The following is a 57,671-nucleotide window of genomic DNA, read 5'->3' as shown; positions in this document are numbered from 1 at the left end:
TAACGGTCTGCCATGCCCTGCATTCCAACCTGCACGATACCGAGCATGGGAATTAATGTTCCAAGAAACCAAAGCCATCCGAAAGCAAGAAATGGACGTTGCGTTTTTTGTTTCCACACAACAATGGTAATGAGGGAAAGAAGTATCGTTGCACCAGCCAGCATACCCGGCGAAAAGTCACTCCCCGGATGCGGATAAAACACTGCAAGATTGGTCGGTACAAACGTTTTTCCAATGTATTGCGCATACGAAATGATGGCGTTGATAAGGCGTTCATGAAAAGGTAAGGCATCTCCCAGGTTCATCGCTTCGCCTTGTCGTTGGGCAATAAAGGTTATGATGCTTGATGCGATGGCAAGAATAATGAATGGTAATTTTTCCAGTAGACTCTGTTTCAATGGTATGATGGGTTGCTTTTTCTCACGACCAGTAGAAACATTGCTCAAAGAAATTCTATTCAGTGGCCAATAATCTAAAAGAAGGAGAACAAATGGAAGCGTTACCAACATCGGTTTTGCCATTAATCCCAGCATAAAGAATATCAGAGTGATGTAATAATATTTCTTCTGAGATGACTGATGATAGAAACTGTACGCACCCATCGTCAGCATCCAAAAGAATCCGGCGAGAACATCTTTCCGTTCGGAAATCCATGCGACAGATTCGACATGAAGCGGATGAAGAGCAAAGACAAACGCGACAAACGCGCTTTGCCAGCGAGAGCGGGTCATTCTTTCCAACACAAGAAACAAGAGAATGCTGCTGAGAAGATGGAGGAAAAGATTGGTTGCATGAAAATATCTTGCATCAAGACCAAACAACGATTTGTCAAGAGCAAGCGAAAGCCATGTCAGGGGATGCCAGTTCGCGTGTTTTGTCGTCGAGAACGACCAGACAACGGTCTGCCAAGAAATCCCCGATTTCACCTGTGCATTTTGTGTAACATAGCCGTTGTCATCAATGTTGGTGAATCCGGATTCTACTACTCCTGCGAACGCAATAACGGTTGCAACAGAAAGAAGAAGAATGATAACATATTGAGATTTGTGTTCTTGTTGTTGTTTTTTTGTTTGCATCGCTGACTTGTTCCGGATAATGATTCACACATGAATAAGTTACTTGTCTTCAAGTTTTCTTAAAGCAGTTCGCGCATCTTGAAAGCCGGGAGTAATTCGGAGAGCCTCAGAATAATGAAACTTTGCATCTTGTGTTTTCCCGGTTGTTGCAAGCAGATTTCCATAATTGTAATGCGCCTGAACATGGTTCGCATCAAGCCGCAATACAGTCTCAAATGCCTGAATTGCTTTCTCTGTTTTTCCTTGAATGGAATATAGACGAGCAAGGTTAGAGTGAGCATCGGCGTTTTCCGGGTCGATTTCTATTGCGCGATTCCAGTACGTGGCAGCTTTTTCTAACTGACCTTTCGCGGCAAACGCTACGCCCAAATTATTGTTTGTTGAAACGTTATCGGGCATATCACGGAGACAAAGAAGGAAGTAAGAAATGGCTTCATCAATATTTCCTTGTGAAAGAAGAATGGCACCGAGTTTCGATTTGGAATATGTATAGGTCGGCATGATTCGAACCGCTTCTCGTAAATGCCGGGCCGCTTCTGTATGTTTTCCCGAATCAGCTAACTCTGTGCCGAGACAATCATGGGCAATATAATTATTCGAAGTAACGGAAAGAGCATGGCTAAACAATGATGTTGTATCTTTCCATTTACTTGCATACAAACGGGTTCCTACTATCATACAAAGAACGACGATGGCAAATGAGGCAATAATAAACTGTCGGGAATTGCGCCACGTTTTCAAAAAAGAGGGAACGCCCCATGCTACCATGATTGCAAGCCCGATAATCGGTAAATACATGTATCTGTCCGCCAACCCCTGCATACCTATCTGAACAATGCCTATCACCGGAACTAATGTTCCGAGAAACCAGAGCCATCCGATGAGAAGATAGGGGCGTTGAACTTTTTGTTTCCAGGCAAAGTATGTTATCAGTGCAAGAACTACTATCGCAATACCAACTTCAATAGATGATAATGTCTTTCCCTGATGAGGGTAAAATATGGAAAGGTTTGTAGGATAAATTGCTTTTCCAACATATTGAGCATATGAAACGATGGCATTGACGATACGTTTTTGAAATGGCAACGTCTCCCCGAAGAGCATTGCTTTGCCTTGCTGTTGAACGAGGAATGTTACAATACTTGAAGCGGCAGAGAAAAGAAACAACGGAATTTTTTCTATCACGCTTTGTTGAAACAGTTGTCTGCTGTTGGGTTTCCGATGTGTCTTTGACGTTCCGATAGCGAACCGGTTGAGGGGCCAATAATCAAGAAGAAGAAGAACAAAGGGAAGAGTTACCAACATCGGTTTTGCCATCAATCCAAGAATGAAGAAAGCAAGCATCAGGAAATAATATTTCTTGTTTGATGATTGCCGAAAAACAATGTATGCCCCGATTGTGAGTATCCCGAAAAAACCGGAAAGAACATCTTTCCGTTCAGAAATCCAGGCAACAGACTCGACATGAAGCGGATGAAGCGCAAAGACAAAAGCGACAAATGCACTCTGCCATCGTGAGTGCGTCATCCGTTCAAAAATGAAAAACAGGAAAATACTACTCAGAAGGTGAAAGAGAAAATTCATCGCATGAAAGGATGTCGCATTGAGACCAAACAACGAGTAATCAAACGCAAGCGAGAGCCATGTCAGGGGATGCCAGTTTGCCTGGAGAGTTGTTGTAAATGCCCATTTGATTGTTTGCGGAGTAATGCCTTCCCGAACATGAATATTTTCTGTTACATAATCGGGGTCATCATAATTAATGAACCCTGAAGTAAAAACATCTGCAAAAGCAATAACGGTAAAAATTATCAGGAGAAGAATTATTACGTAGGGCGGTTTTTCTTCTTGCTTTGATTTCTGCATTGGGTTATTACGATTCACTTCGTTGAAATATTTTGCCAGAATATAATAATACAATCTCAGCGAAACGAATCTATAGGATCGTGCCTCGTCTCAAACAAAAAAGAAACCCCGTTTTGTTAAGCGGGGTTTCTTTTTACTTCAATCTATTGTTACTGCTTTTTTCTTTGACATCCTTGTCCGTTCGTTATGGTCAAGATATTTTTTTCGAAGACGAAGTGATTGCGGTGTTACTTCGATATATTCATCGTCAGCAATCCACTCGATTGCTTGTTCGAGTGAGTGAATGCGCGGCGGTTCTAAACGGATTGCCTCGTCGGCTCCGCTTGCGCGCATGTTCGTCAATTGCTTGGTCTTGCAAACGTTGACAATAATGTCCTCATCCCTCGCGTTCTCGCCGACAATCATTCCTTTATATACTTTTGTTCCGGGTTCGATAAAAAACGTAATGCGTTCCTGTAATTTGAACATCGCATACCCGGTTGCCAAACCATCCTCAAGTTGAACGACAGCGCCTTTGTGTCGAGTGGAGAGTTCACCCTTGAACGGTTCGTATCCGTGAAAGTTGTGGTGAAGAATTCCTGTTCCTTTTGTGTCTGTCATAAATTCGGAACGGAAGCCGAGCAAACCGCGTGCGGGAACGAGAAACTCCAATCGCGTATTCCCTTGTGTTTGCAGCATGTTTTTCATTATTCCCTTGCGCGAACCAAGATTTTGAATAACGATTCCTGCATGTTCGTCGGGCACATCAATAATAACATGTTCAATCGGTTCACTCAGCACATCGTCTATGCGTTTGTAAATTACTTCCGGCGCGGAAACCTGAAACTCAAATCCTTCACGTCGCATCGTTTCAATGAGAATGCCGAGATGTAGTTCACCGCGCCCGCTTACTTTGAACATATCGGGCGAATCTGTCAGTTCGACGCGCAAACTGACGTTAGAGCGGAGTTCACGCGCCAAACGTTCACCAAGATTTCTCGTCGTTACGTATTTCCCTTCCATTCCGGCAAACGGAGAATTGTTGACGATGAAATTCATCGAGAGTGTTGGTTCTTCAATGGTGACGAACGGAAGCGGTGTCGGGTCTGCGGCATCGGCGATAGTTTCACCGATGTCAACATCTTCCATTCCTGCAAGAGCGATGACATCGCCTGCGTGTGCTTCCTGCGCTTCAATCCGCTTCAATCCTTCGAAGGTATAAATTTTTGTCACACGCGCGTCATCAACAACTCCGTCGCGATGAATAATTTTCATCGGCGAACCAAAACGAATAGTGCCGCGCGCAATTCTTCCGATGCCAAGTCGTCCGAGATAATCGCTGTAATCAATTGTCGTGACGAGCATTTGAAACGGAAGCGAAGCATCTCCCGGAGGCGGTGGAATTTTATTAACGATTGCCTGAAATAAAGGTTCGAGGTTCACTCCTTCTTCTTCAAGTTCGTTCTTTGCAATTCCTTGTTTTGCTATGCAATAAATAGTTGGAAAATCTAACTGGTGGTCGTGCGCACCGAGCGAAAGAAACAGTTCGAACACTTCATCAAGTACTACATGCGCGCGGGCATCTTTTCTATCAATCTTGTTGATGACAACAATTGGTTGAAGATTGAGTTCGAGCGATTTTTTCAATACGAATTTTGTTCCGGGAAGAGGACCTTCCGCGGCATCAACAAGCAACAAGACACCATCAACCATTTTCAGCGTGCGTTCAACTTCTCCGGCAAAATCCGAGTGACCCGGGGTATCAACGATATTAATTTTCGTTACTTCCTTTCCCGGTTGTTTGTAAAACACGGATGTGTTTTTTGCAAGAATAGTAATGCCCCGTTCGCGTTCAAGGTCGTTCGAGTCCATGACGCGTTTTACAACTTCCTGATTTTCGCGAAAGGTTCCTGTTTGTCTGAGCATGTGGTCAACGAGTGTCGTTTTGCCGTGGTCAACGTGCGCAATAATTGCAATATTTCTGATATTGTTTCGAGTCTGCATAAAATGATGATGTTTCTAAGAATGAAAAATCCTGTTCCCTCATTGAGAGTGAAACAGGACGCAAAAGCCTTTCATTTGCTGTTGGTTTGCCTTGTTTTCTATAAGGCGACACCAATTTACAGATTTTCTGCCTTATAGAAAAATGCCTTGTTTGTTAAACTTCTTTCGCGAACGAACGGTCTAACATTGTGAAAATTTCAAACAACACATTAACGAAAGGAAAATAGTATGAAGAAGATTTTAGTTTTATTTGTTCTCACTACGGCGTTTGTCTTTGCTCAACCGCGCTGGATGGACGATGATGATTTCGGTCCTCCAACGGGACACAAACCATTCATAGACCGGTTACATCTGACGGAAGAGCAAGAAGAACAATTCGACAAGTTCCGTTCAGAGTTTCAGAAAAAGAATATTGAACTTCGGGCAAAAGTCCAAACGATGCGACTCACTCTCAGGGATTTATTCGATGAAGACAAACCCGACCAAGGGAACATTGAATCGGTCATCAGCGACATCAGCAAAGTGCAAAACGAGATGAAGTTGAATGCAATATCGCACTGGTTCAAAGTCAATAAAATTTTACAACCGGAACAGCAGGAACTCTGGAAGGAACATCGCGTAATGATGAAAAAGCACATGGGGCAACGACAAGGTTTCGGGCATGGAAAACGAATGAACCGGGGACACGGGCAGGGACAACACGGGCTGGACGTGAAACACGGTTGCCGCGGCAACTGTTGTGACTGATAGGTCGGGAAAAATTGAGTCGTCTTGTGGAGAACGAAAAACGCCTCGTGCTGTTCAAGTGCGAGGCGTTGTTGTTTTATATTTCGCGATTAGTTTCTGGGAAGACAATGCTTCTCGAAAGCATCCGTCAATACTTTAGTAACACTTTGTGCATCGCTGATTTCTATTTCGGAGCGATGAATCATCTGAACAAGTTTTCCATCTTTGAGCAAAGCAAATGATGGAGAAGACGGAGGCATTCCGGTAAAATATTCACGGGCGCGGGCTGTTGCCTCACGGTCACCGCTGGCAAAGACTGTAGCAAATACATCCGGCTTCACCGTGTGTTGCATGGATTGAACAAACGCCGGTCGTGCAACGCCGCCTGCACATCCGCAGACAGAGTTAACAAAAATTATTGTTGTTCCTTTTTGATTTTGTAAAAGCGAGTCCACTTCTTCGGGAGTGCGAAGTTCCCGAACTCCGTGTTTGGTTACTTCCTGTTTGATTTGGTCAATAAGAATGTCGTACATAGTAAATTTCCTGTTTCGTGAAAGAACTGTTGATTTTGATGGTTGAATATACAAAACGCTGGGGAACTGAAAAACTTTGAATTACGACACAAGGTTGAAATGTGATGTTCAAGAAAATTCTTTCGCGTGGTATTTGAATTTCGTTGACTGAGTTTTATATTGGTTGCAATAATTCTAAATCATGTAACCAGTTCTTTATGAAAAAATCAATTTCCAATAAAATACTTTTTGAACTTCATGCCGAAGTGTGTAAAACACTTTCCCATCCCAAGCGTCTTGAAATTTTAGCAATCCTGAGAGAGGAGGAGCGAAATGTCAGCGAAATCGTGAGCAAGATGAACATTACGAAGTCGAACGTATCACAGCATCTTGCCGTGATGAGGAAGGCGGGTATTCTTGAAACCCACCGTGACGGATTGAACATCTTTTACAGGATTTCCAATCTAAAAGTTATGACTGCATACGACCTCATGTGCGAAGTGCTCTTCGAACATTATCAACAAAAAAATACCACCATTACTGAAGCGAAAAAAGAGCGCACCCATCATGTCAAGTAAGAATAAAAAATTGAGTTGGCAAAGAAGTAGCATCCTTTCGCCGTTCCTTTTGCTGGTTGTCGTTGCGTTGTCAATCTTCCTCAGCGAAGGAATTATTATGTACCTTCTCCAACACTTACACTCTTTGTCACCGCAGGCAGAAGGTATTATTGATGCGTTTATCCTGACGCTTATTATTTTTCCAGTACTCTATATATTTGTCTTCCGTCCCATGGTTCGACTCCTCAGGAAAAACGAAGAAGCACATCGGGAATTAGAAAAAGCGAACACCAATCTGGAAATCAAGGTCGCAGAGCGAACCTCGGAACTAACCACTACAAACAAGGCATTGCGTGAAAGTGAAGAACGATTCCGTTCGGTGGCACAATCAGCAACGGAGGCTATTATAGTTTCTGATAGCGACGGAAATATTATTTCATGGAACGGGAGCGCGCAAACCATTTTCGGCTACATAGAAGAAGAAATAATAGGACAATCTCTCACTCTCTTGTTGCCGGAACGTTACCGCGACGCTCACAGAAACGGATTAGCGCGTTATCGCGCAACGGAAAAATCTCAAATGATCGGTAAAACGAAAGAGTACAATGGACTAAGAAAGGATGGCAGTGAATTTCCGTTGGAACTTTCCCTGAGTGCGTGGAAACAAGATGATACTATATACTTCTGCGGCATTATTCGCGATATCACCGAGCGAAAACAAACAGAAATCCGGTTAAAAACTCTCTCAAGCGCAGTAGAGCAAACTGCCGATAATGTGTTTATTACTGATAATAATGGAGTTATTCAATACGTTAATCATGCATTTACGAAAACAACCGGATATTCTTCTGAGGAAGCAATCGGCAAAACGCCGAGAATTTTAAAATCCGGAAAGCATGACCAGAGATTTTATGAAGAACTCTGGGGTACGATCCGTTCAGGGTATGTTTTCAGCGCATCATTTATCAACAAGCAAAAAAATGGTGAATTGTATTGGGACGAAAAGACAATCACTCCCATTAAGGATCAAGAAGGTGTAATCACTCATTTTGTTTCCACGGCAAAAGATTTTACAAAACAAAAACTCGCCGAACAGGAACGTGAAAAACTCCTGGCAGATTTACAGGAAGCATTTGCAAATATCAAAACCTTAAAAGGATTAATTCCGATTTGTGCATCGTGTAAGAAAATCCGCGATGACAAGGGATTCTGGCAACAAGTAGAAGGATACATCATGGAACATTCGGATGCAAGTTTCAGTCATGGCATTTGCCCGGGTTGTATTGAGAAATTATATCCGGAAATTGCAAAAAAAATGAATTTAACTTCAAAAGGCAAGGACAACTAAAAGCGAAGGAACAAACAACGATGCATCAATCAGAAACATCGGGAGAAAAGAATAACGAAAACACTGAAATACAACTGAAAATTCTTTCCATCGCATTGGAGCAAACAGCAGATTGCGTTATCATTACCGACAGGGACGGAATTATTCAGTATGTCAATGCCGCCTTCGAGAAAGAAACCGGATATACGCGTGAAGAGGCAGTTGGAAAAATACCACGTTTCCTTAAATCCGAAAAACATGAAAATAAATATTATAAGCGCCTTTGGAATACGATACTTTCCGGGAATGTATTTAGAGGAGTTCTCATCAACAAGAGGAAAGATGGAAATATTATCTATGAAGATAAAACCATTACTCCGTTGAAGAATGAAAAAGGAGAAATTACGCATTTCGTTTCAACGGCAAAGAACATTACCGAACAAAAACTGATTGAAGAATCGTTACAACGAAGCGAGGAACGCGACCGGGAATTGTTTGAAACTACGAACGAGTTGATCCATGTACTTACACCGGACGGACGTTTCCTCTTTGTGAACCGCGCTTGGCGGGAAGCTCTTGGATACTCTGAAGATGAAATTGAGAACCTTGTGTATAGACAGATTATTCATCCCGAAAATGAACAGCATTACGATACAATATTCCGCCGGGCACTTGCCGGCGAAGAAATAGACCGTCTTGAAACTTCATTTATCACGAAGGATGGAAAGAAATTAGAGTTAGAAGGGAGTATCAAATGCAGATTTGAAGAGGGAGTTCCAAAAAACATCACCTATTTTCTTTCTGATGTCACTCATCAACGGAAAATAGAAGAAGAGCGGTTGAAACTTCAGACCATTTTAGAAGAAAGTCTGAACGAAATCTATGTGTTTGATGCTGAGACGTGGAAGTTTCAATATGTCAACGAGGCGGCACGGAGAAATCTTGGATATTCAGCTGAGCACTTAGATAATTGTACTCCGCTCGATTTGAAACCTGAATTCACCGAAGCAAAATTTCGGGAATTGCTTCTGCCGTTATTTAACCATCAGCAAAAACAGGTAATTTTTCAAACCGTTCATCAGAGGAACAACGGAAGTACGTATCCGGTTGAAGTCCATCTACAACTCGTTGAGCAATCTTCAAAGCAGGTGTTTCTTGCCGTTATTTTTGATATTACGGAACGATTAAAGATAAAAGAAAAATTACTCCTTGCCGCACGGACGCTTGAAAGCATTTCTGAAATCACAACTATAACAGATCTTGAGAACAGATTCATTTTTGTCAACAAGGCATTTGTGGAAAAATATGGGTATACCTACGAAGACGTTCTCGGACAGCACATCAGGATGTTAGCAGCGCCTGAAGTCGGGAATGAAGTGTTGGAAGAAATTTACAGTAAAACTTTGCAAGGTGGTTGGTCTGGTGAACTTCTTAATCAAACAAAAGACGGGAACATATTTCCCATTTCACTCACCACATCAAAAATACATGACGAAAACGGGAATATTCTTGGTCTTGTAGGAATTGCAGTTGATATAACAGAGCGGAAAAAAGCAGAAGAAAAAAGGAAGTCCCTGGAACAGCAACTTCTTCAGGCACAAAAATTAGAAAGTTTGGGAACGCTTGCCAGTGGCATCGCACATGATTTTAATAATATCCTCACAATCATCATCGGGCATGCGTCTCTATTCAACAAGTATTATGACGACAAAGAAAAATGCTTTGAGAGCATTGCTTCAATAACAAAAGCATCGCAACGAGGTGCCTCGCTGGTAAAACAACTCCTGACGTTTGCCCGAAAAACCGAAACGACCCGTCAGGCAATGTGTGTAAATTCCGTTGTGAGCGAGATAGCAAAACTCATCGGGGAAACATTTCCGAAAACAATTCTCCTTTCAATCCAACAGGAGAACCATTTACCGGTTATTGTCGCTGATTCGTCACAGATACATCAGGTCTTGCTGAATCTCTGTGTCAATGCACGGGATGCTATGCCGAACGGAGGAACACTCACGCTTGCAACAACGGTTATTGAAGCCAATTTTCTTCCATTAAAATTTCCACGCCGTGCAAATATCCACGAGTATATTGAAATCCGGGTAAGCGATACGGGAATGGGAATAGAGGAAGGAACGATGAAAAGGATTTTCGAGCCGTTCTTCACGACAAAGGAATTGGGAAAGGGAACAGGGTTAGGTCTCTCCGTAGTCTTTGGAATCATCGAAGACCATCACGGCTTTGTTGATGTCACTTCTTCTGTTGGAATGGGGACGACATTTATTCTTTATCTCCCCGTTCCGGAAAACACTGAAAAAATAAATAGGAGTGAAGTTGTCGCAAAAGAAATTTCCGGTGGTACGGAAACACTCCTTATTGTCGAAGACGAAGAAATGCTCAGGGAGATGCTGAAAGTACTCCTTGAAATGAAAGGATACCATATTATTACCGCACAAAACGGGGAAGAAGGAATTCAATTGTACAGAGAATACCAGAGCAGGATTTCTGCAGTCGTGACCGATATGGGACTTCCCCGGACAAGCGGGGATGAAGTATTTCGAAAAATAAAAAGCATGAATCCGGTTGTGCCGGTTATCCTAGCAAGCGGATTTATTGACCCGAATGTGAAATCCGGTTTGGCAACGGATGGCGCTAAGCATTTTGTACAAAAACCGTATTCGCCCGATGAATTGCTGAAAACTATCAGGAATTGTATAGATGGAAAATAATATCCGGTTAACCGTTCGCTTTCAACACTTTTAGGCGCATCTCTTCGCGGTACGCGTTCATCTTCTTCATGATTGCCGGATATTTCAATCCGAGCATGCGCAACGCGAGCAATGCCGCGTTTGCCGAACCGTCAATCGCAACGGTGGCGACTGGAACTCCACTCGGCATCTGCACCATTGAGAGAAGCGAATCAAGTCCGTTCAGCGATTTTGATTTGATGGGAACACCGATAACCGGCAACGGAGTTTTCGCCGCAAGTACTCCTGCAAGATGCGCCGCGCCGCCGGCGCCTGCAATAATCACTTCCACTCCGCGGTCAAGCGCCGTCTCGGCATAGTTCAATGCTTCATCAGGAGTCCGATGCGCTGAGAGGATTTTCCACTCGCACGCAACGCCGAATTTTTCCAATATCTCTTTCGCCTGCATCATCGTCTCAGAGTCTGATTGACTTCCCATGATGACGGCAACAATAGGTAATTGTTTCTTTGATGGTTTCATTTTCTGTTTCATCTTTTTGTTCTTCATTTGTGGTTCATAGTTATTTGTCATTAGTCATTAGTCATTTGTCATTTGTGATTGTTAATTGGTGTCTTTAATCATTAATCTTCAATCGTAAATCGAAAATCGTCAATAAAAGAAATCATTCGCGTTGTGTTTCCGCAGCGCGCCGAAGTCTATCCATCACAGCAACGCCCAGTCCGACTTCAGGAACCGCCTCGACGATGATTGCATCAATTTCCGGCTGGTCGAATAAGCGAAGCGAATCAAACAATCGCTGTGCGTATCCTTCAGTGGATGATTGAAGCACAAGAAATGATGAGCCGTTCGACAGCGCACGTAACTCATCGCTATAGATAATCGCCCGAACGTTTTTTCCTTCTTGCTGAAGTTTGTTCCATTGTTGATTGAATTGCCCGACATTTTTTGGCTCTACCAAAATCACCTGCACATCGGGCGCGTAATGACGATGCCGTGTTCCCGGTGAGCGTTTCATTTGTTCAATATCTTTTGCTGTTTGAACTGTGCCGATTACTCGCTCAAGTCGTTCACGCGAAATTCCTCCGGGGCGGAGAATAGTAGGTAGATTCGATGTTGTATCAATGACCGTTGATTCAACGCCAATCTCTGTCGCTCCGGCATCGAGAATCATTTCAATTCTCCCGTTCAAATCATCAAACACATGTTGCGCGGTTGTGGGACTTGGTTTGCCCGAACGGTTTGCGCTCGGTCCGACAATTCCGTGCTTGAGTTTTCTTACAAGAGCAAGCGGAACTGCATGATTCGGCATTCGAAGCGCGATGGTATCCAACCCTGCGGTAATAATTTCCGGAACAATGGATGAATGTTTGACTACAAGCGTCAACGGTCCCGGCATGAATGTTTCGGCAAGAGTTCGGGCAACGGGAGAAATTTCTCTTCCCAGTTCAAACAATTGTTCGATAGAAGCGATGTGAACAATGAGCGGATTATCTGCCGGGCGTCCTTTTGCATCAAACACTTTTTTTACAGCATTGGGATTCAGCGCATCGGCGCCGAGCCCATAGACCGTTTCTGTCGGGAAGGCGACGAGTCCGCCTTGTTGCAACACCTCCGCCGCAATATTAATAATTGACTCTTCGGGTTGATGCGGAGAGACAGTGATGAGCGTTGTCTCTTTCATCTAGGAAGTTAAAATGATGCGGTGATAGTTGCAGTCGCCCGGCGTTTCAACAACGAGCCGCCGAAAATCTCCCAGTGCTCTCTGTTCAATACATTGGCAATGCTCATACTCATAGACAAGTTATCCGAGTAATGATAACTCCCGGAGAAATCGAGCAATGTGTACGCCAGAATATCGCCTCGGAAAACTCCCGCCGACCAGAAGAACGAGGGGACGTATTTCATTTTCACACCAAGGTCAAATGAAGACTGAGAATAGGTCGCTCCGATATTAAATTTGTATCGGGGCGCGTTGGGAACGAGGAAATTATTATTCGGGTCGTTCGGATGTCCTTCGAGAATCTTGAAACTGAAATAGGAAAAATTCGCGTCGACCGTCCAATGGTTGGTAAGGTAATAATTTGCAGAGAGTTCATATCCTGCTTCCGTTACCTTTCCCGCGTTCGTGTAAGACCAAATGAGACGACCGTATGTCGGCGGGTCTCCGGGAAGAACGGTGGAGTACGGATAATTCAAATTCAATCCCGGTCCCAAATCGGAGATGAAGTCGCGCATCTCGTTATAGTAGATGTCTGCGCTGACAAAGAGAGTGTGTTCAAGAACGCCCTTATAACCGATTTCAAATCCGGAAATTTTTTCAACTTTGAGTTGGTCGTTGCCAAGATATGCAAGCGCTTTGAACGGATGCTTCACATACAGAAACAGTTCGGAATAGTTCGGCGCTTGAAACGCGCGGTTATACGTTACGCGAAATGTATGTTCCTGCCATGGAGACCAGACAACTGCCGCTTTCGGTGAAATAAAATTTTCGTGAAGCGTTGAACGGTCGAAACGGGCGGCGACAACTGTTTTTAATTGTTCGGAAAACCTGTACTCACCCTGAGCAAAGATGCCGCTTGTGTTATCATTACGCGGCGAAAGCATTAACGTTCCTTTTGTGTCAATGTTGATGAGGCGATGGGAAATTCCACCGACGACAAACAGTTTGTTATCAAGCGCTGTAAAGTTGTATTGAAGTTCACCGTGTGTAATCGAAGCATCCTGAATCAACGGAAGTCCTGTCGAGAGTGAGCGCTCCGGCTCTTTGTTGATTCGTCCGTTTGACCAGAGTAAGAAATTAAAGCCGTGTCCGGCGTATAGCAATCGTCCCCACGGGCGTTGCGCTTTGATTGCCTGCACTCTGCCGATACCCGTGACAATCACTTCTCTTTCTGCCTGAGCGATGCCGCCTTCGAGTGTTGTAAAACCTCCTCCATCATATTCATAATCAACCCGCGCCGAGGCGTACATAGTTTGAATCGGATTCAAATCCAGGTCTGTGACTTCATCATTAAGAACCGGATGAAACTGAGTTTTAGCATATTCAAATTGTTGATTCGTCCGGATGACGCTATACGACTTTCCGGAAATTCCGCCAGCGTTTACTTTGTAACTCCAATTGCCCGCAATGCCTGCGTGACGAATATCTCCGCGATACATATTCATCTCTCCGAAGCCGGTAATGATTTTTGTTCCTGGTGAAAGCCGTGGTGGGAAAGAAGAAATGTTGATGACACCGTTGTACGCGTTCGCACCATACAATGCTGAGCCGGGTCCGCGAACAAGTTCGATGTGCCCGAGTTCTTCCAGCGGAATAGATAATCCGTTCCATTCCGTCGCACCGAGAAATGCAGTTCCCAAATCTCTGCCATCGAGCAAAATTAACATGCGGCGATTCAACGAACTGTTGAATCCGCGCGTGTTGATATTAAAATCGAACAAACCGTTTTGCGCCAAATCAATTCCCGGTTGGGATTCCAAAATCTTTGGTAACTGTCCGCTTGATGAAGTACGGATGATATCCTTCGTATCAATCAAAGAAACGGATGCAGGCGCATCGGTAATCCGTTCTTTTTTGAATGACGCACCGAAAACAGTAACGCCGCCTATCTCGACCGATTTTTCCCGGAGAGCGATATTTTTTTGAACAGTTTCATTCGCAGTAATGGAGAACGAAATCTCTTTCGTCTCATAACCAACGGCTGAAATAACTAATGTGTGTTCCCCGATGGAAACGTTTTGGATAAGATATTTACCTTCAAAATCAGAGGAGACTCCAAGCGTCGTTCCTTGAATAATGACGTTCACCATCGGAAGCGGAACGCGACTCTCCGCATCCGTTATGTATCCGGTAATACTACCCATGGTTTGTGAGGTAGCTGATTGTGTCAATAATAAAAAGAACAATGCAACCATCAGATTGCATATCGGTCGAGTTTTGAGACGCATGGTAATGCTCGTGTATAGTTATTCCGGAAGTAAAAGAAAAACCCCGAGTGAAATTGTACCTCGGGGTTTAGTTTATATGAATTGATTAGAAATTCTTGCTGACCATTGTTCGGAAATTGCCGGGACCTTCTGCATTTCCTGCCAGGAACATTTGAACAGGTCCGACATTGTTTGCCAGCCACAATTTTGCTGTCACGCCTGCCGACAACACTGCGCCGCCGGAACTGACCGTTCTTGTGACGACGAGTTTGTATGTTTCATAAGTTGTTGAACCGACGGTGATATTTTCTTTGCCTTCAAAAATACCTTCAATTTTCAAGTTCACGGTAATCGGGTTGCTCACTCCGCCGACATAACTTGTAAAGTCTTCATTGAAACAGGTAAACTTTGTTCCAATACCTGCACTCGGTTTTGCAAGAGTAATGAAACGAAGGGAATCGTTGCGCGCAGTTGTGTCACTCGCGCTTTTCCATATCTTCGTGCTTGAACTGCGGTAGAAGTATCCAAGATTTGTCATGTACGAGAAATCTCCCGTTGCAGTATCCTGTCGGATAAACACAGGTGTGAATTTGTTATTCACTGCAAAAGCCGGAACACTTGTCGTATCAAAAATAAGGACGGCACTTTCACCGACAAGATTTGGAAATACTGAGGCTGGAAGAACTGCTGAAACCGGAATTTTGTTGCCAACCGTCCATTTGGTTGAGTAGCCGGTTTCGGTTCCGTTGATTTTCGTTTCTGTTTCCGTTGCTGTAAGGTAACCGCTATAGGTGATAGCATTGCCAGCAGTGAATGGGAAAAGAGTTGTCGGCACGGAAGTATCCGGCGGCGGTGTGATGGTTTCATCTTCTTTACAACCGACTGTCAACATGAGGGCTACAGTCAAAGCCAAGAACAACGCGTACTGCGTGTATTGTTTCATAAGAAACTCCTGAAATTAATAATTAAGTATAAGGGTATATATTAAGTGCGCTAAAGATACTCAAACATAATGAGAGATTCAACTCTAACTTCTATGCCCGGTACATCCGGCAGTTGAAAAAAGACAAAATCTATAAAAGCAGGATAATTATCCTATTTTTATTTCCTCCCGATAAAAATCGTTGCAACTCCCAACGTCAGAAAATGTACCTTTACTTCCGAGAATCCTGCTTGCTTCATTTGTGAAGTGAATTCTTTTTGTCCGGGAAAACTTGAAATAGAACTTGGCAGATACGTATATGCTGAGGTATGACGTGAAATGATTTTTCCGATGAGAGGCAGTGCAACCTGAGAATAGAACGTATATAATTGTCTGACAACCGGCAGTTCGGGTGAGGTCAATTCTAAAATCAAGGAACAACCATTTGGTTTCAGGACACGATACATTTCCTGTAATGATTGTAACCGATCTGCAAAATTCCTGATTCCAAAAGCAACCATCGTTGCATCGAAACTTCCTGATTTGAACGGAAGATGAAGCGCATCGCATGAGACCAGTAACGGCGCTTGTGCCTCTTTGTGTTGTACCGCTTTCTTGCGGAATACTTGTAACATGTTGTAGGCAAAATCAGAAGCGACCAACGTGCCGGGCTCTAACTGCAACGCATCAAGCGCTAAGTCGCCGCTTCCGGTTGCAATATCGAGCAATGCACCCCCGCGTTTTTCTTCAAGCAAACGAATTGCTTTTCTTCTCCAAAGAATATCCAAACCGAAACTCAACAGGTGATTGAGTCGGTCATACGTTGGTGCAATTGCATCGAACATCTCCCTGATTTCTCCGGGATTAGTTCGGGTGGGAAGTTGATTGGCTGAATTCATACGTGTGAATGTGTTGAAAATATTTCTAACATTCAAATCAACGATTCGTTTGTTTTTTGGTAAGTTTTCTCGTATGTTCAACAGAATTTTATGAAGCGGAAGTTCCGAATTTTCATATACTCTCCCTTGTTGTGGGTGTTCCTCTTTCTGATTTCTGTCACCGCACAGGAACAGGAAAAAAATGTTATTGCCTATCGCGTCTCCTCTCCAATTTCACTCGATGGAAAACTTGTAGAACCTGACTGGGATTTTTCAACATTTATTTCCGACTTCAAACAATTCGACCCGGAAGAAGGTGAAGAACCGACGGAACGGACAGCCATCAAAATTTTGTATGATAACGATGCATTATACATCGGTGTGAAGTGTTTCGATTCAGAACCATCGGCAATCGAAAAACAAATAACTCGCCGCGACCGCACATCCCAAGCAGACCGATTCTCCGTTATTATTGATTCTTACCATGACCATAATACAGCATTTCTCTTTAGCGGTTCGGTCTCCGGCGTCGTCTCCGACGGAATCCTTTCGCATGACGGACTTGTATATGATGTGCAGTGGGATGCGGTCTGGGATTTTGAAACGCGGACAGATGACGAAGGTTGGACGGGTGAATTTAAAATTCCGTTCAGTGCGTTACGATTTTCTGAACAACGTTCGGAATATGTTTGGGGAATAAATTTCCGTCGTTTTATTGCGCGGAAAAAAGAAACAGTTGAATGGGTAATGGTAAAACGAAGCGAAACGCCGCCCGGAACTATTTCTTCTGTCTCGAAGATGGGACATCTCACAGGGATGAGCGGTATTAAACCGCCGATTCATCTTTCCCTGTTGCCATACGGAATTGCGAAACAGAGTTTTCTTTCCAAGCCCGCCCCTTTTCCACACCAAAGTAATACGGAAGTTAACGCCGGACTTGATATGAAGTACGGTATTAGTAACAACTTCACACTCGATTTGGCAATCAACCCGGATTTCGGACAAGTGGAAGTTGACCAATCAGTATTGAATCTCACCGTGTTTGAAACAAGGTACCCGGAGAAACGACCATTTTTTTTAGATGGTTCACCAATGTTCAACTTCGGAAATTTATTTGATAATCGCTCGCTTCAGATGTTTTACTCAAGAAGAATCGGGAAAAAACCGTTGGCTCCGTACGGAACTCCTTCATCAGGACATTTCTTTGCTGAAGAGCCGCAAACAACGACTATCCTCGGCGCTGGCAAACTTACAGGACGAACGGAGGGCGGACTTTCCATCGGGTTGTTGACAGCCTTAACAGAACAGGAAGAAGGAGTTGAAGAAAACCTGAACGGAAACAGACTTTCTCCTATTGTGTTTGAACGTCAGGCAAGTTATAACGTTCTTCGACTCAAACAGGATTTCAGCAATCAAAACTCACTTGGATTTATGGCAACCGGGGCATTCAAAGAAAAACGCTTTCCATCAGTCAGCAGTGGGATTGATTGGAAGTTGAAATTTGATGAAGGCGCGTACGCCTTCGATGGATATGTTGCCGGTTCGTTAATCACACCTGCACCTGATAAACAACAAACAGGAACGGCGGGTCGTATCGGACTTGGAAAACTCGAAGGTCAACACTGGCTTGCATTTTCTTTTTATGATTTCTCAACGAAAAACTTTTTTATCAATGACCTCGGATTTTACAGTCAGCCACGCGAGCACGGTGGATACACGCAAGTCACATATAAAGAAGACAATGCAGAGGGAATGTTGCGACGGTATGCAAGCGCTTTCCAGTTAAATTACCGGTGGAATTGGGAGGGGGCGAAAACTGTCGCTGAGTTTGAATTTGAACCGAGTATGGAGTTCAGAAATTTCTGGATGGTTACGTTGAACTACACACAAATCTTTCCGTCGTTTGACGATGAGAATCGCGGCATCGTCGGATTATATCGCAAGCCTGCCGGAAGTACGATTGTCGCGACTATTCAGACAGACTCGCGCAAGCCTGTCAATATGATGATGCATGGTGGAATTCTGACAAACGAATTGGGAATGAATACCGGCATTGTTTCGACCCGGCTTACACTTCGCCCGCTCACGTGGATGGAATTTGTACCGGCGTTCACGTATTATGAAACACGCAATGAAGAAGCGTGGGTCATTCCGCAGTACACAGAACACGGGTACAATTTGTTTGGAAAGAGAGATATTGACCAGCGCGATATTTCGTTGCGAGGGACGATAACATTTTCACCGCATCTCAGTTTACAATTTTTCACACAAGTACTGTTGGTAAAAGTTCACTACGAAGATTACCGGGAACTTGTCTCACCAACCGATTTGAAACCATACGATATTCAAAATTCTCTCACATTCTATGACCCGGATTTCAACGAACAAGTTTTGAACGCGAATGTTGTATTGCGATGGGAGTATCTGCCGGGAAGCACGGCGTATGTTGTCTGGACTCAAGCTCGAGAGGGATACAACACACCGTACACAACTTCTTTTGGCGAAGATTTCGGGCAAACTTTTCGGCTTCCGATGGATAATGTGCTTCTCTTGAAGTTGAGCTATTTTTGGAGTTTATAACCTCTTTGTTATGAGGAGGTGCTTACTTTCGTACGTTCACTTCAAACAAAAAAGTCAGGCTGTAAACCTGACTTAAAAATCTATGAGTGAGTCATCCTACTCGTGTGTTTCAAGTTTCCGAAGTTCATCACGAAGTGCGGCGGCTTTTTCGTAATCCTCCCGTTCGATTGCCTGTTGGAGTTGCGCTCTGAGCGCTTCAAGTTTGGTAAGACTGGGTTGTTTCTGTTGTGATGCACTCTCCTGCTGTTCATCCGGAAAAAATGCCGCTTCGTTCATCACATTTCCCGCGACGAATATCGGAACGCCGAAGCGAACAGCAAGTGCAATCGCATCGCTCGGACGCGCATCAACTTCTCTGTTGTCGATTTGTAAGTACGCATAGAACGTTCCTTCCCGTAAATCACTGATAACAATTTCGAGCAACTCTGAACCGAGCGCTTCGACGACATTTTTTAACAGGTCATGCGTAAGCGGTCGCGGCGGTTTAATGCCTTCAATTTCGAGCGCGATGGATTGTGCCTCAAACGCCCCGATGATAATGGGAAGGCGGCGTGTCCCATGTGTCTCTTTCAAAATCAGCGCGTAGGCTCCGCCGCTTTGCGGATTGGTTGATAATCCTAAAATTTCTACTTGAATTTTGTTCATGCGTTATTTGCCTAACGCTGTTTTGCACGCTTCGTTGAGTTTCGGCAGAACTTCAAATACATCCCCAACGATTCCGTAATCTGCAACCTGAAATATCGGAGCGTCTTTATCTTTGTTGATGGCGACAATACATTTCGAGGAAGACATTCCGGCGAGATGCTGAATCGCCCCGGAAATTCCGCACGCGATGTACAGCGAAGGTGATACCGTTTTTCCGGTCTGCCCGACTTGTTCATCATGCGGACGCCAACCCGCATCAACGACCGCGCGGCTTGCACCGACTGCACCGCCGAGAATATCGGCAAGTTGTTCGAGCATTGTGAAATGTTCGGGGGCTTTCATTCCCCGACCGCCGGAGACGACGATACTTGCTTCTGTTAAATCCGGACGACCTTCTGCAATTTTCACTGCCGTCGCTTTTGTTTTGAAATCGGCATCATTCAATTCAACAGTTGCAGTTTCAACAGTTGCTGTCCCTGTGCTTGGTGTTGCAGTAAAAACATTCGGTCGAAGCGTGAAGAGTTTGACTGGCGAAGAGACGGTGACATCAATAAATGCCTTGCCTGCATAAATCGGTCTGGTTGCAACAATGGTTCCTTTTTCCACTTTCAGCGCGGTGCAATCTGCGGCGATGCCTGCATCCAACTTCACCGCAACACGCGATGCCAAATCTTTTCCCATCTGACTTGCAGGAAGAAATACAACGGACGCCTGTTCGCGTTTCGTAATCTCTGCAACGATTTTGCTGTACGCCGTGGTCGAATATAATTGCAAACGTGCATCCTGCACAACGATAACTTTTGTCGCTCCGTACTTTCCCAACTCGGAAGCGATGCCCTGCACATTGTTTCCGACAACGAGCGTAACAAGTTCCGCTCCCAATGTGTCTGCAATGTTGCGTGCGGCTTGTGTTGTTTCAAATGCAGATTTCTTAAACTTACCTTCTCGCTGTTCAGCGAATGACAATAGCTTCATATCAATGCAAAATGTAAAATGAAAAATTAAAAAATGTTATGTGTTGTGAGTTGTACATGCAACCGCTAATTCGAAATTAAAAGACTTTCGCTTCCTCTCGTAACAATCTCACCAACTCAGGAACTGCCGTTGCATCCGTCCCGACAATTTTTCCTGCTTGTTTTGCCGGAGGCATTCGCATCGCAACAACGTCAACTTTCGGGGCGAGCGTGGCGGGTTGTTTCTCTTCAATCGGTTTTGTTTTTGCCGACATGATTCCTTTCAGCGATGGATAACGCGGTTCGTTCAAACCTTTTTGTGCGGAAATCACGCACGGAAATTGTGTCTCCACAACTTCATGCCCGCCTTCGATTTCCCGTTCGCACACCACTTTATCTACGCTTGCTTCGAGTTTGATAACGGTATTGACGGTAGGAATTCCAAGAAATTCTCCGACAAGTCCTGCTACCGATTCATCATAATAATCAATTGATTGTTTCCCGAAGAGGACGCAATCGGGCGAACGCTGTTTCAGTTCTTCCGCGAGTGCAAATGCAACCGAGTATGAATCTCGTGGTGAATCGTCTTTGAGGAGAACGGCTTTTTCGACGCCCATCGCAAGCGCTTTGCGGAGTGTTTCTTTGTGTGTATCGCCGCCGAGCGAGAGGGCGAACGTTTCTCCGCCAAACTGTTCTTTCAGTTTCAGCCCGGCTTCAATGGCAAATTCATCGTAGGGATTGAGAATAGAATTGACGCCTGATTTATCAATCGTTTTTCCGTCAGCGCCGACTTTCACTTTCGTTTCAGTATCGGGAACGTGATTGATACAAATTGCAATCTTCATGGATGTTCAGTTTCTGAGTGGTTATAAGAGAAGTGCTAAAATTTTCGGCACAATATAGTTATGATTGCCAAAATAGGCAAAAACAATCAATTCAAAATTAAAAATGCAAAAGGAAAAATTATGTCCCTTGCGCCCTGCTCCTTTTCACCCTTGCCTTTTACCCGATAGTTATTATTCGTTAGTTGACAAAGAGGTGTTTGAATAACAAGAATCCTTTTACTACATTTTCACGCCAACACAATGTTCTATCAACGAGAAAGTACCCGATGACATCCACAAAAAAATTTATGACGCTCGAACGGTTCATCAATGAGCAGGAGCAATTACACCCGAATGCGACAGGAGAATTTACCGGTTTGTTGCACGATTTATCACTTGCCGCGAAACTTGTTTGGCGCGAAGTAAGCAAAGCCGGGCTTGTTAACATTCTCGGAACTACGCACCGGCTCAACAAGAGTGGTGATGTTGTGAAGAAACTTGATGAATTTGCGGATGAAACAGTTTACCGCGCAATGGATCATGGCGGTCACGTCTGCGTGATGGCATCGGAAGAGAACGAAGATATTCTTCACATTCCCGACCACTACAAGGCAGGGAAGTACGTCTTTTTGTTTGACCCGCTTGATGGTTCATCAAACATAGATGCAAACATTACACTGGGAACTATCTTTGCAATTTACCAGCGCATCTCTCCCGAAGGAAAGGGGACGCTCGAAGATTGTTTGCAACCGGGTTACAAACAACTTGCCGCTGGATATATCATCTATGGAACAAGCACCATGTTTGTTTATACGACCGGGCGAGGTGTGCACGGATTCACACTCGACCCTTCGGTTGGCGAGTTTTTGCTTTCGCATGAAAATATCCGTGTCCCGAAGAAAGGAAAAATTTACAGCATGAACGAAGGGAACTATCGAAATTGGGATGACGGGATGAAACGTTACATTGATTATCTCAAAGAAACAGATAAAGCAACCAATCGCCCTTACTCGCTCCGCTACATCGGCACGATGGTTGGCGATGCGCACCGGACGTTGCTCTACGGCGGCATCTTTGCATACCCCGGCGACAAGAAAAATCCCGACGGGAAACTCCGGCTTTGTTATGAATGTAACCCGATGGCATTTATTATAGAGCAGGCAGGCGGACGTTCGAGTAACGGCAAGCACAGCATCCTTCAGATTCAACCGACTGCGTTGCACGAACATACTCCCGTATTTCTCGGAAGCGAGGAAGATGTGCTGATTTGTGAAGAATTTTTATCCGGCAAAAGGTAAAATCTTTATAAAAAGATAAATTTTCCTTATATCATTATTGATACCCACAACAAAATTTTGTACCTTCACTCTGCCCTTAGGGGCATGGTTTCTTGATTTATTACTCAGAAAGAATCGGCTATGAAAACATTTTACCTCTTATCAAGCAGTTTGTTCCTACTTTTTCTCAGTAGTCTCATCTTTATCTCGTGTGATGATGATGGGTTGATTGAGGATACAACTCCGCTTTTATCAGAACCTGCGGCGCTCAGCATTTCAACGGGAATGACCGGTTCGATTGCTGTTTCAGGCGGACAAACTCCATACTCGATTCAGGTTGGACCTGATACAACATTCTGCACGGCTACGATTGCAACTATCGGTCTTGTAACGGTAACACCGAAAGCCGCCGGGGCAACTTCGATAACTGTTCAGGACGCATCCGACCCGGTTCGCACCGTGACGATTCCAATAACGATTTCCATCGGACATGGAAATATCAACGTTGCATGGACGATTAACAATCTGGCGTCAAACTTATTATGCCCGCAAGTGAATTCATCGCAAGTGCGAATAACGATTGATGGTTACTCACCGGTTCTTCGTACATGCGGAGACGGCGTGTACACGTTCACAAGTATCACAGCTGGAAACCACACTTTCACAGCCGAACTGCTTGACCCGTTGAACAATGTTCTTTCTACCGTGAATCAATCAATATTCGTTGTGGCAAATCAGGATTTGATGCTCTCAATTAATTTCAACGCGCCGTTAATTGTCGGCTCACTGAATTTTGCTTGGACAATTGACGGACAAGTTGCAAGCACCGGATGTTCGAGCGCAAACTCAACAAGCGTACGCCTCACTGTCGGCAATCTTTCCCCGATGATTGAGCCATGCTCGAACGGGCAATTAACAATGAACAATATTCCATCCGGTACGTACACGATGGTCGCTGATTTGCTTGATGCAGGAAATACAATTCTCAGTCAGCGAGTCGAAAGTATTACTATTCTCACAAATCAAACAGCAAATGTAAATCTTGATTTTAATACCGGACCGTTAGTCGGTTCTGCAACAATCAATTGGACTGTGAACGGCGGAACGAATTGCCCGGCTGGTGGAAACATCAGCATTACCGTCACCGGACCTTCGGCAGGTAATTATAACGTAAGTTGTTCTGCGGGTACGTATCAAATATCCAATCTCGGTCCCGGAACATATTCGTTTGATTTGGTATTGACCGACCCCGCACAGCCCGGACAACAAGCAACCGTATCAGCACAGAATGTAAATGTTATCGCCTACAACGATGCAAGTATTTCGCTTGATATTTCCTGCTTGTTCTGCGGCGGAACACCAACCACCGGAAATGCACAAATAGATGTTACCTGTACAGGTCCCGCATGCGGATTAACAGGAACACTTCGTTTCATTCTGAAAGATTGCGGTGTCGGAACTCCGGCACAAAGCACAGGAACATACACCGGAGTTACACTCAGCGCAGGAACTCCGAACTCGCACACGTTCAGTAACGTACTCTCCGGAGGACGTTGCGTTCAAGTGTATCTCGATGTTGACAACAGCGGAACGCTGAACACGGGCGATGCGTACATGAGTCTCGGTGAAGCAAACGTAGTTATCCTTGGCGGGCAAACAGCGACATTGAGTGTGCAGTTGGATGCGGTAAGCCCATAATTCTCAAATGAAACAGAGCAATCAATTTGAAACAATGTCATGTCTGTGGTTCTGCAGAACTTAGTCATTCTGTACGAAGCGAAGTATTTGAAAACGAGGGGAAGCATGTTCTCGTGGAAAACATTCCTGCAGAAATTTGTTCCCGTTGTGGTGAGCGAATCTTTAGCAGGGAAACCACAGAGAAAGTCCGGCTTATGGTACATGGAAATGCAAAGCCGGTGAAGTCTGTTTCGATGGATGTATTTGCTTATGAAAGAATTAGCTAATGAATAGTTTGCCAATCACGAATTTGTAAGGCGGGATTAATCAGATGTTCTTTTCAAGACATGCGAAAAACAGAATGAGAAAATTCAAACTTACCCAAGAAGAAGTTGAACAAACTGTTAGCAATCCTCTCTATGTAGAAGACGACATCAAAGGAAGAAAAAACGCATGGCAATCGTATTATGACCGATTTATAAAAGTTACTTACATTGTAGAAGAAAACAGGACAATCATCATAACGGCAACAATTAAAGAACGAATTTCAAAGGATTGATAACCATGAAAATACTATACGATAAAGATGTAGATGGGTTGTATATCGAACTCCGGGACAACACAGCACATCATAATATTGACATTATTCCCGGCGTAAGTATGGACGTGGATGAAAACAACCAAATAGTTGGCATTGAAGTGTTAGATGCATCTGAGATATTGAAAGAAAATCTCTATGATTTGGAAATTCATCAAGTGCCAATGAAAAAAGCTGTTTGAAGATTTACAGGAAATGTGTATGTAAAAACACTGAACACCAACTACAAACCGAAAGCCAACTCTCTACCCCTGTAACCTTTTCCTCCCTCCCTCCGTTTCATTGGTACAACAATCAGGATGAACCATGAAACGAATGCTTCTCTCACTCATCATTTTCGCCGTGATACTTCCGGCGACTGTTCTTTCTCAGCTTCCTGTCATTTCTCATTACAATCTCAACATCCAACTCTTCCCGAAAGATGAATCGCAAACAGCAACTGCCCGGTTGACAATTTCAAACACGACGGAGAAATCTTTCAAGGAACTTCCGCTTGTCCTCTATCGCCTGCTTGATGTTCAATCAGTAGCAGACGAAGCGGGGGAAGCACTACATTTCACTCAGGATATTCAGCGATTTGATGATGCGGCAACGCTACAGGCAAATCTCATCTCCGTGACACTTTCGAAGCCATTACTACCGAAACAAACGACTATCATCGCGATGAAATACAACGGTGCAATCTATGGCTACCCGGAAGTTATGGCGTACACGCACGACAGGATTGATGAACACTATTCATTGCTTCGTCCCGACGTATTAGCGTATCCACTTCTCTCCAAGCCATCGTTTTCAGGACGGGGTTCGATTCTCTATCAATTATTTACCTACAATCTCGAAGTCACCGTTCCAAATTCTTACACCGTTGCATGCGGCGGTGTACTAAAAAATGTTGTCAACAGCAAAGACTCATCAACATTTATCTTTGAAAGCAAAGCGCCGACGTGGCGAATGGATATTGCCGCGGCGAAATTTTCCACAGTGAAAGATGAATCACAGAAACTATTTATCTACACGATGCCGGAAGATTCACTTGGCGCGCATCATGTTTTGCGCGGAATGAAGAACGTTATTGCGTTGTACTCGCGTCTATTCGGAGAGGTGGAAAATTATCAGGGCTACACAGCGATTGAAATTCCTGATGGTTGGGGTTCACAGGCGGGAGATTATTATTTCATGCAAACATCTGCCGCGTTTCGCGACACGAACAAACTCTCGGAAGTGTACCACGAGATCGGACATTCATGGGACCTGAGCGCGAAGCCCGAAGTACAACGATGCAGATATTTTGATGAAGCATTCGCCTCGTACTTTGAAGCCCTTGCAATCAAAGAGTTTAATGGCGAGCAGGCATTTCTTGATGACATGGAACGAAGCCGGGAAATGTTTGCCCGGTGGGTGAACTATGATAAGAAATACGGTGAAACACCGATTGCTGAGTACGGGAAATCAGAACTTGGTCAGATGTCGTACACGAAGGGCGCGTGGTCGTTGTATGTTTTGCATCGGTTGCTCGGTGATGAAGAATTTAGAACGCTCATCAAAACATTGCGGAAAGAGTTCGATGGCAAATCCATTGACTTCAAAGAATTTCAGAAAACAACAGAGAGAACTTCGAAGAAAAATCTAAACAAGTTTTTCAATGAATGGATTTTCGGTGCAGAATCTTCTCTTCTTATGCTTGACAACATTCCGATTGACAACATTCTTAAACGGTATCAATAACGTTGCGCTCTTTGCCTGCCCGCCGTCCACTAAGCGGGACTTTGGCAGGCGGGCGTCTTCTTCGAGTGCTTTGCGGTAAAAAAAGTTTGAAGTTTTCAGTAGGATCTTCTACATTTGAATAAGAACTATGAAAACTATCGGTCTCATCGGCGGGATGAGTTGGGAATCAACTCTCCACTACTATCGCATCATCAATGAAGAAGTGAAACGGAAACTTGGCGGATTCCATTCTGCAAAGTGTGTTATGGTCAGCGTTGACTTTGAAGAAATCGAACGCTTGCAACGGGAAGGAAGGTGGAAAGAGATGGGAATCATTCTCAATGAAGCGGCAAAAAACCTTGAACGAGCCGGCGCGGATTTTTTTGTTCTCTGTACGAACACGATGCACAAAGTCGCTGAACAAATTCAGAACAACGTTAACATTCCGTTTCTCCACATCGCAGATGCAACGGCGAAGAATATCAAACAGCAAAATATTTCAACCGTCGGATTGCTAGGAACAACGTACACGATGGAACAGGAATTCTACACATCGAAATTGAAAGCAAACAATCTCCGTGTGATAATTCCAGATGCGCAGGAACGGGAAATCATTCATCGTGTTATTTTTGATGAACTCGTTCACGGCATCATTAAAGAAGAATCAAAGAATCGTTACCAAAGCATCATGAAGAATTTGGCAACGCGGGGAGCGGAAGGAATAATTTTAGGTTGTACGGAAATCGGTTTGCTTGTCAAGCAAGAAGATGCAACTGTTCCGTTGTTTGATACAACACTCATTCATGCGCAGGAAGCGGTACGATATTCTCTCGAAGAAGTATAATGGAATAAAAAAACATTCCGACACGAGCGAGATTTCCCGACGCCACAGGTTCTTCCGAATCATTTCTTCACAACTAAATTCCTCAATGCCACCTGCCCTTTGCGAGAGAAGTTGATTGACTCTCCGAGAATTCGTTCCGCTTCCTGCGGAGCGTGGAAACCGGTTGAGTTCTCCGCTTCGACAAAATCCAAGTAGAATTGTGCCTTGCGTTGAAACTGTTGTGCTGTTTTGACAGATGGAAGGGTCGAGTCCGCAGTTCTTACCGTTTTCAAATCATCAATCAATTCCATGAGAGCATCCATCGCGAGATTTCTCATGCGGAATGTTCGCTCCTGAATTGTCTCTACCCGCGCTTTCAATTCATCTTCCGACCACTTATGACACGTCTGACAAGAACGATTGATTTTCAATAGCGGGCTGTTGACGTGATGGTCAGAAATCTTCAACGCACCAACTCGTTGATACGGCATGTGACAATCCGCGCACGCTACCCCTGAACGCGCGTGAATTCCCTGATTCCACAGTTCAAATTCGGGATGTTGTGCTTTCAGTGCCAGTGCACCGGTTTCTTTGTGTGTCCAATCTTTAAACTCAACTTCATCGTAGTAAGCCAGAATACTATCCACCTGTAATCCTTTGTGCCATGGATACGTGAGCCGCTTTTCCGGTCCTTTGAAATAATATTCGACGTGGCATTGTCCGCAGACATACGAACGCATCTCCTGCCTCGTTGCCATTTTGTTCACGTCATAGTCGGCAATTCCCTGCGATGATTTCAGCACGCGCATTCCTTCGATGAATCCGGGACGAGTGACGCGCAATTGCATCGTCTGTGAATCGTGGCAATCAATGCACGCAATCGGATGTTCGATATGAGTGCGTGCTTCTTTGTACGGCATCTGATTCATCTTTTCAAAGCCGGCAATCAAATCACCATTGCCCGCCTTCATGTATGGAACATAAACAGAACCGTGACAATGTAAGCACGTCCCCGGTTGCTTCACAACATTCACCCGCTCAGTAAATGTTTGGTCATCAAGCATGTATGCGTGCCCGCGTTCTTCTCTGAAATCCACAGCAAACGCGTAGCCCGACCACATAGTCTTCAAACGCGGGTCTTCTTCGATGCGTGACTGCGCAACAACGGAACGCGGGTCGGCTTGTGTCGGTGTTCTCGGTACCGCTTCGCTTCCGCCGAATCGTGTTCGAACCTGATCCACGGTCCGCATGTACTCATCATATTGCATCGGGAAATTCTTTCCCCACATAACCGGGTCTTCCGTCGTGTCAGTCAACTCGACGACACGAAAGAACGGATTTTTCGCCTCCTGTTTATGTTCCATGATGTTCACAAGAAGCGCGGCAGAACCGAACGCGGCTCCGGCGATTAACGCGGTCACAAAAATGTAGAAACGAAAAGAGTGTCTGTTTTCTTTTTGTTGATTCATAAATTTACTACTGGTTACGGGTTACAGATTTTGTGTTTTGGGTATAATTTTTCGGGTTGAAAGATTCAAGATTCAGGATTTAGAATTAAAGTTTCAGATTCCATTTATTGATTATTGCCAAATGACCAATGACTAATGACTATGAACAATTGACTAATGCAGATGTCCAACCGATGAATGGCATTGAAGACACGCGAGTTGTTCTCCTTCTCCATGCGGTCCTTCGATTGCTTCGACAATCGGTTCGTGGCATTTTCGGCACGCCTGTTCGGTAACTTCTTTATTATGTGGTTTGATTTGAATCGGCTCGTGGAAATCGCCCGAAGTAAACGCGAACGAATGCCAAAATCCGTTCGATGCTTTCGTCATGTATTTTGAAACGAACCCGGGCGGCGTATGGCAATCATTACAAACGGCAACAGAACGGTGACTCGACTTCAACCATGAGGAATATTGGTCGTTCATGATGTGGCAGTTTGCGCAGGCGGCAGGGTCGTTCGTCATGTACGAGCCGCCTTTGGCGTAGATAAACGTGTACGAACCGACGCCGACCGCCAAGCCAAACAACATGCTCAGCACAATCGTAATGGTTGATTCGATAAGGAGATATTTTTTCATAAATTTTCGATTGACGATTGAGTCAATGATTCATTCGTCATTTTAAAAGAAACTCTCTCATGAACAACACCGTGGAGTAAAATTGAAAATCCTGATTTTTCTTCTTCGCAAACCCGTGTCCTTCATCGTTTGCCATGAGATACCACACAGGCGTGTTACTCTTTTTTAATGACGCTACGATTTGGTCTGCTTCGGTGTAAGGAACGCGCGGGTCGTTCTTCCCCTGAATGACGAACATCGGCTTCTTGATGTTCTCGACATTGTTCAGAGGTGCAATCTTGTTGAGATACTCGCGCATCTTCTCATCACGTTCATCTCCGTATTCGACACGGCGAAGGTCGCGGCGGTACGCTTCCGTTCGCTCGAGAAACGTGACAAGATTCGACATGCCGACAATATCAATTGAGCAACGGATTTTGTCAGAATAAAATGTGGAAACAGCAAGCGTCATGTGCCCGCCGTAACTTCCGCCTGTTATCATGATGCGGTCACCGTCGAGTTCCAGTTGTTGTTTAATCCAATCAAGCAATGCTTCGAGGTCTTTATACGAATCTTCCCGCTTGAAACCGTTGTCGAGTTTGACGAACGTTTTTCCATATCCTGTCGAGCCGCGGATGTTCGGGAAAATCATTGCCACTCCCATTTCGTTTAGGAAGTAATTATTGCGCCCGAGAAAACCGGGACGGGATTGTCCCTCCGGTCCGCCATGAATATTGACAATCACCGGATATTTCCCCGAAAATTTTGCAGGCGGTTTGTACAGAAAACCGGAAATCATTTTTCCATCGAATGATTTCCATTTGATAAGTTCGGGTTCGGGAAAATTACTGACATTCAATCCGCCTGTTTCGCTTTCCGTCCACCGTTCGAGTTTTCCTGTTGTTACATCGAGTGAATAGACATCGTTGGTAGAACGGGCAGAGTTGATATTGAGAGCGAGCGTTGTGTTATCGCTGTGCCAACCGATGCCACCGACGAGTCCGACTGGAAGTTTCGGCAACGGTAATTCTTTTTTTGTTGCTACATCAAGAACATGCAAGACGCTGATTCCGTCTTCATTGGAAATGTATGCTATTCTTTTTCCGTCATCCGAAAGTGAAAAACCGTCAACATCCCAATTGAGGTTTTCGACGATGGGAGTTTGCTTCTTCAAAGCAATATCAAAATAGACAAGTCGTCTGAACTCAGAATTCAAATCGCTCGTCACATAAAATCCTTTTCCATCATTGGTGAATTGTCCTCCGCCATACGCGACTTGTTCTTTTCCATCTTTCGACGTGAGCAATGATTTTTCCCCTGTTGCAACATCTACTAAATAGAGATACGATTCGTTCACAGAAATTCCTTCCTGCAACAACATCCATTTTCCATCAGGAGACCAGTCGCCTACGCTCCATCCGCCTCCTTCCAACTGGCAAAGCATTTTATCGCTCGAAGGTTCTAACGGATTGATGACGTACACATCGAGATCTTTGTTGTTTCTTCGTGTTGAAGAATATGCAAGCCACTTTCCATCACGTGACCAAGAACCGATAAGGTTGCGGGATTTTCCGTCGGTGAGCATGGTGACGTTGCCCGATGAAATATCAAACCGGAAAATCTGAAACCATTCTCCGCCGCCAACATCTTTACTGAAGATGAAGTAATTCTCATTTTTCGGATTGAACGACGCGCCGCCGATACGTTCAGGAAAGAACGTCATCTGTGTTCGTGCGCCGCCGGGGAACTTCACGTAATGAACCTGCGGAACATCTCCGAAGCGTGTACTGATAAGCATCTCGTGTTTTGTCGGATGCCAACTTGAAAACGATGCCGAGCGAAACTCCGTATAACGGCTGACTTCTTCTGCAATGGAAGAAGGAATTGCCGGAATACCGTCAATGGTGAGATTATCTCCGGGGAGAATATCCTTCGATTGACTGAAAGCAATGGTTAAACAAAAGAGGGATACAATACTGAGAGAGAGGAGTTTTTTCAACTTTATTCCTTTGATAAAATTCATGCTGAATATAGGAGACTTCGCACAGAGAATCAAATTCTGTAATTTTTTTCACCCGCGATTCAATGGACAGACTCTTTCTTGAAATAGCTCCTGTTCAATAACGTAACGGGATGAACAACTTCAACGTTCAGCCAGTTTTTTTTCATTCCGTATTGAAGTTGGAGATGGCACCCGGGATTTGCTGTCACAATAATCTCTGCCTGTGTTGATTCAAGATTCTTCATCTTCCGTTCAATCATCTTCATTGAGTCTTCGAAGCGGAGAACATTGTAAATGCCTGCGCTTCCGCAACACCATGTCGCTTCCGGTAATTCCACAAATTCAATTCCCGGAATTTGCTTCAACAGTTGTCTCGGTTGCTGACTGATTTTCTGTGTGTGGACAAGGTGACATGCTTCATGGTAGGTAACACGCTTGTATATTGAGACTGTCGGAGGTAGAAGTTCGATCCCGGCAAGAAACTCCGTAATGTCTTTTGTTTTGCTTGATAGTTGCTCTGCTTGTTCCGCCATCTCACTAACATCGGCAAACAATTTTCCATATTCCTTCATGAACGCACCACAACCTGCCGCGTCAATAATCAATGCATCAAACTCGAATTGATTGAATGTGGCAATATTTTTTCGGGCAAGTTCTTTCGCCTGTTTGATTTCACCATTGTGTCCATGCAGAGAGCCACAACAGACTTGTGCTTTCGGAATGACGACTTCAAATCCGTTTTTCAACAGAACTTCGATTGCATCACGGTGAATCTCTGCAAACGCAACGTTCATGATGCAACCGGAAAGAAACGCAACCCGTCCGCGTACATCTCCCTCCGGTTTGATGATTTCGGGAAATGATTCATCAAAAAAAGAATCTGAAACATTTGGAAGAAGGGATTGCTTTTCATGCAACAAAGGAGAAAACAATTTGAGAATTTCCGATTGTTGAATTGCTTCCTGCAAACCCGAACGTTGGTACATCCACAACATTCTCGCCCAAAGTTTTGTCAATCGTTTTGAAGAAAGAATCCCAAGAAAAACAGATTTAAACCAATGGAGAAAATAAGTCTCTCTCCCTTGTTCAGAAATTACATTCCGCGCATCTTCGACAAGTTCTCCGTATTTCACTCCCGCAGGGCAGATTGTCTGACATGCCTGGCAGTCCAAACAGAAATACATTTCGTCAACAAACTTCGCGCTAACTTCGAGTTTATCCTCAAACACTTCCTTCATCAACCGGATGCGACCGCGCGGCGAAGACACTTCATTGAACGTGAGGTTGTACGTCGGACAAACGGGCAGGCACAAACCACAATGCAGGCACTTATGAAGGATGTCGTCGAGATTTGATTTCGGATTTCGGATTGTCAATTGCGAATTAATTGATTGATACGGGATGTGAGAAACACGATATGAGTTATCTCTAAGATTCATTACTGAGTACTGAATACTGATTACTCAGCCACATACTCACGTTTTTTCAAGATCGGCAACAGTGCGGCGCCTGCGGCAAACCCACCGATGTGTGCCCACCATGCAACGCCACCAGCATCGCCGCCAATACCAAGCGACATCACGCCGCTAAACATCTGCATGAGGAACCACAAACCGAGAAAAAGAAATGCAGGCAACTCTACCACTTGAAAGAAAATAAAAAGCGGAATGAGGGTCGAAACACGCGCACGCGGGAACAAGAACACATATGCACCTAACACTCCTGCAATAGCGCCGCTTGCGCCAATCATCGGCACTTCCGATTCCGGTGCGATGAAGACCTGTGTCAATGCCGCGGCTACTCCCGCAAGAAGATAAAAAACGATGTACTTGAAATGTCCGAGTCGGTCTTCTACATTATCACCGAACACATAGAGGAACAATATATTCCCGATGAGGTGCATAATGCCGCCATGAAGAAACATTGAAGTAAAAATTGTGAACGACGAAAAGATGCCGGAGAATTCATAATCGGCAGAAGCGGTGAGCCGCGCGGGAATCACGCCGAAGTAATAAAACAACTCGGCTTGATGTTCACCGAGCAAAAACTCGAAGCCAAACACCACAACATTTAATCCAATGATGATGTACGTAATGAACGGAGTCGTTCGTGAAGGGTTAGTATCTCGGAGAGGAATCATACTTTGATTTCGGATTCATGGTTGCCATAGCCATTTGTACTTTTCAACATACAATCTGCTTCTGTAAAAATGTATAGAAAAATCACTATCGTTTTTATTATTATGTGTTAGGGATGATACTCTGTAACAATGCTTATTAGTTTTTCTGATTTAAAATCCTGAGACATTAGGTCCGGCAGTTATTCGACCGTATTCATCTAAAATTAGATTAACTGTTCCACCCTTATTCAGCAAAGAATGCGCCTCAAGTTTAAGACTTGTCCCTAAAGTCGTTATCGAGAATGTCATAGTTCTGTCGTTACTAAATTCATAAAGATTTTGTTTTTCAAAACCATCATAAGTACCATCTTTATATTTTTCGTTCCGCTGTAAATTTTTATACGAAACCGCGCGCAATGCCAGTGCATACAAATTACATAATATCATATCAACATGACTTCTTATAAAGCGAGACTTATACATTGTATAATCTGTTCTCGTGTTTCCTCCATACCACCTATTCCATATATTTTCCGGCAATTCTTTTCCGAATATAATATTGTGTTCATCCACGGTTCCGATTAGTTTGATGGAATCACCCACTTCAACAAATAATTTGTCTGATGACAACTTGTAGCGTCCCTTGATTTGATAAATATATCCACTGTCTTCCCCTGACACTGCGGAGATTGAATTTCCGTCAACGCGAACATCTTGAGCGATTAACGTGTCATCGGGAGTAATCTCGATGATACTCCATTGTTGACCGATGTAAATTCCTTCGCGTAGCGAACTACATCCAATGAATGTCATCACAGTCAAACAAAACAGAATGGAAGTTTTCATTTTGTTCCCTTAAAATTAATTTTAAGTCGAAAAGTATTTCACTTAAACACCACCTTCCCCACCGCACACTCCCCGCACTGTTCCTCTGAACAATAGAACTTATACAACTGCAACGCGCCTTGTTGCAACTTTGCCGAGTTCAATTTGAATTTTTTCGACGAGTCGAATTTTCGACTCTTCAGCAGTTGCTCGTCTATTGTTTTGAGAATGGAGTTTTCTGTTGCAGGGAGGCAACGCTCGAACACATCTAACGTTGCGCGGCGGACATCTTTATCTTTAAAAATACGTGCGTACAGAAAGCAAACCGGCACGACAACATTCTGTACAATTTCATCCGCGCGGGAGTTACCAATCAGTTTTGTCAGTTCCTTTTTCGCTTTCTCCCCGAACCGGTAATGCGTTTTCCAGAATCCATCGGCATCAACCATAAAGAGTTCTGTCATGCGACGGTGTTTTTCTTTGCTGTTCAGTTCCTGATTTTTCAAAATCTGAATGAGTGATTTGAGAAGTCGTTTGTTTAACAACGAAGAGACAAGACGTGACGCACCGGCAAGCCGTATTGTCGGGAAGTTATCCGGTCGCAACCGGAAGAACTGCCATTCGGTTTCTTCACAGCACTCATTGCGATAGAGTTTTTGAGATTTCTTCCACGAGGTTTGCAGCAGCGAAACATACTCTTTGGTCGCTTCGTCGTCCGTTCGTTTCGGAGAAGCAAGCAAACCGGAAACACCAAACAGGAGCGCTTCAAGTTCGAGTTGCGGATTTGATGAACGGGCGGAACTTATTGTATCGGCAAGCCAATGAAGCGGGACGTTTCGGGCAAGTTTTACAAACGGTTGTTGATTCTTGGAGTAGCCGAGCGCTTCCATGAATCCTTCGTAGAGAAGTTGTTCCCACAAGTGCGAGTTGGTAAAATCCCGCGACGAATATTCCTGTACAGGCGGCGGCAAATCTTCCGGGTTAATGCCGAACGGAATTTCCCCGAAACGGGGCGGCTCTTTCAGTGAAAGTTTTGTTTCGTCAATCAATTCCTTGAGTCGTTCTTCAAAACGTCGCATCTTCAGTTCGATGCGCTCGACCGCAAGTTTATTCAACCATCTTTGAATGAGGGCAGAATCCACATCATCATTCTTCTCAAAACATTTGATTGTCGCCAGCCGTTCCGAGCGTTCATCGAGAATCATCTTTTCCCACAACTCACGGAACGAAGAAGTGAGATAATGTTCAAGAATCAGAACAGGAACCTCGCGGTTGCTTTTCGTTTTCGTCGGCTCGAGTGTTTTGCTTCCCCGAAAGACAACATGAAGAATGACTTTGTTGTAGTTCGGGTCGTGTTGGTGAGAATGTTTTTCCCAGTCTTCAAGATTCTGATGCAACTCGACATCGCCCCGGTACAATATACCACCGATGCGAATCCGTGCATCGGAAAAATCTGGACCGCCGTCAGAATTAACTATGCCTGTTGAAAGAATTTCAATCGAACGGTTATCTGTTGTTCGGAGAATATCCGTTGCAAAATCCTGATGCTTCCAGAGTTGTCTCAGGAATCGTTCGGGAACGTGGTGGGATGGAGTTCGTTTTGACATACTTAGTTAAACCGCAAAGCGCGCAAAGCTACACAAAGTTATAGATTATTTGCAATTCTTCTGATTCCCTGTTTGATAAGTTTGACATTAAAATTAATGAGGAATCCTAACTTACATCCTGATAATTTCAGGTAGGTTAATATTTGAGCAAGATGGACATCATTCAGTGATTCAACAGATTTTATTTCGATAATGACTTTGTTTTCAACTAACAGGTCTAACCGGTATCCACAGTCCAACTTCACTTCGCGATAAATTACTGGAAGGGCTTTCTGCGCTTCAACTTGAATTCCCCGTTCATGTAATTCGTGTGTCAGACAAGCTTCGTATGTTGATTCTAACAAACCAGGACCAAGTGCTTGATGAACTTTGAAAGCACAATCAACTACAATTGTGGCAATTTCATTTTCTGTCATAAATCCTTTGCGGTTATTTTGCGCCCTTAGCGGTTGAACTAAAAATATTGTTCGCGGTATGCGTTGATTTGGTCTCGGTACTGAATCGCCGCTTCACGGGCTTTCTCTGCAAAATCGTCTCCGCCAGATGCATAAATAATTGCACGACCGATGTTGATAAGAGCAAGTTCTCCTTTCTTATTACAGCCATATCGAACGGTTGACTCAAGGTCGCCTTTCTGTGCCCCAATGCCGGGAATGAGGAGCGGCATCTCGGGGGCAAGTGTGCGGATACGTTTCAATTCTTCCGGTTTCGTCGCACCAACGACCAAGCCGACATTTTTTTTCACATTCCATTTTTTTGCTTGCGCCACAACATGCTCGTACAACGGCTTCCCGTTCACATTCAAATATTGAAAATCCTTCGCACTCTTGTTCGATGTCACCGCAAGGACAAACGCACATTGGTCGCGTCGTTTCAAAAACGGTTCAACTGCATCTTTTCCCATGTATGGATTGACTGTTGCTCCACCAAATTTCCAATCTTCAAAAAAAACTCGTGCCTGCATTTCTGCGGTGTTGCCGATATCTCCCCGTTTTCCATCGCCAATAGAAATAACTTCTTCCGGAAGCAACGCAAGAGTTTCATTGATAGTTTTCCAACTACGCGTACCCGTTACTTCATAAAACGCGAGGTTCAATTTGTACGCACAAACCAAATCTTTCGTCGCATCAATAATGCGGCGATTGAACTCGAGAAGAGGGTCTTCATACATGCGGAGAAACTCCGGCACCTTCAACACATCAGCATCAAGGCCTACACACAGAAGCGAATTGTTTTTGCGTTGAATGTGTTTGAGTTTTTGAACAAAAGAATTTTTCATCTATAACGAAATAAAAAATATTTGTAATACAAAGCGGCTTGCCAAAAAAATCTATGTTTTAAATAAAAGATTAGACAATAACAACATTAATAAACCGAATAATGCTAGCCCCGAAACAACAAGAACAAGAGTTATTTTACCTGCGAGTGTGGTTTCGGTTATTGTCACTTTCTCTATTTCATCAAAATTGATTGTACCAACAAATTCAAGAAACTCTCCTGTTTGCTTGTTAATAACTAACTTTCCTGTTCCGCGTATCATTTCATTTCCAACATTGACGACAGTGTAATCTCCGCTACGAAAGCGAATTATCCTGCCATCTTTTAAGAAAACTGTAATACTCTCTCCACTATCGTTTTCCAAATGTTCAGGACTAAATACCTGAGTATGGGTACAACCAGTTATCAACAACATAACAATAAGTAAGTAAACAATACATTTTTGCATGATAATTCCTTCAGTATTTACTTACAACGAACCAGCAATCCATTACTCCAACTCTCCATCAATCCAATACTCCGCTCCTCCATCGTTCAATATCTCGGTCCCGGCTTCAAATAATCTGCAAGCCATTTGAATACCGTGTTGTGCCATAACTCGCTGTTGAGAGGCTTCAATACCCAATGTCCTTCATCAGGGAAATAGAGAAATCTTGAACGGATTCCTTTGCGCTGAAGTGCGGTGAACAATTGCATTCCTTCAGTCACAGGAACGCGGTAATCCAATTCGCCGTGGATGACAAGCGTCGGTGTTTTGAAATTCTGTGCGTATTTATGCGGTGAAAATTTCTCAAAATCCGGAGTCTCCCACGGGATGCCGTGTTCCCATTCATCGAACCAGAGTTCTTCCGTTGTTCCGTAATTGCTGGTCGAGTTATACACGCCGTCGTGACAGACAATTGCTTTGAACTTATCCGTGTGTCCGTTGAGCCAGTTCATCATGTACCCGCCGAACGATGCGCCCGCCGCCGCCATGTGCGTCGCGTCTATGTACGGTTGTTGTTCCATAAAGGAGACTCCATTCATGACATCCTCAAAAACTTTTCCGCCCCAATCGCGGCTGATTTCATCAGTGAATTTCTGACCGAATCCCGTACTGCCGCGCGGGTTGGGAAGTGCAAGCACATATCCCTGTGCCGCCCAGAGTTGCGCACACCAACGATACGACCATGAATTCATAAACGCGCCCTGAGGACCGCCATGCACCCAATACACAAGCGGATATTTCAGCGATACATTAAACATCGGCGGTTTGATAATCCACATTTGCACGTCTTTTCCGCCTGCGCCTTTGAACCAGACATATTCCGGCGTGTTCATGAGAATTTCAGAAAACAATCTATCGTTCACCGTCGTGAGCGGCTTCAATCCTTTCCCGTCGGTTTTTTGTGTGTAAATTTCAATCGGCCGCGACAATGATTGATGTGAGAAGACGAGAAACTTTCCGTCAGAAGAAATATTCACTTCACTGTTCGTCGCGTTATCAACAATTTTCTTCGCGTCGTTTCCAGCAATCGTCACCGACCAGATTGGCTTGTTCGCTTTTTCTTCCGCATCGAAATACAATGTTTTACTATCGCTTGCCCAAACAAATACTTCCACGCTTGCATCAAAATTCTCGGTCAGGCTTTTCACTTTTCCCGTTGCGCGTTCAAGCAACATCAACTGCCAACGGTCGGCTTCAAATCCGGCGCGAGCTTGTGCTCGGTAAGCGATATATTTTCCGTCCGGAGAGTATCTCGGGAAACCATCTGCCGCAGCGTTAGTTGTAATTTGTTTTTTCTCTTTTGTTTTGAGATTGACAGAATAAATATCGTGGTTCGTGTTCCATGCTTCTGTTTCAACCGGAACGGGAGTTGCAGTGAAAGCAAGTTCGAGTCCGTCGGGAGAAAAATCGAAATCATCCCCTGCAGAAAATGTGGAAGAAGTCGGAACCGCATCTCTGTCGCCGGGAGTAACATTGAGCGGGTCACCGCCATCTGCCGGAATAACAAACAAGTGTTGCCGCTTTTCATCAACCCAACTATCCCAGTGACGATATAACAACGTTCCGAAGATTTTTGCTTTTACTTTACTGTTATCTTTCTCTTCCTGCTTTTTCCGGTTTGCGGCATCGCTCTGTGCGTACGGCATCTGCGAAAAATCCATATACACGGCAGAAACAAACGCTATTTGTTTTCCATCGCGAGACCAGACCGGTTGCGTTGCCTCTGTTGAGATGGAAGTTAATTGTTTCGCTTCGCCGCCATTGACATTCAAAAGAAAAATTTGAAACGAACCGTTCCTGTTCGATTCAAATGCAATCCGTTTTCCATCCGGCGACCAGCGAGGATGTCTGTCCGCTTTCGGACCGAACGTCAATTGGCGTGCTTCACCTCCTGCCGAAGGAATGAGCCAGATGTCGCTGTTCGATTTGTTCGCGGCTTTGTCAACTTCCGTTACAACGTAGGCAACCCATTTCCCGTCGGGAGAAAGTTGCGGGTCGGCTACGCGTTTTATTTTGAACAGGTCTTCGAGTTCCATCACTCTCGTCGGCTGCGCTATGAGCGGTGAGCTTAAAGCTATGAGCAGTGAGCAATAAGCAATGAGAGTGAATATATAATTGAAAATTTTAGATTGACGATTGGCGATTGAAATACTGTTTCTTTTCATAGTTCTTGTTAATAATGGTTTCTGGTTATCGGTTACAGGTTGTTATTTACTGGCTACTGGCTATTGAATACTGACATACTGATTACTCAACTACTTTGTACTCAACTACTCAACTACTTAATAAAATTTTTCCACATCATTGATTCCACCGGCTTCGTTGTCCGCTTCCGGTATTTGGCAGATTGTTTTTGATTATACGGAACGTCCACCTCGCCGCTGACTTCAAAATAAATCAACTGACCGATTGGCATTCCGGCATAAATCCGAACGGGTTGTCGGACGGAAATTTCTAACGTCCATGTATTGCAAAAACCGATGTCTCCTTTTCCCGCCGTCGCATGGATATCAATTCCAAGCCGACCGATACTGCTTTTTCCTTCAAGAAACGGAACATGGCGATGCGTCTCTGTGTATTCTTCTGTTACACCGAGATATAACTTGCTCGGCACGAGAATAATTCCTTCTTTAGGAATGGTAAAATACCGGACGTGATTGTGTAGCTTCGCGTCAAGAATTTCCTCCTTATACATCGCAAGCCATTTTCCGAGATGGACATCGTAACTGTTCGAACCGAGATATTTTCGCTTGAACGGCTTGATGACGATTGTCCCCTTTTTCATTTCTTCGAGGATTTGTTTGTCTGTAAGAATCATGAAATATTTCCGAATGCTGATGTTGAGTTATTATGTAAGAAGATTTTTCCAATCTTCATACTTCGTGCTTGTGCGGGTGGTTTGTTTTTGTCTGTTCAATGCTGAACGTAACACTACTGGCAACGGAACATCAACCCCGATTGCTTTTTTCACCACTTCAGGAAATTTTGCAGGATGAGCAGTCGAGGCGATAACCATCGGCTCGTGTATCGCCTGTTTTGACTTCATCGCTCGTGCTGAACAAACGCCGACCGCGGTATGCGGGTCAAGAATAGTTCCGGTTCGTTCGTACGTTAATTGAATTTCGCGCAATGTTCGCGCATCATCAATACTGAATGGCTCCATCTCGCTGAACATTTTCTGAAACTGAAAATCATAGACAACCTGAAGCCGTGCGAAGTTGCTTGGATTCCCGACATCCATTGCGTTGGAATAGGTCTGAATGGAATCACGAGGCGAAAATTTCCCTATCCACAAATAACTTCCCACAACATCGTTGACATTCATCGCCGCGCAAAACTTTCGAACAGGAATCCCCATATGCTTCGCGTACACCGCCGCCGTCAGGTTCCCGAAATTTCCGCTTGGCACAACCACAACGGGATTCTCTGTTTGTTTGAATTGAGACTGTAATTGAGCAACAGACCACGCATAATAGGTACTTTGCGGAAGCAACCTTCCGAGGTTGATGGAATTTGCCGTAGTAAGATTTTTTGCTCTCACAAGTTCGGCATCCGCGAGCGATTGTTTCACAAGTCGTTGGCAATCGTCAAACGTCCCATCCACTTCGATGGCGTGGATATTTCCACCGAGCGTTGTCATCTGTTGTTCCTGCAAGCGGCTGATTTTTCCTGATGGGTACAGCACATACACGTTAATGTTCGGGACATTGTAAAACCCGTGTGCCACTGCGCTTCCCGTATCACCAGAAGTTGCCACAAGAATTGTTATCTCGCGTTTATCTTTCTGCAAAAAATAGGAAAGTGTGTTTGCCATGAACCGCGCGCCGACATCTTTGAACGCGAGCGTCGGTCCGTGAAAGAGTTCGAGCAGGTAGAGATTTTGTTCGAGATGGACTAACGGAATCGGAAATGTAAACGACTGCTCGATGATGTTCTTCAAATCCGTCGAAGGAATTTCATCGAGAAAAAGCGAAAGCATTTCAAACGCAATCTCGTGATATGTTTTCTCTCGAAGACTTGAAACGAATCCCGGAGATAGTTTCGGGAGTAACTCCGGAACATACAAACTTCCGTCCGGCGCCTGTCCGTTGAACAACGTCTCACGAAAACTTACTGACGGGCTTTCTCCTTTGACGCTTCTGAACTTCATCCGTTTTGTACTTTCATCATTGTTGCCCCTTCAACATTCGTTATCGAAATATAAATTTCCGATTTCACACCCGCGACTTTTCTAAACTCGTTGCTCATTGCTTTGCCAATTTCCTTTGCTTGTTTGATTGAATAAGCAACCGCGAACATCGAAGGACCGGAACCCGATATGGAACACCCCGTTGCACCGCTCTCCAGAGCGGCTTGCTTCACCTCATCAAATGCCGGAATCAATTTCGAACGAACCGGTTCGACAATCACATCTTCAACACACTTGCCGATGAGTTTAATATCTCCATCCATCAATCCAACAGTCAATCCGCTGACGTTACCCCATTGATGCACTGCTTGCCTGAGTGGAATTTGTTTCGGTAAAATATTCCGCGCTTCTTCCGTTCGGACAATGACATGCGGATGAACGACAACCCACACAGGAGATTTCTTCATCGGAATTTGTACAACATCGAGCGGGTTGTAACTCCGAATCAAACATACGCCGCCAAGAAGCGACGGCGCGACATTATCAGCGTGCGGCGAGCCGGAAGCCAATCGTTCTCCTTCGACGGCAAACCGGAGTAAGTCCCTTCGTTTCAACTGCTTGGGAAGTAACTCGTTTACTGCGACGACGGAAGCAACACTGCTCGCCGCAGAACTTCCCAATCCCGAACCGACTGGCATGAGTTTGTTCAACACCATCCTGACACCAAACGGCGGTCTGACTTCCTCTAATAATAGTGTCGCAACATGCGCTGCAACATTCTTTGTTGTTGAAGGAACCGTTTTCTTTTTTGATTGAACCGAGAATGTAAGTCCTTCTTCCTTCGTTCGTTCAGCAACCACGATATCGCCCGGCGCATGAATCGCAACGCCGAACACATCATAGCCGGAGCCGAGATTGGCAACTGTTGCCGGTGCGAAGACTGTAACTTGTTTGGTTGTCATGGTTTACTTGGGGAAAAATATAGCACAAGTGAAGATGAATACAAAAAGCAAAGCCCGCTTATGGGCGGGCTTTTATTGTGACTCATTGAAGCGAGACTATTTAAGCATAAGCATCTTTTTCACCTCAGTGTACGCAACATTCGAACGATTGGCAATATCAAACGCAAGCAGGCGATACGTATAAACGCCGCTCGGTACATCAACTGCGTTCCATTCCATTTCGTAGTTGCCCTGTTCCCGTTGTTCATTGATAAGTTCGGCAACTTCTTCGCCGAGCATGTTATAGACTTTGAGCGAAACCCAATACGTTCCCGGCACGGCAAACCGAATTGTCGTGGATGGATTGAACGGATTCGGGTAGTTTTGCTTCAAGGCAAACTCTGTCGGTAACGGTTCGCCTTCACCGATTTCCAGCAGGAGTTCTTTTACGCTCTCATCTTCAATCGTAATGCTTCCGCTCTTCTTCAGTTCGATGGGATTAACAGGGACACCATCTTTCATCGAAGAAATTCTGATTGACGAAAACTGGCTTTTCGATTTATCGAAGTGGAGCGTCAAAGGATATGTCGCAGAGGAAATTTGCAGACGGTATTCGATGTTCTTCTTCTGCGTGTTGCTGAACATCTCAACCAACTTTCCGTTTGAACCTTCCGCTTGTGGTGCAAAACGGACATCGAAGATACCCTTCATCACGGGACCTAATTCATATTTTTTTGCAAGAACAACATCTGCATCGGCAACTCCGCCGAAAAAGATACGCTGTTCAATTCCTTTGGCATCAACCACAAGCATTGCATGGAGATTGTCAAGAATTGCAAGTTTGGGAAGCACATCGAATGCAACGCCGCTCGTCGCCGTTCCGCTCGGAGTGGTTAATTGAATGTTTCCATCGGTAGCGCCGCTTGGTACAGTCGCAGTCACCGAGGTATTCGAGTTAAACGTGAACACGGCAGACGTACCGTTGAATGTCACCGATGTTACTCCGGTAAATGCTTCTCCGGTAATGGTAATACTTGCACCTACCACGCCGTTTCCGGGCGCAAAACTTGCAATCGAAGGGGGAACAGTGAAGAAGGTGGAACTTGTTGCCGTTCCCGCGGCCGTAGTCACGGTAACGCTTCCTGTTGTTGCACCGCTCGGAACAGTAGCAGTAATGGCGGTTGATGAAGAGACCGAGTAACTTGCACTGACACTGTTGAACTTCACCGATGAGGCTCCGGTAAAGGCAGAACCATTAATTGTTATTGATGTTCCGACAACGCCTGAAGCGACCGAGAAACCGGTAATGTTCGGTAACACGGTAAATGACCCCGCACTTGATGCGGTTCCGCCTGCGGTTGTTACGCTCACAAGTCCGGACGTTGCACCCGCGGGGACGGTAACATCAATTTGCGTTGTGGAAACGACAGTAAAATTCGCGCCGCCAACACTCACACCATTTATTCTGACAAATGTAACACCCGTAAACGATGTCCCGATGATAGAGAATGTCGAGCCAATAACACCGCTTGAAACAGTCAAACTACTGATTGCGGGTGCGACGGAGAAATTCGAACCGCTTGTTCCGCTTCCAGATGGGGTTGTCACCACAATGGTTCCTGTAGTCGCGCCAACCGGAACAGTTGCGGTGAGTTGTGTATTTGAGACAAAAGTAAAGGAAGCGTTCGTTCCGTTAAAGGCAACGCTTGTAGTGCCGGTGAATGCCTGTCCGTTGATTGTAATGCTTGCACCTTCCGCGCCGCTCGTTGGAGCAAAACTTGAGATGCTCGGAGTGACTGTAAAGTTCGATGCGCTTGTTGCTGTTCCTGCGGCAGTAGTTACTGTTACAGGACCGGTTGTGGCTCCGCTTGGAACTGTTGCTGTTATTGCAGTTGATGAACTAACTGAGAAACTTGCACTGACACCGTTGAATGTCACCGAAGTCGCCCCGGTAAATGCCGAGCCGTTGATTGTTCGTGAAGCGCCTACTGTTCCCGTAGCAGAACTGAATCCTGTAATGTTCGGCAGCACGGTGAAACTTGAGGAACTGTTCACTGTTCCGCTTGGAGTTGTTACGCTTATCAAACCGGTGGTTGCGCTCGCCGGAACGGTTGCATCAATTTGGGTTGATGAAACAACCGTATAGGTAATAACTGCAACGCCATTCACTGAAACTGCCGTTGCACCGGTAAGATTCGTTCCGGTTATCGTTACCACCGAACCGATGACATCGCTCGAAGGAGAAAATCCTGAGATTGTCGGAGGAACGGTAAATGTTCCCATGATGTCGTTGCCGGATAAATTTGTGACTCCGATATTTCCCGTTGTCGCTCCGGCTGGAACCGTTGCCGTTATCTGTGTATATGAATTGAGAGTAAAACTCGCGTTGGTCCCGTTAAAATTCACCACGGTCGTTCCGGTAAATCCGGTTCCCGTAATAACAACAGACGTTCCGGCAATCCCGCTTGAAGGCGCAAATCCTGTCACATCCGGTTCGATACCAAAACTTGTTGTACTGGTTCCTGTGCCGGATGGTGTTGTTACGGCAATCACTCCATCCGTTGTTCCATTCGGAACAGTCGCGGTAATCTGGACATCAGAATCAACGGTGAAACTCGCACTTGTGCCGTTAAATGTTACAGACGTTGCACCGGTGAAACTTGTGCCTGTGAGAACAACCGGCATTCCTACTTGTTCGGTTGAAGGAGTAAAACTTGTTATCTCAGGAGTGACGGAGAAATTTGTTGCACTAAAATCATTCCCATCAGGAGTCGTTACTTCAATCAAACCGGTTGTCGCTCCCGTCGGAACTGTTGCATCAATTTGTGTTGAAGAAACAACGGTGAAAGCGACCGCACTCGTACCATCAAATGCTACATCTGTAGCGCCGGTGAAGTTTGTTCCAAGAATTGTTACTACATCTCCAACCACTCCACTTGTAGGAGAGAAACTTGTAATGTTCGGACCAACCGAGAAGTTCGTTGCACTCGTTGCGGTTCCGGCGGCTGTTGTTACAGTGATAGTTCCCGTTGTCGCACCCGATGGAACGGTAGCCGTAATCTGTGAATACGAATTAACCGTATATGATGCGTTCACACCATTAAATGCAACCGCGGTTGCACCGGTAAACGCTGTACCGGTGATTGTCACCGATGAACCAACAACTCCGCCTGCCGGTGTGAAACTCAGAATTGTTGGAAGCACAGTAAAGTTTGTACTGCTTGTTCCGGTTCCCGATGGTGTTGTTACCGAGACGGTTCCTGTTGTTGCATTGTTCGGAACCGTTGCAGAAATATCTATATCAGAATTGACAGTGAAAGAGGCACTCACTCCATTGAAGAGAACAGAAGTTGCACCTGTAAACCCTGTTCCATTGAGAGTAATCGGGTCACCTACTTCACCACTTGATGGAGTAAAACTTGTTACATCCGGCTCGACTGTGAAGTTTGTAGCGCTGAAATCCGTTCCGTCAGGTGTCGTAACACTAATCAAACCCGTCGAAGCGCCGGAAGGAACAGTTGCATCAATTTGTGTTGCCGATACAACAGTAAATGTTATCGCGCTGACTCCGTTGAAGGAGACATCCGTTGCGCCGGTGAAGTTTGTTCCGAGTATCGTTACAACATCGGTAATCACTCCGCTTGTCGGAGAGAAACTTGTAATGTTCGGTTCCACGGCAAAGTTTGTCGCACTCGTTGCTGTACCGGAAGGCGTCACAACTGTAATCGCTCCTGTGGTTGCAGTTGCAGGCACCGTTGCAGTAATTTGTGAATACGAATTAACCGTGTACGATGCGTTCACTCCGTTGAATGCAACCGAAGTCGCACCGGTAAATGCTGTTCCGGTTATCGTTACTGACGCACCGACGATGTCGCTCAATGGTGTAAAGCTGTCAATGTTCGGCTGAACAGTAAAGTTGCTTGTGCTTGAATTGGTGCCTGACGGAGTAGTCACAGTAACGACTCCTGTCGTTGCCAGATTCGGAACCGTTGCGGTAATATCAATATCTGAATTCACCGTGAAACTGCAACTCACTCCGTTGAACTGAACATCCGTCGCACCGGTAAACCCGGTTCCATTAATGGTGATGTTGTCACCGACAATTCCGGCAGTCGGAGTGAAGCTTGAAACATCCGGTAATACCGTGAAATCGGTTGCGCTATAATCCGTTCCGTCCGGATTTGTAACGCTAATTGGTCCGGTTGTTGCGCCGTTTGGAACGGTTGCGTTGATAAGAACATCGGACAAAACAGTAAACGTTGCCGATGTTCCATTGAAGTCAACATCGGTTACTGCTGTCAATGTCGTTCCGGAAATATTCACCGATGAACCAATCACACCGCTTGTCGGAGTGAACGAAGTAATATTTGGTAACACGGTAAAGTTTGTCGCGCTATTATCCGTTCCGGAAGTTGTCGTCACCGTAATCACACCGGTTGATGCATTGCTCGGAACCGTTGCAGTAATTTGTGAATACGAGTCAATCGTAAATGTAGCGCTCGTTCCATTGAACTGAACATCGGTTGTACCGATGAAGGCTGAACCAAAAATGGTGACGTTATCACCGACTACACCATTTACCGGAGTAAATCCGGTGATGTTCGGCTCGACATTGAAGTACGAAGAACTTGTTGCTGTTCCGTACGGTGTCGTGATGACAATCGAACCGGTCAACGCGCCAAACGGAACGAAAGCATCAACTTGAGATTCTGAAACAACTGTGTATCCTGCGCTCGTCCCGTTGAACGTCACCGACGTTGCGTTGTTCAATCCCGAACCATTAATAGTTACTGCATCGCCAACGATTCCTGTCGTCGGTGTGAAACTATCAATCTTCGGAAGAACAATGTACGCGGTTGAACTTGCATCGGTTCCTTCTGTGGGTGAAGTTACCGTAATCAAACCGGTTGTAGCCGTTGCCGGAACAGTTGCAGTAATCTGTGAATAGGAGTCAACAGTAAATGTCGCTGAGACGCCATTAAATTCAACCGTACCAACAGTCAGGAAATTTGTTCCCGTGATAGTTACATTATCTCCGACATATCCGCTTGCAGGGGTGAAACTGAGAATGTCCGGTGTAACCGTATAATCAGATGCTGTCGTAAATGTTCCGACTGTGTTCACTACGGTTATTGGTCCCGTCGTCGCACCGTATGGAACAACAGTTGTGATTTGAACATCAGAATCAATCGTGAACGAAGTTGTCACTCCATTAAAATCAACTGAGGTTGTTGTGCAGAATCCTGTTCCTGTGAGAATCACCGTTGTCCCAACCGGTCCGCTCGTCGGTGAAAAACTTGTTACGTCGGGAACATTCACCGGTACAAAATCCGTCGCGCTCTCCGCAGTTCCGATGGATGAAATGACTTTGATTCTCCCTGTCGTTGCTGTTGCCGGAACAGTAAGAACAAGTTCTGTTGATGAGTTCACGGTAAACAAGCAGAACGAGGTGTCAATCAACACTTCCGTGACACTGATGAAACTCGTTCCTGTCACTGTCACCTGTGTTAAAATTTCAGAGCATGCAGGAGTAAAACTCGTGATAGAAATCGGAGGAATCACTGTATACGTGCCTGCACTGAATGTCGTTCCGGCTGTGGTTGTCACCGTGAACGAACCGCTTGTCGCACCGACCGGCACGACCGCCCTAATTGATGTTGAAGATTGAACTGTGTATGTAACTGCTACACCATTCAATAATACAGAAGTGACATTGGTGAATCCCGTCCCCGTTATGAAAACCGTGTTCCCGACGACTCCGGAGGTCGGGGCAAAGGTGGTGATATTTGGTAACACCGTATAGTTTGTTCCTCCCGTCGCCGTACCGGACGATGTTGTAACGCTCACAGGTCCCGTTGTTGCGCCGCTTGGAACCGTGGCTGTAATTTCAGTTGAACTGTTCACCGTGTACGATGCAATAACGTTATTGAATCGAACCGCTGTTACACTACTAAATCCTGTTCCGGTAATTGTAATGGATGAACCAATCGTTCCGCTTGTCGGGGTAAAACTTGATAACGTTGGTGTTACGGTAAAATTGTTGGTTGTCATCACTGTTCCGCTTGCAGTTGTTACAACAATCTTTCCTGTTGTCGCTGTGCCGGGAACCGTTGCCGTAATCTGCGTTGAAGAAACATTGGTAAATGTCGCGCTCACGCCGTTGAATGTTACACTCGTCGCCGTCAGGTTTGACCCGAAAATAGAAACAACCGTTCCTGTGGCGCCGCGATTCGGAGTGAAACTGGTAACCGTCGGCGGTGCAGTAATGGTAAAGTCACTCGCACTCGTAGCAGTACCGGAAGTAGTAGTTACTGCAATTTTCCCGGTCGTTGTTCCTGATGGAACTACAGCAGTTATCTGAGTGGCTGAATTCAAAGTGAATGTTGAACTTACTCCATTAAATTTCACTGAGGTCGCTCCGATAAATCCGCTTCCACTGATGACAACCGATGTCCCGCTCGTTCCGCTTGTTGGAGTGAAACTTGTCAGTTGCGGCGTTACGCTGAACGTTCCCGTGCTGACAACATTTCCTGAAGAAGCAACAAGAGTGATTTTTCCCGTGCTTCCGTCCGCCGGAACCGTTGCGCTTATGGTTGTTGATGAGATTATGGTAAACGTTGTTGCACTCACACCATTAAACAACACATTGGTTACGGAACTAAGATTTGCCCCGGTGATGCTTACCACTGTTCCGACCGGACCGCTCGTCGGCGTAAAGGTTGCAATTGATGGACCGGCGGTGACGGTGAAGCTCGAAGAACTTGTTCCGGTCCCGGACGGATTGATAACACTTATTTTTCCTGTTGAAGCGCCCGTCGGTACCGTTGCTGTAATTTGAGTTGATGACGCTACTGTAAAACTCGTTGCGTTCGTCCCGTTAAACTGAACTCCGCTCGCATCAGAGAAATTCGTTCCGTTGATAGTTATTGTCGTACCGACCGTTCCGCTCGTCGGTGAAAATGATGAAACCGTCGGCGGCGTCAACGGTGATGTTACGGTAAAGTTCGTGTTGCTCGGCGCAGAACCGGCAGTCGTTACAACCCGAACCGGACCCGTTGTTGCCGAACTCGGAACGGTTGCTGTAATTTGATTCACACTATTGACGGTAAAGGATGCGCTGACATCATTAAACCGAACAGACGTAACACCGCTGAAACCGGAACCGGAAATCACAACCGTACTTCCCGTTGTCCCGCTCGTTGGTGAAAACGAAGTAATCGAAGGAAGCACAGTGAACGTTGTTGAACTATTCGATGAACCGAGAGAAGTTGTCACCGTGATGTAGCCGGTTGTTGCAGTGGAGGGAACGACGGCGGTAATCTGAGAAGATGAAACAACCGTTGCCGATGCAGCGACGCCGTTAAACTGTACCGACGCTCCGGTAAAGTTCGCGCCGAGAATTGTAATCGTTGCGCCCGTTGTACTGCTTGATGGAGAAAAACTTGTGATGACCGGCGCGCCTGTTACGGTGAAGTTTGTCGAACTTGTCACCGTACCTGATGGAGTTGTCAGCGAAATCTTGCCCGTTGATGCGCTCGATGGAACCGTTGCAGTTACTTGATTTGCCGAATTGATTGTGAATCCCGCGCTCACACCATTAAACTTCACCGAGTTTGTTCCACTCAATCCCGAACCCGTAATCACAACACTTGAGCCTGTAGCACCGCTTGATGGAGTGAAACTTGTCAACTGAGGAAGCACACTGAAACTGCTCGAACTTGTTGCAAAATCTGAAGACGTGCTGACCGAAATCTGTCCGATGCTCGCTGCTGTCGGAACGACGGCAGAGATTGAAGTGGATGAACTGACGGTGAAACTTGCACTGACACCGTTAAACAATACATCCGTTACGTCGCTGAAACCGGTTCCGGTGATAACAACCGTTGCCCCTACATTTCCACTTGAGGGCGAGAAACTTGAGATAGCCAATCCGGTCGTTGAACCTGTCACGGTAAAATCGGTTGCGCTCTCAGCCGTTCCCGCGGCAGTTGTCACTTGAATCGAACCCGAACCAGCACCCGAAGGAACCGTAGCACGAATTGAAGTTGATGACCGAACTGAAAACGTCGCGCTCACACCATTAAACGTTACCGAAGTCGCTCCCGTAAAATTCGTTCCTGTAATATTCACCGTTGTACCAACCGGTCCGCTTGATGGCGTGAACGAGGTAATATTCGGAAAAATGCTGAAGTTTTCAGGGCTTGTCGCTGTACCTGCTGACGTAGTAACAGTAATTTCTCCGGTTGTTGCCCGCGAAGGAACTACTGCTGTAATTGAATTTTCTGAATTTGCTGTAAATGTCGCTGTAATTCCATTGAACTTTACCGAACGGACAGTTGTAAATCCTGTTCCCGTAATCGTTACGACATCTCCTGCTACTCCACTCGTGGGAGAGAAACTTGTGACGCCTGGTAATACCGTAAAACTCGTCCCGCTCAAATCAGTTCCTGCCGCGTTTGTAACACTGATTTTTCCTTTTGTCGCGTTTGCGGGAACAGTTGCATTAATCTGTGTTGATGAAATAATCGTAAACGATGCCGATGCACCGTTGAACGAAACCGCTGTGGCAATATCAAAACCTGAACCTATGATAGTTACAGAAGCACCTGCGGCTCCGCGTGTCGGACTGAACCGGGAAATGTTCGGCGGGAAGAGAATGGTAAAGGCGCTTGAACTTTGTGTGGAGGAACTTGAAGTAGCGAGAGTAACTTTTCCGCTCGTAGCACGGGTTGGAACAGTGGCGGTAATTTGTGTTGCAGAATTTCTTGTGAAGGTTGCCGTCGTCCCGTTAAACTTTACCGAGGTTACACCGGAGAAATTTCCCCCCGTGATGATAACTGTTGAACCGCGTGGTCCGCTCGTCGGACTAAAACTATCAATTCTCGGGAAGACCGTAAAATCAGAATTACTCAATCCTGTACCACCTGAAGTTGTTACAGAGACTTTTCCTGTCGTGTTGTTATCGGAAAGCGTCATCGTTATCTGCGTTGCAGAAAGGACCGTAAACGAAGAAACACTCACTCCGTTCACCGCTATGGCTGTTGCGCCTGTTAGGTTTGTTCCGTTGACGGTAACAAGTGTTCCTCCGGAACCGCTCGATGGCGAGAAACTCGTAACCGTCGGAGCAGCAAATACTTCGTTCGGATTGCCTACCTCCTGTGTCGTTCTGTCCAACTTCTGACCGAATGCGAACGCTCCGAGAGTACTAAGAATTACAAAGAAAATAAATGTAGATTGAACCAATCGTTTCATGACAAACCCCATGCAAAAAAATAAAACAAAGTAAACCGACGGTTTCCCATCGGCTTGTGACAAAAATTGAGTTTACGGTTATTTAAACAGTAAGAATATAATCTGAATAATGTAAACAGTCAAGCAGTTTAGTCAATAAAAAATAGATTTTTTCTTTGATTTTCCCCCTTTCGCCCTTCTCTATGCCAACCTCACCAAAACTGCTTAAAACAGTTGCATTTGCTCATTTGTCAGCAACCAGTGAAGCGTCCCCTTTCCGGCAAAAATTGGCTTGGGAACAGAAAGACATCCTAAACTTCCTTTTGTAAACAGAATATCGGTCATTGCTGAATGACTAATGAGTTGGGAAAGCATCGCGCGCAGTTGCGGTTCATGTCCGACTAATAACGGCGCGGAGAAATTTTGCCCGTTGAGTTGTTGAATCATTTGCCGGGGATCGCTTCCCGGCACAAGAAAATCTGAAATGCTGACGTCGTTGATTCGGAGTTCTTCCTGAATAATTTCGGAGGTTTGTCGTGTTCTTGCATATGGACTGGAGATGATTACATCAGGACGAACATTTAACTTTTGAAGTGCCTTTCCGACGACCAACGCCTGCGATTCCCCCTTTTCCGAAAGCGGGCGAAATAAATCGTTCGGTGCGAACTCTGCGGCTTCACAGTGGCGTAATAAATATATGTGCATTTTTTTTACCTGATTAAAGAACAACAAAATTTGAACAACGAACGTTAGAGAATCTCTTTCAATCTTTCGATAGGTCGCACAAGAATCCCCTTTTTTCCCTTCACGATAATTGGTCGTTGAATCAGGTCGGGATGTTTTACCATCAAAGAAAGAAGTTCGTCGTCATCGAATGTTCGTTCGGCAAGTCTCATTTCTTTGTAAAGGGATTCCTTCGTTCTCAATAATTCACGCGGAGAAACTTGTAACTTATGGCAAATCTCTTTCAATGATTCAACAGTAAACGATTCCACATAATAATTGACCGACTCAAACTCGATTGCTTTTTCTTTGAGGTGATGAATGACATTTCTGCACGTTGTGCAGGTTGGTTTTTGATAAACAGTAAGTTTCGGCATCGCTCTAAAACAGAGAAGGCGACAAGAACTTCGTCGCCTTCAAATTCAACCTAAAAATAAACCCTTACAATCGGTAACGTATTCCACCGGTTGTGGTAAAATGCTGAGTCAACGGGTTCGAGACAGCAAGTATATATTTTCCTTCAACGTAGATTGCTAACACATCGCCAAGCGGGACATCAACACCGATACCGAGGTTCCATGAAAAATCAGTTCGCGAATTTTCCGGAACGGGCATCACCGTATCTGCAACGATATCCCACAACGTAATCTCATTTTGTTTGAAACTGTTCCAGCCGACACCAAGAAGAAAATAGGGCGCAATGGTACGTTCCGTTGAAAATGTTCCTTTATAGTTTAGGTGCACGTTAAATATTTTCACCGAACCGCCGCCGGGGATCCAATCTGTCGCGTTTTTATTGTAACTCTTCAAAATTTCGTCATTGTTCGCATCGAAACTGTTGTACCCGAGCGTCAAATACAATGCGCTGTACCCGACATCTCCGGTTTTTAACATCGCACCAAGTCCGCCATGAATATCAATTCCTTGCTTTGATTGATTTTTGAATTCCTGTGGGATATAAGGATACGCTATTCCGCCTCCGATGGAAAACTCAAATCCTTTGATTGCTGATTCCTCCATCATCGGTTCGGTCGAACTTTCCTGGGCAACGGAAAACGATGTAAACAAGAAGAATAGAGTGAATACAATGTGCGATAATTTCATAATCATTCCTTAGTTGAAAAAATATTACCAACATCAGTTTCAAATCCATCACTGAGCACGTTGGTTCAAAAAGAGTGTGCAAATATACCAACATTCATCTTGATTTTCAAAGGGAACGAAACAAAAATACAATCGCTATTTGAAGTTAGCAAGGGAATTCAATATATTTTTCATCATTATGTAATCATCTATGAAATACTTTACTCTACTGTTCCTCGTCTGCCTTCTTTTCGTTTCCTGTAATGATTCAGAAGAATCAACCGCTCCTCCCGCAACCATTCAACCCAAACTTTCCAGCATTCAGACTGAAATCTTTGATAAGAGTTGCGGAACGTCTTCCTGTCACGGAGGAAGCGCAGGCGGGTTGAATCTTCAAAACGGAAATTCGTACAGCCAGTTAGTGAACGTACAAAGCAATAACGACGGCGCACACACTCCTTCGTTTCGGCGCGTTCTTCCCGGTAAACCCGATTCAAGTTTTTTGATTATCAAACTGACAAATCCCAATTCATCACAAGGCAACTTGATGCCGCAAGGCAGTAGTGCGTTGTCCCAGGAAAAAATCAATGCCATCAGGCAATGGATAACCAACGGCGCACTGAATGATTAACCGTTTCTTTTGCACAACGTTCTCGCGGCGTCTTCATGTTTTGTTATGTTGATGTCATGCAACGTAGATTCTCCTTCAGAATCGGATTATCGGGAAGATAGAACACTTGAATTGCCACCTTAGGAAATGGGAGTACAAGTGAGTGGCGCAATGCGCTCGGAAGTTTTTCGGAGAGGAGGAACAATATTTCATTTAGTGACCCTTCCTTTTGCAATTCCCATTTTTTTTCGTTTCTTATCACTGCCGTTCACGGTGTGAACAGAATACGCCCGCACGCGTTTGTTTGTTTTGTTCTGTTTTTTTGAGGTCATGTATGAAATGTCTGTTACTATTCAGCGTTATCGTTTTTTTCAGTCAGTTGTTTCCGGTTGATGCATTAGCACAGTGGATACAAATTCCCGGAACGGACGGAAAGTATTTGTATGCAATTTCCGGCGACGGGCAAACGATGTTTGCCGGTGGAATCGACAGTCTCTACCGTTCGACGAATTACGGAATGAGTTGGCAAAGCATCGAAACGGATTTGCCAAATGACGCGACTGTCATTTCCCTCATGAATTCGGGAGAGAATGTTGTTGCGGGGACGGATTTCTGGGGAGTCTATCGCTCGCTCGATAACGGAGTCACGTGGGATTCGACAACGCTTGAATATTTTACGGTCTATTCTCTTGGGAGAAACGGCTCTACGTATTTTGCCGCCGCCGATTTGTTCGAGTGTCTCGATGATTGCGGTATCTTTCGCTCGACCGACAACGGATTTACATGGGACAACATTTTCTTCAACGCCGACCCGCTGACATTTTCCGTTTCTTCTTCCGGTTTACTCCTCTCCGATTATGAAGACCTTTATCGTTCTACCAACAACGGAAATCTTTGGACACGACTAAACGCACTTCCGAATCAAGGTTATATTTATGCAACACGAGTGTTTGGCAATACCATTTTTGTCGCAACCGACTCTGGTCTTTATCGCGAGACATTGCCCGATACAACGTGGCAACTGAGTTCTTCCGGATTACCTGCGAATGCTCAGGTTGTGAACTTTGCAGAAAGTGGAAGCACATTGTTTGCAAACATAGACGGCGCAAGCGTGTATGTTTCGGAAGATTCCGGTGCGAGTTGGCAATCGCTCAACGACGGACTACCGAATGGAATCTCGGTTCAACTGGTTCATGCACAAAACGGATTTCTCTACGCGACAACAAGCGATGGAATCTGGGTACGGGCGGTGGATGATGGAAAGGCGGCACTATTATATACCATTCAAGCGGGATGGAATATGGTTTCGCTCCCGGGTGTTCCTTTGACGAAAGTGAAGACCCTTCTGTATCCCGATGCAAATTCTCCAGCGTTTTATTATCAAGCAGGATATGTAATGAGTGATTCGTTGTGGAACAGATACGGATATTGGGTGAAGTTTCCTTTCGCTGACACATTGTTGGTGTTGGGAGATATGGTGAACAGCGATTCGATACCCGTATTGAGTGCATGGAATCTCATCGGCTCCATTTCCGATACGGTCAGCGTTGCTTCCATCGGAAGTGTTCCGCCCGGACTTGTAACTTCTTCATTTTTCGGATATTCAAACGGATATGAGATCGCCGACAGCATCAAGCCGGCGAAGGCATATTGGGTGAAAGCAAATCAAAACGGAACACTGTTCCTTAACTCAACAACAACATCATCGAACAAAATCAGTATTGTCCCGACAGATGAACCGCCTCCGGCTCCACCGGAAATTTCTTCTACAAACTCACCACTACCAACCCACAACTCACTGTTGCAGAATTATCCGAACCCATTCAACCCGACGACGAATTTCGGATTTCGGATTGTGAATTTCGGATTGGTGACATTGAAAGTATTTGATGTTCTTGGGAGAGAAGTTGCAACGCTTGTGAATGGGAATTTACATTCCGGAATATACAACGTTTCGTGGGATGCGTCTGGACAGCCGAGTGGTGTTTACTATTATAAATTGCAAACGGAGAAATTTACAGAGACGAAGAAGTTGTTGCTGGCGCGGTAGTCAATGGGAATAATTCGATAGAGAACAATCGAGAAGATTTCTTTAGGAGTCAAACGCAATGAGATATCAATCCGATTAACTATATTCTCACCGAACAGTTGTGACCATGCATGAGCAAATTCTTCGGCAAACCAAAAGAAGATTCTGAACAAATTTCCGGTAGTGAAACTCTCAGTATCCTGAAACGCTTCACGGTGAGTTTCAGTCTTGCATTGTTTGTTATTCTGTTCACTCACCTGTTTGAATTTTCTCCTCTCCAGCGCTTCGAACTTTCGACCATTGATTTCCGTTTCCGTCAACGCGGTCCCATTCAGGTTCCGCAGGAATCACTTGATGTAGTGATTGTTGAAATCTCGAACGAATCCTTCAAGTCATTACCGGAACAGTGGCCCTGGCCCCGTTCATACCATGCACGACTTGTGAGAAATCTGAAACGCGCAGGCGCAATTGCAGTCGGATTCGATATTCTCATGAGCGAACCGGACGCACGGGATGTTGCCAACGATGATGATTTCAGAAGTGCAATCAAAGAAACAAAAATGGTTGCTCTCGGAGGAAAAACGGAAATCGGAAATCAGGGATTCACGATGCGTACAAACGAAGAACTGTACGGCAATATCTTTTTTCCGGTTGATAGTTCCATCGGTATCGTGTATGTGCGGAACGATGATGATGGAGTCTATCGCCGTTACCGTCCATTTACGTTCGACCCGGCGCAGGAACGGAAACTCCCTTCGCTTGCCCTTGCAACACTGAATAAAGCATTCAACAAGCCTCCCTTCTTCACAGCAGAAAATTTCTCCGATAAATTTCAGTACGCAGAAAAAATCATCCCCAAAGCGGACGACGTTTCGTTCCTCATCAACTACTACGGACCGGACAGGACATTCAAGCATGTGAACTATGCGGATGTTATCGATGACCAAGAATTTTCCACCGCGGATGAATTATCAACAGAA

Annotated in this window: 45 protein-coding genes (2 of these 45 cut by a window edge); 15 read left to right on the top strand and 30 right to left on the bottom strand. The window is 44.9% G+C overall.

Annotated elements, in window-relative coordinates:
- From HY960_12480 to typA, 3 genes are all read right to left on the bottom strand, one after another.
- Nucleotides 1–1,076 carry the 5' portion of a tetratricopeptide repeat protein gene (locus HY960_12480; GenBank protein ID MBI5216559.1) on the bottom strand. The gene continues 760 nt to the left of window position 1, outside the view, so 1,076 of the gene's 1,836 nt are visible here — the first part of the coding sequence; its start codon is at nucleotides 1,074–1,076; the stop codon falls past the left edge of the window.
- 39 nt (nucleotides 1,077–1,115) lie between these two features.
- Nucleotides 1,116–2,942 (bottom strand): tetratricopeptide repeat protein, encoded by a 1,827-nt coding sequence (locus HY960_12475; protein ID MBI5216558.1) that lies wholly within the window; start codon nucleotides 2,940–2,942, stop codon nucleotides 1,116–1,118.
- Nucleotides 2,943–3,080: 138 nt separating this feature from the next.
- Nucleotides 3,081–4,925 carry a translational GTPase TypA gene (gene typA, locus HY960_12470; GenBank protein MBI5216557.1) on the bottom strand — a complete coding sequence of 615 codons (1,845 nt, stop codon included), beginning with the start codon at nucleotides 4,923–4,925 and terminating at the stop codon, nucleotides 3,081–3,083.
- A 228-nt stretch (nucleotides 4,926–5,153) separates the two neighbouring features.
- Between typA and HY960_12465 the strand changes: the two genes are divergently transcribed.
- Nucleotides 5,154–5,672 (top strand): periplasmic heavy metal sensor, encoded by a 519-nt coding sequence (locus HY960_12465; GenBank protein MBI5216556.1) that lies wholly within the window; start codon nucleotides 5,154–5,156, stop codon nucleotides 5,670–5,672.
- Between the two features lie 89 nt (nucleotides 5,673–5,761).
- Here the strand turns inward: HY960_12465 and HY960_12460 are convergent, their stop codons facing one another.
- Entirely contained in the window at nucleotides 5,762–6,184 is a 423-nt protein-coding gene (locus HY960_12460) for a BrxA/BrxB family bacilliredoxin (GenBank protein MBI5216555.1), read from the bottom strand.
- A gap of 197 nt (nucleotides 6,185–6,381) precedes the next feature.
- On the opposite strand from HY960_12460, the gene HY960_12455 reads away from it, so the two are divergent.
- From HY960_12455 to HY960_12445, 3 genes are read left to right on the top strand one after another with little or no spacing between them, the layout of a single operon-like run.
- Nucleotides 6,382–6,741, top strand: coding sequence for a winged helix-turn-helix transcriptional regulator (locus HY960_12455; protein ID MBI5216554.1), 360 nt, complete (start codon nucleotides 6,382–6,384; stop codon nucleotides 6,739–6,741).
- Complete coding sequence (locus HY960_12450) at nucleotides 6,731–8,068, top strand: PAS domain S-box protein (protein MBI5216553.1); 1,338 nt, start codon at nucleotides 6,731–6,733, stop codon at nucleotides 8,066–8,068. The genes HY960_12455 and HY960_12450 overlap by 11 nt, the downstream gene beginning before the upstream one ends.
- 20 nt (nucleotides 8,069–8,088) lie before the next feature.
- Complete coding sequence (locus tag HY960_12445; protein ID MBI5216552.1) at nucleotides 8,089–10,773, top strand: PAS domain S-box protein; 2,685 nt, start codon at nucleotides 8,089–8,091, stop codon at nucleotides 10,771–10,773.
- A 7-nt stretch (nucleotides 10,774–10,780) separates the two neighbouring features.
- On the opposite strand, the gene purE is transcribed toward HY960_12445, so the two are convergent.
- The 5 genes from purE to ubiE all read right to left on the bottom strand — a co-directional run bounded on the left by purE (nucleotide 10,781) and on the right by ubiE (nucleotide 16,501).
- Complete coding sequence (gene purE, locus HY960_12440; protein MBI5216551.1) at nucleotides 10,781–11,272, bottom strand: 5-(carboxyamino)imidazole ribonucleotide mutase; 492 nt, start codon at nucleotides 11,270–11,272, stop codon at nucleotides 10,781–10,783.
- Nucleotides 11,273–11,414: 142 nt separating this feature from the next.
- Entirely contained in the window at nucleotides 11,415–12,434 is a 1,020-nt protein-coding gene (locus HY960_12435; protein ID MBI5216550.1) for a threonylcarbamoyl-AMP synthase, read from the bottom strand.
- An 8-nt stretch (nucleotides 12,435–12,442) separates the two neighbouring features.
- The gene (locus HY960_12430; protein ID MBI5216549.1) at nucleotides 12,443–14,701 is read right to left on the bottom strand and encodes a TonB-dependent receptor; all 2,259 of its coding nucleotides are present in this window, start codon (nucleotides 14,699–14,701) and stop codon (nucleotides 12,443–12,445) included.
- A gap of 85 nt (nucleotides 14,702–14,786) precedes the next feature.
- Complete coding sequence (locus HY960_12425) at nucleotides 14,787–15,623, bottom strand: hypothetical protein (GenBank protein ID MBI5216548.1); 837 nt, start codon at nucleotides 15,621–15,623, stop codon at nucleotides 14,787–14,789.
- Nucleotides 15,624–15,781: 158 nt separating this feature from the next.
- Nucleotides 15,782–16,501: a bifunctional demethylmenaquinone methyltransferase/2-methoxy-6-polyprenyl-1,4-benzoquinol methylase UbiE gene (ubiE, locus tag HY960_12420; GenBank protein ID MBI5216547.1), complete on the bottom strand. Its 720-nt coding sequence runs from the start codon at nucleotides 16,499–16,501 to the stop codon at nucleotides 15,782–15,784.
- A gap of 90 nt (nucleotides 16,502–16,591) precedes the next feature.
- On the opposite strand from ubiE, the gene HY960_12415 reads away from it, so the two are divergent.
- A complete protein-coding gene (locus tag HY960_12415) occupies nucleotides 16,592–19,060 on the top strand; it encodes a carbohydrate binding family 9 domain-containing protein (GenBank protein MBI5216546.1) in 2,469 nt (822 codons plus the stop codon).
- Between the two features lie 96 nt (nucleotides 19,061–19,156).
- Here HY960_12415 and HY960_12410 read toward each other — a convergent pair whose 3' ends face one another.
- From HY960_12410 to HY960_12400, 3 genes are all read right to left on the bottom strand, one after another.
- A complete protein-coding gene (locus tag HY960_12410) occupies nucleotides 19,157–19,705 on the bottom strand; it encodes a bifunctional nuclease family protein (GenBank protein MBI5216545.1) in 549 nt (182 codons plus the stop codon).
- A 3-nt stretch (nucleotides 19,706–19,708) separates the two neighbouring features.
- Nucleotides 19,709–20,680: an electron transfer flavoprotein subunit alpha/FixB family protein gene (locus HY960_12405; protein MBI5216544.1), complete on the bottom strand. Its 972-nt coding sequence runs from the start codon at nucleotides 20,678–20,680 to the stop codon at nucleotides 19,709–19,711.
- A gap of 76 nt (nucleotides 20,681–20,756) precedes the next feature.
- The gene (locus HY960_12400; protein ID MBI5216543.1) at nucleotides 20,757–21,503 is read right to left on the bottom strand and encodes an electron transfer flavoprotein subunit beta/FixA family protein; all 747 of its coding nucleotides are present in this window, start codon (nucleotides 21,501–21,503) and stop codon (nucleotides 20,757–20,759) included.
- A gap of 266 nt (nucleotides 21,504–21,769) precedes the next feature.
- On the opposite strand from HY960_12400, the gene fbp reads away from it, so the two are divergent.
- From fbp to HY960_12365, 7 genes are all read left to right on the top strand, one after another.
- Entirely contained in the window at nucleotides 21,770–22,780 is a 1,011-nt protein-coding gene (fbp, locus tag HY960_12395) for a class 1 fructose-bisphosphatase (protein MBI5216542.1), read from the top strand.
- 120 nt (nucleotides 22,781–22,900) lie between these two features.
- The gene (locus HY960_12390) at nucleotides 22,901–24,457 is read left to right on the top strand and encodes a hypothetical protein (GenBank protein ID MBI5216541.1); all 1,557 of its coding nucleotides are present in this window, start codon (nucleotides 22,901–22,903) and stop codon (nucleotides 24,455–24,457) included.
- A 26-nt stretch (nucleotides 24,458–24,483) separates the two neighbouring features.
- Nucleotides 24,484–24,723 (top strand): YgiT-type zinc finger protein, encoded by a 240-nt coding sequence (locus HY960_12385; protein ID MBI5216540.1) that lies wholly within the window; start codon nucleotides 24,484–24,486, stop codon nucleotides 24,721–24,723.
- A gap of 74 nt (nucleotides 24,724–24,797) precedes the next feature.
- Nucleotides 24,798–24,995, top strand: coding sequence for a hypothetical protein (locus HY960_12380; GenBank protein ID MBI5216539.1), 198 nt, complete (start codon nucleotides 24,798–24,800; stop codon nucleotides 24,993–24,995).
- A 5-nt stretch (nucleotides 24,996–25,000) separates the two neighbouring features.
- Entirely contained in the window at nucleotides 25,001–25,216 is a 216-nt protein-coding gene (locus HY960_12375) for a DUF2283 domain-containing protein (protein ID MBI5216538.1), read from the top strand.
- 124 nt (nucleotides 25,217–25,340) lie between these two features.
- Entirely contained in the window at nucleotides 25,341–26,759 is a 1,419-nt protein-coding gene (locus HY960_12370) for a hypothetical protein (GenBank protein ID MBI5216537.1), read from the top strand.
- Nucleotides 26,760–26,886: 127 nt separating this feature from the next.
- Nucleotides 26,887–27,582, top strand: a complete 696-nt coding sequence (locus HY960_12365) for an aspartate/glutamate racemase family protein (GenBank protein MBI5216536.1) — start codon at nucleotides 26,887–26,889, stop codon at nucleotides 27,580–27,582.
- Between the two features lie 59 nt (nucleotides 27,583–27,641).
- On the opposite strand, the gene HY960_12360 is transcribed toward HY960_12365, so the two are convergent.
- The 18 genes from HY960_12360 to HY960_12275 form a co-directional block, all read right to left on the bottom strand.
- Complete coding sequence (locus HY960_12360) at nucleotides 27,642–29,030, bottom strand: ammonia-forming cytochrome c nitrite reductase subunit c552 (protein ID MBI5216535.1); 1,389 nt, start codon at nucleotides 29,028–29,030, stop codon at nucleotides 27,642–27,644.
- A gap of 153 nt (nucleotides 29,031–29,183) precedes the next feature.
- Nucleotides 29,184–29,648 (bottom strand): cytochrome c nitrite reductase small subunit, encoded by a 465-nt coding sequence (gene nrfH / locus HY960_12355; GenBank protein MBI5216534.1) that lies wholly within the window; start codon nucleotides 29,646–29,648, stop codon nucleotides 29,184–29,186.
- Nucleotides 29,649–29,685: 37 nt separating this feature from the next.
- Entirely contained in the window at nucleotides 29,686–31,650 is a 1,965-nt protein-coding gene (locus HY960_12350; protein ID MBI5216533.1) for a S9 family peptidase, read from the bottom strand.
- A gap of 59 nt (nucleotides 31,651–31,709) precedes the next feature.
- Nucleotides 31,710–33,005, bottom strand: a complete 1,296-nt coding sequence (locus HY960_12345; protein ID MBI5216532.1) for a (Fe-S)-binding protein — start codon at nucleotides 33,003–33,005, stop codon at nucleotides 31,710–31,712.
- A gap of 83 nt (nucleotides 33,006–33,088) precedes the next feature.
- Nucleotides 33,089–33,769, bottom strand: coding sequence for a rhomboid family intramembrane serine protease (locus HY960_12340; GenBank protein MBI5216531.1), 681 nt, complete (start codon nucleotides 33,767–33,769; stop codon nucleotides 33,089–33,091).
- A 150-nt stretch (nucleotides 33,770–33,919) separates the two neighbouring features.
- Nucleotides 33,920–34,594, bottom strand: a complete 675-nt coding sequence (locus tag HY960_12335; protein MBI5216530.1) for a hypothetical protein — start codon at nucleotides 34,592–34,594, stop codon at nucleotides 33,920–33,922.
- A gap of 38 nt (nucleotides 34,595–34,632) precedes the next feature.
- Nucleotides 34,633–36,180, bottom strand: a complete 1,548-nt coding sequence (locus HY960_12330) for a DUF2851 family protein (GenBank protein ID MBI5216529.1) — start codon at nucleotides 36,178–36,180, stop codon at nucleotides 34,633–34,635.
- A 38-nt stretch (nucleotides 36,181–36,218) separates the two neighbouring features.
- Entirely contained in the window at nucleotides 36,219–36,596 is a 378-nt protein-coding gene (locus HY960_12325) for a GxxExxY protein (GenBank protein MBI5216528.1), read from the bottom strand.
- A 38-nt stretch (nucleotides 36,597–36,634) separates the two neighbouring features.
- Complete coding sequence (pyrF, locus tag HY960_12320) at nucleotides 36,635–37,459, bottom strand: orotidine-5'-phosphate decarboxylase (GenBank protein MBI5216527.1); 825 nt, start codon at nucleotides 37,457–37,459, stop codon at nucleotides 36,635–36,637.
- 51 nt (nucleotides 37,460–37,510) lie between these two features.
- Nucleotides 37,511–37,906: a hypothetical protein gene (locus HY960_12315; protein ID MBI5216526.1), complete on the bottom strand. Its 396-nt coding sequence runs from the start codon at nucleotides 37,904–37,906 to the stop codon at nucleotides 37,511–37,513.
- Between the two features lie 86 nt (nucleotides 37,907–37,992).
- Nucleotides 37,993–40,110 carry a S9 family peptidase gene (locus HY960_12310; GenBank protein MBI5216525.1) on the bottom strand — a complete coding sequence of 706 codons (2,118 nt, stop codon included), beginning with the start codon at nucleotides 40,108–40,110 and terminating at the stop codon, nucleotides 37,993–37,995.
- 113 nt (nucleotides 40,111–40,223) lie between these two features.
- On the bottom strand, nucleotides 40,224–40,763 hold the full coding sequence (locus HY960_12305) for a dCTP deaminase (protein ID MBI5216524.1): 540 nt from the start codon (nucleotides 40,761–40,763) through the stop codon (nucleotides 40,224–40,226).
- A gap of 30 nt (nucleotides 40,764–40,793) precedes the next feature.
- On the bottom strand, nucleotides 40,794–42,095 hold the full coding sequence (gene thrC / locus HY960_12300; protein ID MBI5216523.1) for a threonine synthase: 1,302 nt from the start codon (nucleotides 42,093–42,095) through the stop codon (nucleotides 40,794–40,796).
- Entirely contained in the window at nucleotides 42,092–43,036 is a 945-nt protein-coding gene (locus HY960_12295) for a homoserine kinase (GenBank protein ID MBI5216522.1), read from the bottom strand. Before HY960_12295 ends, thrC begins: the two co-directional genes overlap by 4 nt.
- 96 nt (nucleotides 43,037–43,132) lie before the next feature.
- Entirely contained in the window at nucleotides 43,133–52,267 is a 9,135-nt protein-coding gene (locus HY960_12290; protein MBI5216521.1) for an IPT/TIG domain-containing protein, read from the bottom strand.
- A gap of 204 nt (nucleotides 52,268–52,471) precedes the next feature.
- On the bottom strand, nucleotides 52,472–52,951 hold the full coding sequence (gene sixA, locus HY960_12285; protein MBI5216520.1) for a phosphohistidine phosphatase SixA: 480 nt from the start codon (nucleotides 52,949–52,951) through the stop codon (nucleotides 52,472–52,474).
- Between the two features lie 44 nt (nucleotides 52,952–52,995).
- Nucleotides 52,996–53,346 (bottom strand): arsenate reductase, encoded by a 351-nt coding sequence (locus tag HY960_12280; protein ID MBI5216519.1) that lies wholly within the window; start codon nucleotides 53,344–53,346, stop codon nucleotides 52,996–52,998.
- Nucleotides 53,347–53,410: 64 nt separating this feature from the next.
- Nucleotides 53,411–54,073, bottom strand: coding sequence for an outer membrane beta-barrel protein (locus HY960_12275; protein ID MBI5216518.1), 663 nt, complete (start codon nucleotides 54,071–54,073; stop codon nucleotides 53,411–53,413).
- 190 nt (nucleotides 54,074–54,263) lie between these two features.
- Here HY960_12275 and HY960_12270 point away from each other — a divergent pair, with 190 nt between their 5' ends.
- From HY960_12270 to HY960_12260, 3 genes are all read left to right on the top strand, one after another.
- Nucleotides 54,264–54,683: a hypothetical protein gene (locus HY960_12270; protein MBI5216517.1), complete on the top strand. Its 420-nt coding sequence runs from the start codon at nucleotides 54,264–54,266 to the stop codon at nucleotides 54,681–54,683.
- A gap of 313 nt (nucleotides 54,684–54,996) precedes the next feature.
- Nucleotides 54,997–56,712: a T9SS type A sorting domain-containing protein gene (locus tag HY960_12265; GenBank protein MBI5216516.1), complete on the top strand. Its 1,716-nt coding sequence runs from the start codon at nucleotides 54,997–54,999 to the stop codon at nucleotides 56,710–56,712.
- Between the two features lie 110 nt (nucleotides 56,713–56,822).
- Nucleotides 56,823–57,671: the beginning of an adenylate/guanylate cyclase domain-containing protein gene (locus tag HY960_12260; protein ID MBI5216515.1), read on the top strand. 1,380 nt of this gene lie beyond the right edge of the window; the window shows 849 of its 2,229 coding nt (coding positions 1–849); it begins with the start codon at nucleotides 56,823–56,825; its stop codon lies beyond the right edge, outside the window.

Source organism: Ignavibacteriota bacterium (assembly GCA_016212665.1).
Taxonomy (GTDB): Bacteria; Bacteroidota; Ignavibacteria; order UBA10030; family SZUA-254; genus FW602-bin19.
Note: the sequence above shows the minus strand (reverse complement) of the source record. Positions and strands in the feature narration are given on the sequence as shown.

Coding starts and splice junctions, on each gene's coding strand:
- HY960_12380 (MBI5216539.1), top strand. CDS start 24,798: ATGAGAAAATTCAAACTTACCCAAGAAGAAGTTGAACAAACTGTTAGC.
- HY960_12315 (MBI5216526.1), bottom strand. CDS start 37,906: ATGCAAAAATGTATTGTTTACTTACTTATTGTTATGTTGTTGATAACT.
- HY960_12425 (MBI5216548.1), bottom strand. CDS start 15,623: ATGAAACAATACACGCAGTACGCGTTGTTCTTGGCTTTGACTGTAGCC.
- HY960_12270 (MBI5216517.1), top strand. CDS start 54,264: ATGAAATACTTTACTCTACTGTTCCTCGTCTGCCTTCTTTTCGTTTCC.
- HY960_12350 (MBI5216533.1), bottom strand. CDS start 31,650: ATGAATTTTATCAAAGGAATAAAGTTGAAAAAACTCCTCTCTCTCAGT.
- HY960_12305 (MBI5216524.1), bottom strand. CDS start 40,763: ATGATTCTTACAGACAAACAAATCCTCGAAGAAATGAAAAAGGGGACA.
- pyrF (MBI5216527.1), bottom strand. CDS start 37,459: ATGAAAAATTCTTTTGTTCAAAAACTCAAACACATTCAACGCAAAAAC.
- HY960_12390 (MBI5216541.1), top strand. CDS start 22,901: ATGAAAACATTTTACCTCTTATCAAGCAGTTTGTTCCTACTTTTTCTC.
- HY960_12310 (MBI5216525.1), bottom strand. CDS start 40,110: ATGAAAAGAAACAGTATTTCAATCGCCAATCGTCAATCTAAAATTTTC.
- HY960_12340 (MBI5216531.1), bottom strand. CDS start 33,769: ATGATTCCTCTCCGAGATACTAACCCTTCACGAACGACTCCGTTCATT.
- sixA (MBI5216520.1), bottom strand. CDS start 52,951: ATGCACATATATTTATTACGCCACTGTGAAGCCGCAGAGTTCGCACCG.
- HY960_12400 (MBI5216543.1), bottom strand. CDS start 21,503: ATGAAGATTGCAATTTGTATCAATCACGTTCCCGATACTGAAACGAAA.
- HY960_12265 (MBI5216516.1), top strand. CDS start 54,997: ATGAAATGTCTGTTACTATTCAGCGTTATCGTTTTTTTCAGTCAGTTG.
- HY960_12450 (MBI5216553.1), top strand. CDS start 6,731: ATGTCAAGTAAGAATAAAAAATTGAGTTGGCAAAGAAGTAGCATCCTT.
- HY960_12460 (MBI5216555.1), bottom strand. CDS start 6,184: ATGTACGACATTCTTATTGACCAAATCAAACAGGAAGTAACCAAACAC.
- fbp (MBI5216542.1), top strand. CDS start 21,770: ATGACATCCACAAAAAAATTTATGACGCTCGAACGGTTCATCAATGAG.
- HY960_12405 (MBI5216544.1), bottom strand. CDS start 20,680: ATGAAGCTATTGTCATTCGCTGAACAGCGAGAAGGTAAGTTTAAGAAA.
- HY960_12330 (MBI5216529.1), bottom strand. CDS start 36,180: ATGTCAAAACGAACTCCATCCCACCACGTTCCCGAACGATTCCTGAGA.
- HY960_12465 (MBI5216556.1), top strand. CDS start 5,154: ATGAAGAAGATTTTAGTTTTATTTGTTCTCACTACGGCGTTTGTCTTT.
- HY960_12370 (MBI5216537.1), top strand. CDS start 25,341: ATGAAACGAATGCTTCTCTCACTCATCATTTTCGCCGTGATACTTCCG.
- purE (MBI5216551.1), bottom strand. CDS start 11,272: ATGAAACCATCAAAGAAACAATTACCTATTGTTGCCGTCATCATGGGA.
- HY960_12365 (MBI5216536.1), top strand. CDS start 26,887: ATGAAAACTATCGGTCTCATCGGCGGGATGAGTTGGGAATCAACTCTC.
- HY960_12430 (MBI5216549.1), bottom strand. CDS start 14,701: ATGCGTCTCAAAACTCGACCGATATGCAATCTGATGGTTGCATTGTTC.
- HY960_12325 (MBI5216528.1), bottom strand. CDS start 36,596: ATGACAGAAAATGAAATTGCCACAATTGTAGTTGATTGTGCTTTCAAA.
- HY960_12375 (MBI5216538.1), top strand. CDS start 25,001: ATGAAAATACTATACGATAAAGATGTAGATGGGTTGTATATCGAACTC.
- HY960_12475 (MBI5216558.1), bottom strand. CDS start 2,942: ATGCAGAAATCAAAGCAAGAAGAAAAACCGCCCTACGTAATAATTCTT.
- HY960_12290 (MBI5216521.1), bottom strand. CDS start 52,267: ATGAAACGATTGGTTCAATCTACATTTATTTTCTTTGTAATTCTTAGT.
- HY960_12435 (MBI5216550.1), bottom strand. CDS start 12,434: ATGAAAGAGACAACGCTCATCACTGTCTCTCCGCATCAACCCGAAGAG.
- HY960_12275 (MBI5216518.1), bottom strand. CDS start 54,073: ATGAAATTATCGCACATTGTATTCACTCTATTCTTCTTGTTTACATCG.
- HY960_12410 (MBI5216545.1), bottom strand. CDS start 19,705: ATGAACAAAATTCAAGTAGAAATTTTAGGATTATCAACCAATCCGCAA.
- HY960_12280 (MBI5216519.1), bottom strand. CDS start 53,346: ATGCCGAAACTTACTGTTTATCAAAAACCAACCTGCACAACGTGCAGA.
- HY960_12335 (MBI5216530.1), bottom strand. CDS start 34,594: ATGAAAACTTCCATTCTGTTTTGTTTGACTGTGATGACATTCATTGGA.
- thrC (MBI5216523.1), bottom strand. CDS start 42,095: ATGAAGTTCAGAAGCGTCAAAGGAGAAAGCCCGTCAGTAAGTTTTCGT.
- HY960_12360 (MBI5216535.1), bottom strand. CDS start 29,030: ATGAATCAACAAAAAGAAAACAGACACTCTTTTCGTTTCTACATTTTT.
- HY960_12415 (MBI5216546.1), top strand. CDS start 16,592: ATGAAGCGGAAGTTCCGAATTTTCATATACTCTCCCTTGTTGTGGGTG.
- ubiE (MBI5216547.1), bottom strand. CDS start 16,501: ATGAATTCAGCCAATCAACTTCCCACCCGAACTAATCCCGGAGAAATC.
- nrfH (MBI5216534.1), bottom strand. CDS start 29,648: ATGAAAAAATATCTCCTTATCGAATCAACCATTACGATTGTGCTGAGC.
- HY960_12445 (MBI5216552.1), top strand. CDS start 8,089: ATGCATCAATCAGAAACATCGGGAGAAAAGAATAACGAAAACACTGAA.
- HY960_12295 (MBI5216522.1), bottom strand. CDS start 43,036: ATGACAACCAAACAAGTTACAGTCTTCGCACCGGCAACAGTTGCCAAT.
- typA (MBI5216557.1), bottom strand. CDS start 4,925: ATGCAGACTCGAAACAATATCAGAAATATTGCAATTATTGCGCACGTT.
- HY960_12455 (MBI5216554.1), top strand. CDS start 6,382: ATGAAAAAATCAATTTCCAATAAAATACTTTTTGAACTTCATGCCGAA.